General features: G+C 44.4%; 50 protein-coding genes and 1 pseudogene (2 of these 51 cut by a window edge). 15 read left to right on the top strand and 36 right to left on the bottom strand.

What is annotated here, in order from left to right:
* Together NSS94_RS03715 and NSS94_RS03710 are read right to left on the bottom strand one after the other, a co-directional pair.
* On the bottom strand, positions 1-536 hold the beginning of the coding sequence (locus NSS94_RS03715) for a lipase family protein (RefSeq protein ID WP_341038684.1). It extends 742 nt beyond the left edge of the window; 536 of the gene's 1,278 nt are visible here — the first part of the coding sequence; the start codon lies at positions 534-536; its stop codon lies beyond the left edge, outside the window.
* 20 nt (positions 537-556) lie between these two features.
* Complete coding sequence (locus NSS94_RS03710; RefSeq protein ID WP_029515853.1) at positions 557-856, bottom strand: hypothetical protein; 300 nt, start codon at positions 854-856, stop codon at positions 557-559.
* Positions 857-1,213: 357 nt separating this feature from the next.
* Between NSS94_RS03710 and NSS94_RS03705 the strand changes: the two genes are divergently transcribed.
* Positions 1,214-4,579, top strand: a complete 3,366-nt coding sequence (locus tag NSS94_RS03705) for a DEAD/DEAH box helicase (protein ID WP_341038683.1) — start codon at positions 1,214-1,216, stop codon at positions 4,577-4,579.
* A 93-nt stretch (positions 4,580-4,672) separates the two neighbouring features.
* Here NSS94_RS03705 and NSS94_RS03700 read toward each other — a convergent pair whose 3' ends face one another.
* The 3 genes from NSS94_RS03700 to NSS94_RS03690 all read right to left on the bottom strand — a co-directional run bounded on the left by NSS94_RS03700 (position 4,673) and on the right by NSS94_RS03690 (position 6,806).
* Complete coding sequence (locus NSS94_RS03700) at positions 4,673-5,623, bottom strand: ring-cleaving dioxygenase (protein WP_318627595.1); 951 nt, start codon at positions 5,621-5,623, stop codon at positions 4,673-4,675.
* A gap of 55 nt (positions 5,624-5,678) precedes the next feature.
* Positions 5,679-6,305, bottom strand: a complete 627-nt coding sequence (locus NSS94_RS03695) for a nitroreductase family protein (RefSeq protein ID WP_029515856.1) — start codon at positions 6,303-6,305, stop codon at positions 5,679-5,681.
* 129 nt (positions 6,306-6,434) lie between these two features.
* A complete protein-coding gene (locus NSS94_RS03690) occupies positions 6,435-6,806 on the bottom strand; it encodes an MmcQ/YjbR family DNA-binding protein (protein WP_029515857.1) in 372 nt (123 codons plus the stop codon).
* A 366-nt stretch (positions 6,807-7,172) separates the two neighbouring features.
* On the opposite strand from NSS94_RS03690, the pseudogene NSS94_RS03685 reads away from it, so the two are divergent.
* A pseudogene (locus NSS94_RS03685) lies at positions 7,173-7,376 on the top strand (MFS transporter); the annotation flags it as partial.
* A 147-nt stretch (positions 7,377-7,523) separates the two neighbouring features.
* On the opposite strand, the gene ahbB reads toward NSS94_RS03685, so the two are convergent.
* From ahbB to NSS94_RS03670, 3 genes are read right to left on the bottom strand one after another with little or no spacing between them, the layout of a single operon-like run.
* Complete coding sequence (ahbB, locus tag NSS94_RS03680) at positions 7,524-8,513, bottom strand: siroheme decarboxylase subunit beta (protein WP_029515859.1); 990 nt, start codon at positions 8,511-8,513, stop codon at positions 7,524-7,526.
* Between the two features lie 18 nt (positions 8,514-8,531).
* Positions 8,532-9,515 (bottom strand): radical SAM/SPASM domain-containing protein, encoded by a 984-nt coding sequence (locus NSS94_RS03675; RefSeq protein ID WP_204366468.1) that lies wholly within the window; start codon positions 9,513-9,515, stop codon positions 8,532-8,534.
* Positions 9,516-9,558: 43 nt separating this feature from the next.
* On the bottom strand, positions 9,559-10,731 hold the full coding sequence (locus NSS94_RS03670; protein WP_029515861.1) for a radical SAM/SPASM domain-containing protein: 1,173 nt from the start codon (positions 10,729-10,731) through the stop codon (positions 9,559-9,561).
* Between the two features lie 264 nt (positions 10,732-10,995).
* Between NSS94_RS03670 and NSS94_RS03665 the strand changes: the two genes are divergently transcribed.
* Positions 10,996-11,190, top strand: coding sequence for a hypothetical protein (locus tag NSS94_RS03665; protein ID WP_230585007.1), 195 nt, complete (start codon positions 10,996-10,998; stop codon positions 11,188-11,190).
* Positions 11,191-11,277: 87 nt separating this feature from the next.
* Here the strand turns inward: NSS94_RS03665 and NSS94_RS03660 are convergent, their stop codons facing one another.
* The 7 genes from NSS94_RS03660 to NSS94_RS03630 all read right to left on the bottom strand — a co-directional run bounded on the left by NSS94_RS03660 (position 11,278) and on the right by NSS94_RS03630 (position 17,094).
* Positions 11,278-11,838, bottom strand: a complete 561-nt coding sequence (locus NSS94_RS03660; protein ID WP_069010941.1) for an NADPH-dependent FMN reductase — start codon at positions 11,836-11,838, stop codon at positions 11,278-11,280.
* A gap of 188 nt (positions 11,839-12,026) precedes the next feature.
* Positions 12,027-13,034 carry an AI-2E family transporter gene (locus NSS94_RS03655; RefSeq protein ID WP_029515863.1) on the bottom strand — a complete coding sequence of 336 codons (1,008 nt, stop codon included), beginning with the start codon at positions 13,032-13,034 and terminating at the stop codon, positions 12,027-12,029.
* Positions 13,035-13,090: 56 nt separating this feature from the next.
* Positions 13,091-13,507, bottom strand: coding sequence for a phosphate-starvation-inducible protein PsiE (psiE, locus tag NSS94_RS03650; protein ID WP_029515864.1), 417 nt, complete (start codon positions 13,505-13,507; stop codon positions 13,091-13,093).
* 90 nt (positions 13,508-13,597) lie between these two features.
* Entirely contained in the window at positions 13,598-14,092 is a 495-nt protein-coding gene (locus NSS94_RS03645; protein ID WP_341038681.1) for a DedA family protein, read from the bottom strand.
* Positions 14,093-14,114: 22 nt separating this feature from the next.
* The gene (pssA, locus tag NSS94_RS03640; RefSeq protein WP_029515866.1) at positions 14,115-14,624 is read right to left on the bottom strand and encodes a CDP-diacylglycerol--serine O-phosphatidyltransferase; all 510 of its coding nucleotides are present in this window, start codon (positions 14,622-14,624) and stop codon (positions 14,115-14,117) included.
* A gap of 23 nt (positions 14,625-14,647) precedes the next feature.
* Entirely contained in the window at positions 14,648-16,417 is a 1,770-nt protein-coding gene (locus NSS94_RS03635; RefSeq protein ID WP_165148282.1) for a sensor histidine kinase, read from the bottom strand.
* Positions 16,414-17,094 (bottom strand): response regulator transcription factor, encoded by a 681-nt coding sequence (locus tag NSS94_RS03630; RefSeq protein ID WP_341038680.1) that lies wholly within the window; start codon positions 17,092-17,094, stop codon positions 16,414-16,416. The genes NSS94_RS03635 and NSS94_RS03630 overlap by 4 nt, the downstream gene beginning before the upstream one ends.
* 210 nt (positions 17,095-17,304) lie before the next feature.
* On the opposite strand from NSS94_RS03630, the gene NSS94_RS03625 reads away from it, so the two are divergent.
* From NSS94_RS03625 to NSS94_RS03615, 3 genes are all read left to right on the top strand, one after another.
* The gene (locus tag NSS94_RS03625; RefSeq protein ID WP_341038679.1) at positions 17,305-18,648 is read left to right on the top strand and encodes a glycoside hydrolase family 30 protein; all 1,344 of its coding nucleotides are present in this window, start codon (positions 17,305-17,307) and stop codon (positions 18,646-18,648) included.
* Between the two features lie 195 nt (positions 18,649-18,843).
* Entirely contained in the window at positions 18,844-19,233 is a 390-nt protein-coding gene (locus NSS94_RS03620; RefSeq protein WP_029515870.1) for a winged helix-turn-helix transcriptional regulator, read from the top strand.
* 276 nt (positions 19,234-19,509) lie between these two features.
* Positions 19,510-19,950, top strand: a complete 441-nt coding sequence (locus tag NSS94_RS03615; RefSeq protein WP_245231474.1) for a hypothetical protein — start codon at positions 19,510-19,512, stop codon at positions 19,948-19,950.
* 103 nt (positions 19,951-20,053) lie between these two features.
* Here the strand turns inward: NSS94_RS03615 and NSS94_RS03610 are convergent, their stop codons facing one another.
* On the bottom strand, positions 20,054-20,545 hold the full coding sequence (locus tag NSS94_RS03610) for a phenolic acid decarboxylase (RefSeq protein WP_029515872.1): 492 nt from the start codon (positions 20,543-20,545) through the stop codon (positions 20,054-20,056).
* A 166-nt stretch (positions 20,546-20,711) separates the two neighbouring features.
* On the opposite strand from NSS94_RS03610, the gene NSS94_RS03605 reads away from it, so the two are divergent.
* Positions 20,712-21,260, top strand: a complete 549-nt coding sequence (locus NSS94_RS03605; protein ID WP_069010937.1) for a PadR family transcriptional regulator — start codon at positions 20,712-20,714, stop codon at positions 21,258-21,260.
* Between the two features lie 68 nt (positions 21,261-21,328).
* On the opposite strand, the gene NSS94_RS03600 is transcribed toward NSS94_RS03605, so the two are convergent.
* From NSS94_RS03600 to NSS94_RS03590, 3 genes are read right to left on the bottom strand one after another with little or no spacing between them, the layout of a single operon-like run.
* Positions 21,329-22,528 (bottom strand): Ger(x)C family spore germination protein, encoded by a 1,200-nt coding sequence (locus NSS94_RS03600; RefSeq protein WP_341038675.1) that lies wholly within the window; start codon positions 22,526-22,528, stop codon positions 21,329-21,331.
* Positions 22,525-23,619, bottom strand: a complete 1,095-nt coding sequence (locus NSS94_RS03595; RefSeq protein WP_029515875.1) for a GerAB/ArcD/ProY family transporter — start codon at positions 23,617-23,619, stop codon at positions 22,525-22,527. Before NSS94_RS03595 ends, NSS94_RS03600 begins: the two co-directional genes overlap by 4 nt.
* Before the next feature lie 22 nt (positions 23,620-23,641).
* Complete coding sequence (locus tag NSS94_RS03590) at positions 23,642-25,342, bottom strand: spore germination protein (protein ID WP_340954114.1); 1,701 nt, start codon at positions 25,340-25,342, stop codon at positions 23,642-23,644.
* Between the two features lie 247 nt (positions 25,343-25,589).
* On the opposite strand from NSS94_RS03590, the gene NSS94_RS03585 reads away from it, so the two are divergent.
* The 3 genes from NSS94_RS03585 (at position 25,590) to NSS94_RS03575 (ending at position 31,433) form a co-directional block, all read left to right on the top strand.
* Positions 25,590-25,931, top strand: coding sequence for a phage tail protein (locus NSS94_RS03585; RefSeq protein ID WP_029515877.1), 342 nt, complete (start codon positions 25,590-25,592; stop codon positions 25,929-25,931).
* Between the two features lie 48 nt (positions 25,932-25,979).
* Complete coding sequence (locus NSS94_RS03580) at positions 25,980-29,870, top strand: immunoglobulin-like domain-containing protein (RefSeq protein ID WP_341038674.1); 3,891 nt, start codon at positions 25,980-25,982, stop codon at positions 29,868-29,870.
* A 234-nt stretch (positions 29,871-30,104) separates the two neighbouring features.
* Entirely contained in the window at positions 30,105-31,433 is a 1,329-nt protein-coding gene (locus NSS94_RS03575) for an exosporium glycoprotein BclB-related protein (protein ID WP_340884271.1), read from the top strand.
* 68 nt (positions 31,434-31,501) lie between these two features.
* On the opposite strand, the gene nirD is transcribed toward NSS94_RS03575, so the two are convergent.
* Complete coding sequence (gene nirD / locus NSS94_RS03570; protein ID WP_029515880.1) at positions 31,502-31,831, bottom strand: nitrite reductase small subunit NirD; 330 nt, start codon at positions 31,829-31,831, stop codon at positions 31,502-31,504.
* A gap of 39 nt (positions 31,832-31,870) precedes the next feature.
* Positions 31,871-34,300, bottom strand: coding sequence for a nitrite reductase large subunit NirB (nirB, locus tag NSS94_RS03565; RefSeq protein ID WP_341038672.1), 2,430 nt, complete (start codon positions 34,298-34,300; stop codon positions 31,871-31,873).
* A gap of 406 nt (positions 34,301-34,706) precedes the next feature.
* Here nirB and NSS94_RS03560 point away from each other — a divergent pair, with 406 nt between their 5' ends.
* Genes NSS94_RS03560 through NSS94_RS03550 form a run of 3 tightly spaced genes read left to right on the top strand, consistent with a single transcriptional unit; the run spans position 34,707 to position 38,706 of the window.
* On the top strand, positions 34,707-36,386 hold the full coding sequence (locus tag NSS94_RS03560; RefSeq protein ID WP_341038669.1) for a spore germination protein: 1,680 nt from the start codon (positions 34,707-34,709) through the stop codon (positions 36,384-36,386).
* 24 nt (positions 36,387-36,410) lie between these two features.
* Positions 36,411-37,514 (top strand): GerAB/ArcD/ProY family transporter, encoded by a 1,104-nt coding sequence (locus tag NSS94_RS03555; RefSeq protein ID WP_341038668.1) that lies wholly within the window; start codon positions 36,411-36,413, stop codon positions 37,512-37,514.
* Complete coding sequence (locus NSS94_RS03550; RefSeq protein ID WP_341038665.1) at positions 37,507-38,706, top strand: Ger(x)C family spore germination protein; 1,200 nt, start codon at positions 37,507-37,509, stop codon at positions 38,704-38,706. The genes NSS94_RS03555 and NSS94_RS03550 overlap by 8 nt, the downstream gene beginning before the upstream one ends.
* Positions 38,707-38,743: 37 nt before the next feature.
* On the opposite strand, the gene NSS94_RS03545 is transcribed toward NSS94_RS03550, so the two are convergent.
* The 7 genes from NSS94_RS03545 to NSS94_RS03515 form a co-directional block, all read right to left on the bottom strand.
* Entirely contained in the window at positions 38,744-40,786 is a 2,043-nt protein-coding gene (locus NSS94_RS03545) for a serine hydrolase domain-containing protein (RefSeq protein WP_341038663.1), read from the bottom strand.
* Between the two features lie 123 nt (positions 40,787-40,909).
* Entirely contained in the window at positions 40,910-42,211 is a 1,302-nt protein-coding gene (locus tag NSS94_RS03540) for a GHKL domain-containing protein (RefSeq protein WP_341038661.1), read from the bottom strand.
* 1 nt (position 42,212) lies between these two features.
* On the bottom strand, positions 42,213-42,953 hold the full coding sequence (locus NSS94_RS03535; RefSeq protein WP_165148237.1) for a LytR/AlgR family response regulator transcription factor: 741 nt from the start codon (positions 42,951-42,953) through the stop codon (positions 42,213-42,215).
* Between the two features lie 210 nt (positions 42,954-43,163).
* Positions 43,164-43,913, bottom strand: coding sequence for a trehalose operon repressor (treR, locus tag NSS94_RS03530; RefSeq protein ID WP_069010927.1), 750 nt, complete (start codon positions 43,911-43,913; stop codon positions 43,164-43,166).
* Between the two features lie 76 nt (positions 43,914-43,989).
* Entirely contained in the window at positions 43,990-45,954 is a 1,965-nt protein-coding gene (gene treP / locus NSS94_RS03525; protein ID WP_165148234.1) for a PTS system trehalose-specific EIIBC component, read from the bottom strand.
* A gap of 90 nt (positions 45,955-46,044) precedes the next feature.
* A complete protein-coding gene (gene treC / locus NSS94_RS03520) occupies positions 46,045-47,784 on the bottom strand; it encodes an alpha,alpha-phosphotrehalase (RefSeq protein WP_341038659.1) in 1,740 nt (579 codons plus the stop codon).
* A 273-nt stretch (positions 47,785-48,057) separates the two neighbouring features.
* Positions 48,058-48,639: a LysE family transporter gene (locus NSS94_RS03515; protein ID WP_069010924.1), complete on the bottom strand. Its 582-nt coding sequence runs from the start codon at positions 48,637-48,639 to the stop codon at positions 48,058-48,060.
* Positions 48,640-48,752: 113 nt separating this feature from the next.
* On the opposite strand from NSS94_RS03515, the gene NSS94_RS03510 reads away from it, so the two are divergent.
* Positions 48,753-49,304 carry a helix-turn-helix domain-containing protein gene (locus NSS94_RS03510; protein ID WP_341038658.1) on the top strand — a complete coding sequence of 184 codons (552 nt, stop codon included), beginning with the start codon at positions 48,753-48,755 and terminating at the stop codon, positions 49,302-49,304.
* Positions 49,305-49,420: 116 nt separating this feature from the next.
* On the opposite strand, the gene NSS94_RS03505 is transcribed toward NSS94_RS03510, so the two are convergent.
* The 5 genes from NSS94_RS03505 to NSS94_RS03485 form a co-directional block, all read right to left on the bottom strand.
* Positions 49,421-49,990: a sugar O-acetyltransferase gene (locus NSS94_RS03505; protein ID WP_029515893.1), complete on the bottom strand. Its 570-nt coding sequence runs from the start codon at positions 49,988-49,990 to the stop codon at positions 49,421-49,423.
* Between the two features lie 20 nt (positions 49,991-50,010).
* Positions 50,011-50,175 carry a hypothetical protein gene (locus tag NSS94_RS03500; RefSeq protein ID WP_341038656.1) on the bottom strand — a complete coding sequence of 55 codons (165 nt, stop codon included), beginning with the start codon at positions 50,173-50,175 and terminating at the stop codon, positions 50,011-50,013.
* Positions 50,176-50,301: 126 nt separating this feature from the next.
* Entirely contained in the window at positions 50,302-50,502 is a 201-nt protein-coding gene (locus NSS94_RS03495) for a hypothetical protein (protein WP_039270474.1), read from the bottom strand.
* A gap of 79 nt (positions 50,503-50,581) precedes the next feature.
* Complete coding sequence (locus NSS94_RS03490) at positions 50,582-51,376, bottom strand: Nif3-like dinuclear metal center hexameric protein (RefSeq protein WP_029515898.1); 795 nt, start codon at positions 51,374-51,376, stop codon at positions 50,582-50,584.
* A 121-nt stretch (positions 51,377-51,497) separates the two neighbouring features.
* Positions 51,498-52,064 carry a 5' nucleotidase, NT5C type gene (locus NSS94_RS03485; protein WP_165148205.1) on the bottom strand — a complete coding sequence of 189 codons (567 nt, stop codon included), beginning with the start codon at positions 52,062-52,064 and terminating at the stop codon, positions 51,498-51,500.
* Positions 52,065-52,537: 473 nt separating this feature from the next.
* Between NSS94_RS03485 and NSS94_RS03480 the strand changes: the two genes are divergently transcribed.
* Entirely contained in the window at positions 52,538-53,521 is a 984-nt protein-coding gene (locus tag NSS94_RS03480) for a glycoside hydrolase family 5 protein (RefSeq protein ID WP_165148202.1), read from the top strand.
* 113 nt (positions 53,522-53,634) lie between these two features.
* Here the strand turns inward: NSS94_RS03480 and NSS94_RS03475 are convergent, their stop codons facing one another.
* The 3 genes in view from NSS94_RS03475 to NSS94_RS03465 are tightly spaced (at most 21 nt apart) and all read right to left on the bottom strand, a layout consistent with a single transcriptional unit that may run on beyond the window.
* Entirely contained in the window at positions 53,635-55,992 is a 2,358-nt protein-coding gene (locus NSS94_RS03475; protein WP_341038655.1) for a beta-galactosidase, read from the bottom strand.
* Positions 55,993-56,013: 21 nt separating this feature from the next.
* Positions 56,014-57,300, bottom strand: coding sequence for a cellulase-like family protein (locus NSS94_RS03470; protein ID WP_341038653.1), 1,287 nt, complete (start codon positions 57,298-57,300; stop codon positions 56,014-56,016).
* Positions 57,293-57,671, bottom strand: the 3' end of a protein-coding gene (locus NSS94_RS03465) for a DUF5107 domain-containing protein (RefSeq protein ID WP_341038652.1). The gene runs 2,978 nt beyond the window's last position; the window shows 379 of its 3,357 coding nt (coding positions 2,979-3,357); the start codon falls outside the window, past its right edge; the stop codon is at positions 57,293-57,295. The genes NSS94_RS03470 and NSS94_RS03465 overlap by 8 nt, the downstream gene beginning before the upstream one ends.

Genomic DNA, 57,671 nt, shown 5'->3' with positions numbered 1-57,671 from the left:
CCTGTATAAGCAGCTACATATTGTGCATTCCCTCCTCCCAGCGAATGTCCAGTTAGCGAGAAGTTGTAGTTTTTGTACTTGTTTTGTATATCCTTCGCATAGTCCTCTGCCTGATAGAACTGGTTCGAGCTGCCGAACAAAGCCTTATCTACGCTTTTTTCTTTCTCTCCCATCCAGTTGTTAAACGCCGTGAACCCTAAAGCGTCGTCCATTTTTTTCATTTTTTCATTATATTCATCTGAATGAATATTCAAACTACCGTGAATTTTGCGGTTAATTTCAGGAAGTGCAAGAGTCACATCGTTATACAGATCCTGTGGATCATCCGTTTCCGTCCCACGATAGGCGATAACGGCCTGTTCCGTTTCTTCGTTGTAAAATGTGACAGCGGCAAGTCCCGAATCCTCGCGATCGAGCGTGTCTAACACTTTCCAGCTGGGGAGTTCTTCTGATGGTTCAGCACCTTTTTTCATTTTTTTATAGGCCATTTCAGACATTATTTTATAAGTTTCGTCACTTACTTGAAGTGAACTCATACTATTTACACTCCTCTGATCTAGTGATTTTTCTTTTTATCTTGAAAGCCTGGATAAGTCCCATTTTCAATAAGCACCTTTTTTAGCTCGGGACTTATAGCAAAATTCGAAGTTTCCTGATTTTCATAGTTTACAGAAATCGTAAAATCCTCTTCTGCATGACCTATTACATTGCCACTTATATCTACCTTGTTTGTTACATAAGGAGGAAATTTTTTTGCATATGTGATTTCAACGTCTAGTTCGTATTTTTCCTTCAAATATTGAACAGCCGTAGCTTTCGCCTTACTGATCAGTTCAGCATCTTCGTCTTTATTCACCTTGTGGCATCCTCCCAGTATTAAAATAAGGGCTATCAACACCATCATTCCTTTTAGATATCGGTGACTGATCCTAATCATCCCTTTCATATGCGTAACATCCATTTTATATCCACAAAATCCCTTTTATAAATTGTACCTTTTGTTTCCAAAGACAATCAATACGCCATAAGACATGGGATAGGGTTAAGTCTACGGTATCAAATCGGTGTGGAAACCTTCCGTTCTTAGCTGATAAGTTTTATTTCTCGTATAATATCATCCATATTTTTCAATTACATTCCCCACATGTCCATCCTCCTGTCTGTTCTGTTATCATGTAAGAAAACGGAATAACCCAGGAAAGGATTACGAACCATGAGTTTTGAACTTACCCGACGAGCCATCAGACAACTATGCAGTCAAGCCGCTTATGACGACGGGGATGCCTATTACCGGGCCAAAAGAGTGGCCTTTACACAAATAGATCATGATGAAGGTGTATACGAAGCTACGGTCAAAGGAAGCAGCTTTTATGCTGTTGCGGCGATGATCCGATCCAATGGAAGTATCCGAGCAGAATGCACCTGTAGCACATTTCAGAACACCGGTCGATATTGTAAACATATCGCAGCTGTTCTCCTTAACGCCCATGATATACGCCGTGGAAAGAGTCTGTCTGTGCGCTCCTATGCCTCCAGACTTCATCCCGGTACTGCCCCAGATACAGCAGGAAGCCTAGATTCAGACGGGATGTACACATCTACAGATGCTTCATATGATCACACTGCTAGAACAGCACGATCCTCTGACATCACACAAGGCGATCTCCAGCTGACCGACAGTATGTTAAAACTATTTGAACGCAAGCGACCGCTTCGCAGCACGCCTACCCTGCTGGATACTCGTGCGGTCTTGGATTTTCAGTTCGTGATCCGACCTTTTGCCTACGGTTACCAAAAATATATGTTTGGTGTAGAAATGAAGGCTGGTCCCAAACGATTATATATCGTCCAGAAAATTCGTCCGTTTCTGGATAGTATTGACCGTGGGGATAGCTACATGTTCACGAAAAGCTTCTCGTACGAGCCTGAGCTGTACCGCTTCCGACCTGAACATGACGCTATTCTCCAGCAATTATCCCAGGTGTGCCACCATGAGCGTATGATTCGGGAAACCTCAGGTACGTATTCATCTTCAGGTAGTCATATGAGCGGTGAACGAATGCTCCTCATCCCGCCTGCGGCTTGGGAAAAGCTGCTCCCCTTGCTGACAGCAGCACAGGGTGTCTACTTTGAAATTCACGGAAACATGAACGAGGGTATTCCCCAGTCCGACCTGATGCTTCCGCTGCAATTTGAATTTGATGAGGTTGAGGCCGAAACCGAAGGCTACCAGCTAAGCATACAAGGATTGGATGACTTGACCATCATGGAAGACTATGGTGTCGTCATTGCCGATGGCAAGCTTGTCAAACAGAAAGCCGACCCCTTACGGCGTTTGTCCGAGCTAAAACGGATGGTAGAAGTACACCACAGGCGAAAAGTTCAGATCGCGCCAGAGCAGATGGAATCTTTTATGGACAAGGTTGTACCCGGGTTAATGAAGCTCGGACGTGTTCATATGACACGTTCCGTCTCAGATCGGGTCACACAGCAGCCATTGAAGGCCAAGCTGTATCTGGACCGAGTAAGAGACAAGCTGCTGGCAGGGCTGGAGTTCCAATATGGGGATATCATCATCAACCCGCTGGAAACAGATGCACGAACGCCTGGTAACGACCGAATTCTGATACGTGATGGGGAACAGGAGCAACGGATTTTGGAGCTGATGGAGCATAGCTCCTTTGCCAGAACAGACAGCGGATATTTTATGGAAGATGAAGATGCAGAGTATGATTTTTTGTACCATACGGTTCCGCAACTGGAAAAGCTGCTGGACGTCTATGCTACAGGTGCAGTCAAAGCAAAAATAAACAATACTCTGCCTACCCCAAGGATACGCGCGGAGTGGGATGAACGTACAGATTGGCTTGAATTTAAATTTGATATGGAGGGCATACCGGAACCGGAAATTCGCAAACTGCTCAAATCGTTAGAGGAAAAACAGAAATATCACCGTCTGCCGAATGGTGCCTTGCTGCCGCTGGAAACAGAGGAATACAAGGAATTGATTCGGTTCATGAATGAAACAGGTATCCGCAAAAGTGATCTGGATGCAGCCCAAATTCGTGTTCCCGTCACGCAAGGACTGTACTTAATTGATCCTCACGATCATGGGAAAAACCTGACTTTGGGTAAAACCTTTCGCCAGCTACTGGAAAATATACGCAACCCAGACCATCTCGACTTTCCAGTTCCAGACATGCTTGCCCCAATCTTAAGAGATTATCAGGTTTACGGCTTTCAATGGCTTAAGACATTGGCGCATTACCGTTTTGGGGGCATTTTGGCAGATGATATGGGGCTGGGTAAAACGCTGCAAAGTATCGCCTTCCTTGTCTCAGTATTGCCGGAAATCCGCAACCAGCAGCTTCCAGCCATGATCGTGTCCCCTGCATCACTGGTGTACAACTGGCGGAATGAGCTGGAGAAGTTTGCTCCACATATCCGCGTTACTATCGCAGATGGCAGCCCGGAAGAACGCGGCCGGATCATACGGGATGCCGCCAGTTATGACGTCGTCATTACGTCCTACCCGCTGCTACGACGCGATGCAGATGTGTACAGCAAGCCATCGTTTCATACGCTCATTCTGGACGAGGCACAGGCTTTCAAAAATCATGCCACCCAGACGGCACAGGCTGTTAAGGATGTAAAAGCTCGTTACCGTTTTGCCCTGACAGGAACGCCAGTAGAAAATACGTTGGAAGAGCTGTGGTCCATCTTTGACGTTGTATTTCCTGCGTTATTTCCCGGCGGGAAAAGAGCGTTTCACAACCTACCTCGAAATGTGATTGCCAAGCGGGTTCGTCCTTTTTTGCTGCGCCGTCTCAAGAGTGATGTCCTCAAGGAGCTGCCGGAAAAAATCGAATCCGTGCAGGTATCCCGGCTTCTGCCAGATCAGAAAAAGCTGTATACGGCCTATCTGGCCAAGCTCCAGCATGAAACGTTAAAGCATCTCAACGAGGAAGGATTTCAGAAAAATCGGATCAAAATTCTCGCAGGTCTAACCCGGCTTCGTCAGCTCTGCTGTCATCCTGGCTTGTTCATCGAAGGATATACGGGAAGCTCCGCCAAATTTGAACAGCTGTTGGAGATCATTACGGAATGTCTCAGCTCCGGGAAACGGATGCTCATTTTTTCACAGTTCACCACGATGCTTCAAATGATCGGACGCGAGCTTGCTCGAGAAGGAGTGCCCTACTTTTACCTGGATGGGCAGACTCCCGCTATGGAACGAGTCGAACTGTGCAGTCGCTTCAACGAAGGAGAACGCGAGCTGTTCCTGATTTCCCTAAAGGCAGGAGGTACTGGCCTGAACCTCACCGGCGCAGATACAGTCATACTGTATGATCTATGGTGGAATCCCGCTGTAGAGGAGCAGGCTACCAACCGCGCACACCGAATGGGCCAGAAAAAAGTCGTGCAGGTTATTCGTCTCGTCGCCCAAGGTACGGTAGAGGATAAAATGTATGAACTGCAACAAAAAAAGAAAAACATGATCGACCAGGTCATTCAGCCGGGGCAAGAAACCCTTTCGGCACTGACCGAGCTGGAGATTCGCGAACTGCTCATGATCTAGCTAATTCCACATGCACAAAAAGGTCCAATCACGGTAGAAATCTTCCCGTATTGGACCTTTTTGCTTTTAATATGATTGTTTGGATCGAGCAGATTAATCCTGTTTTAATACTCTAGGTTCAATGGGAACCAGGTTAGACTCAATCTGGGTGCGCTGAGGCTCATACCATTCAGGCAGCATCAGCTTGTGCCCCAACTCATTCAATTCCTCATCCACCGTAAATCCGGGCGGATCGGTTGCTATCTCGAATAGAATACCGCCTTGCTCGCGGAAGTATACGGCATTGAAGTATTGGCGATCTACAATGCCACTAGTCCCAAAACCCTGCTGGTGAACCCATTCGTTCCACGCTTGATGCTCCGTATCATCCTGCGCGCGCCAGGCAATATGGTGAACCGTACCGGCACCGCCATTCCCCCACGGGACATCTTTGACCGGAATATCGATCAGGTTGCCCAGATCACCTGTCGTCTGATAGCGGATGTAGCCTGCATTTGCGTCTTCTCCGATGAGAGTCATCCCCAGGACGTTCTCCAACACCCCTTGCGTATGTTTGGAATCCGCACTGTACAGTACCGCCCCGCCAAAGCCCTTGATCGCTTTATCCGTAGGCACACCCCCGGCTGTCCACGTGTTCAACGGGCCACCTTCCCGCTCCACCAACTCCAGATGTAAGCCCTCGTTGTCTCGGAACTGGATGAATGACTCGCCAAAACGATTAGCCTTCGTGAAAGATACCTTCAAGCTGTGCAGACGGTTTTCCCAGTATTCCAAAGCACCGGATGGCACGACATACGTCGTAATCCCAACCTGTCCGCCTCCAATCTTACCCTTGCGTGTACCCGGAGCTGGAAAAAAAGTAATGATTGTTCCCGGGCTGCCCTCTTCATTACCAAAGTACAAATGGTATACTTCTGGAGCATCAAAGTTGATCGTCTTTTTAATCAATCGCAGACCAAGTACGCCTGCGTAAAAATCAACGTTGCCCTGCGGGTCGCCTGCAAAGGACGTGATATGGTGAATTCCAGCGGTTTTCAATGACATCTTTATCACTCCTTCATTAACATGTTGATTTATTTACACAAATGATTTACAAATTTCAAAATCCATTGTAGCTGACAAATTGTCCAACCGGCTTGCGGTATCCCCGTGCCCGCTGACCCGATTCGTCCTCTTTACCCAAGGTAATCATCATCACGGGTACAAATTGCTCTGGAATATTCAATACTTCCTGCACCTTCGCCGGATCAAAACCGATCATCGGGCAAGTATCCCAGCCTTTGTCCTTGGCAATCAGCATAAATTGCATAGCCGACAGGCTGGCATTACGGATCGCTTCTTCTCTCTGGAAGACAGGTCCCCGCTCGCGATAAAACTGAGTTACCGATTCCACTGTACTATCATATTCCTGCTTGCTCAGGACACCTAAATTCAGGAATCCTTCGTTGAGGTCAGCTACCTTGGTATAAGCTTCTGTATCCCCCAACACTACAATGGTCGCCGAAGCCGTTAATATTTTATACTGCTTACTTGCCTCATCATGCAGTCTTTGTTTGGTATCCGCATCCTGCACTACGATATAACGCGCATGCTGTAAATTAAAAGCCGATGGAGCAAACTTCACCAACTGAAATATTTCTTCTAGTTCTTTTGCATCTATAGTAACATCAGGAATAAATTTAGAAGCTGATCTTCTCTCTTGAATAATATTCACCAGTTCGCTCATGTTAAGTTCCACTCCTTGATATTATTTTCAAATGAATTATCTTTAAATTAAGAATATATCTATTTGTGATTTCTGTCAAGTAAAACTATAAGTATTTTTGGATACAAAAAAAGGGCTTCACTCAGCCCTTTACAGATCCGTTGCCCGTATTCTCATCGTAATCGCTTCACGTTGCGCTTTGGTTAAGCTCTTGAAGACCAGCTCATACGAATGGTCGATCATGCTGTACAAATCCTCCAGTGGGAAGGTAGCATCAACCTCAATCGTATTCCAATGCTTTTTATTTAAATGATAGCCTGGCTTAATCGCCTTGTTTTGTTCACGCAAATTTACCGCAATGACTGGATCACATTTCAAGGATACATGGCTAATACCATCCTTTTCAGTCAGGAGAGCAAACATCTTGCCCCCTACTTTGAGTACCAGGGGATCAGCACCAAACGGGTAATCCTTAACGGCCTCTTTTTGGCTCAAACCATATGCTACAATTTGCTCAAACACCAGCCTTCTCTCCTCTGTTCCGAGTTATTTGTTCTACGAACCTACCTATTTGCGCCCTATTATATCACCTTCATACGCTACATATACACTAAGTCCGTGCTACATTTAGGGGAACTGTGCTAAAGGTGAACCACTACGGATACCGTCGCACACACTGTTCGGATTGGCTCTATATGGGACAGGATAACTGGTTCGCGAAAAATAATAATGACTACTGTTAGGCGCAATAAGGTAGCGCCTATTTTCCTCTTAATTCACTTCATCCCCCTTTAATCATCCATGTAAAAAAGTGTTTTATTTATATAAGCTTATACGGAAGCGAAAGCTTTTTTAAGCGGCAAAAAATAAATAAAGGAGATTTTTTTCGTGAACTCAAACACTGCTCTTATAAGAAAAGGCGGTGCAAATGTGTCGTCTTCCAAACGTCTCCCGTGGGTCGGGTTGCTGGCTTTAGCCATGGCGGGATTCATCTGCATTCTTACAGAAAGCCTGCCTGCTGGATTACTGCCACAAATTGCACAGGATCTAGGGGTCAGTTCATTAAGATTAGCGGGGCCTTTGCCGATGCTTTCAGACTGCACGCTCGGTACTTCCGATCTATGTAAAATTGTAAGCATTACGAATAAACTCAATATAGTCAAAGAGCGTTAACCTGTCAACACGAAAAACGGACGCTGTCCTTGAAGAGACGGCATCCGTGTGAATATAAGAAGCGCTTTAGATCGAAAAGCTCGTTTTCTTCAATTCTTCCGTGCTGAACAGAATATCGTAATCCTTGATGTCTTCCCGCCGAACAAATTGCTCCGCAACTTTCCGAACAGACGCTTCATCGGGTCCATGAATCATGGCGTATAAATTATACGGCCAATCGGGGTGCGTCCGGCGCTTGTAGCAGTGGCTGACTTCCGAATAATCGGCCAGCCTTTTTCCTGCCTCAGGTATATGCTCCTCAGGAAGTACGCAGATGAACAGGCCATTTGCTGAAAATCCCGCTTCCCTATGCTTTAGAACGGCTCCGATTCGTTTGAGTGCTCCTCCTGCCTGCAGTGCCTGCAAGCGCAGAAACACCTCTTCCAAGCTGCAACCTGTCTTATTGGCAATCTCGGTATACGGTTCAGTTGACAACGGAAGATCTCCCTGCAGTTCGCGGATCAGCTGCACATCCGTTATTTCTATTTTGCATGGTTCCTGTTTGGAGGTTGCGACTCCATTCAAGTTCGGGCTGGGTGTAATGGCTGATGCATCAGCCGTTTCTTCCATATTCAGAAAGACCTTTAGTTTGAATAATTGCTCGGAGGGAAACTCATATAGCAGCGGCCCTCCCGCCGCTTCACGGATCGTTTCAAGAATAGCCCCCCGTTCTTCCTCGGTCCGGGAAGTCAGCGTGAACCACATATTGAGCCTGCTGCGCCGGCGGTAGTTATGGGTTACGCCTCTATACCTGTTGACGACAGCAGCGGTCTGGTAAAAAAGCTCCTCCCTGACTGCCATCGCATACAAACAGCCTCTAAATCCCAGTCCCGCCGGATTAAACACCCCGCCGATCCGCCGGATGAATCCCTCTTTCTTCAGCCTTTCAAGCCTTTGAAGCACATCTTCCTGGCGTAATTCCAGTTCCTCCGCAATGGCATTCCAAGGGCGTCTGACCAGAGGAAGCCCGATTTGCAGCCGATTCAGCAGCTTCCGGTCGTTCGAATCCAGGTCCACTATTCCCACCTCCCCAGCTTACAGCGCCGCCGATCTTTTGTAACACCACGGCTCTTCGGCCATGAAATTGCCGCCGCTGTAATAGTACGATCTCGCCCGGCAGCCGCCACAAATGCCCACATCGGGGCAGGAGCCGCATTCTCCTTCATATTTCTTGAAGTCCCTTAAATCCCGAAACACCGGATTATCCCGCCATATTTCATCAAAAGGCTGCTCGCGAACATTCCCCACCTTGACCGGCAGGTACGGACAAATATGCACCTCGCCATTCGGCAGCACAGAACAATAGGAGACCCCGGCCAGACAACCGCGCGTGTACCGCATTTCCAGCCCCATGCTCTTGGCAAGCGGCATGAACTGGGGAGCGCATGTCGGTTTGATTTCAAGGGATGTTGACTTCTGTTTGGACAGAACACTGCGCAGAACCGAGTAATACCGTTCCCGCTTCAGCCCGTCTTCTTCGATATGGACGGCCCGTCCGGTCGGGACGAGAAAGAATGGGTGCAGAGAGGACACATGAAGCTCCTCGGCAAGCTGGGCAACCTGCACGAAGTCATCCATATTTCCCTCGGTCAGCGTCATGTTAATCTGCACTCTCAGCCCGGCTTCCCGGGCATAACGAATGCCCTCCAATGCTTGCTGCCAGCCTTCTGGCGCATTCCTGAACCGGTTGTGATACTCAGGCGTGGCGCTGTCTATGCTGATCGCAATGCCCCCCAGCCCTGCTTTTTTCAGCTCCGCAGCTTTGGCGGCGGTCAGAAGCGTGCCGTTGCTGCCAAGTGCGGGACGAAGGCCGATAGACGAGGCATACGCGATCAATTCGCAGAGATCTTCACGGATCAAGGGCTCGCCGCCGCTGAATATGAGAAGCTTGAATCCAGCCTGCTTGATCTGATCAATGAGCCGGATGCCTTCCTCCGTGGTTAGCTGGTCTTCTACAGACGATGTCGGCCCCGAGTCACGATAGCAGTGTTCGCAGTATAAATTGCATTTCTTGGTCACATTCCAGGAAACGAGCATGCGTATTCAGCCTTCCTTTCCAGTGTTATACGATTCCAATTTCACGGTCACTTAAATAACAGGATGGGTCCTCCGCCCAGAAATCACCGCTTACCGAAGCCCGGGCCCGGAAATTCCCGTTACAGATATCCAGCCAATTGCATTCTCTGCAGCGTCCCTTTAGCAGCGGTTTACGGTCGCGCAGGCCGACCATTAGCGGATGAGCGGCATCACGCCAAATCTCGCTGAATTTCTGCTTGCGGATATTACCGATTTCGATATCTCTCGTGAACTGATCGGGATAGACGTTGCCGTGCCAATCCACGCAGCCGATGGCTATTCCGGAACGGTTGCCGCCGTTTCTCTGAAGCAAGCCAAGCAGTTCAGCTGCGCGCTCCGGGTCGCGCTCCATCATCCGCTGGTATAAGTAAACGCCATCCGCATGGTTATCAACGGTGAGCAATTCCACCGGTTTGCCTTTGCCATGCAGGTCCACCGTTTTAGCCATAATCCGGTCAAGAGCATGCCGGGATTGTTCATGGGTAACATCCTCTTGCTGCAGGGCGCTCCCGCGGCCGGAATAGACGAGATGGTAGAAGCAGGCCCGAGGAATATTTTCCCGCTCGATCAAATCAAGGACACCATCCAAGTCTTCATATGTATGTCTGCTGATCGTGAACCGGACCCCTACCTTCTGGCCGATGACCAAGCAGTTTCGGATACCCTGAAGCGCCTGCTTAAAGGCTCCTTTTCGCCCGCGAAATTCATCATGGCGCTCTTCCAGCCCATCCAGGCTTACACCGACATATTTAACCCCTGCTTCTTTTAGCATCTTCGCTCTGTCCATGGTAATCAATGTGCCATTGGTCGATACTACCGGCCGAAGCCCTTTGCTTGACGCATAAGAAATCAGCTCATAAATATCTTTGCGGATCAGAGGCTCTCCACCGGAAAAAAGCAGTACCGGCACTTGGAAGGCGGCCAGATTATCAATAAATACCTTAGCTTCCTCCGTCGACATTTCATCGGGATCATGGGCAGGACAGGCATTCGCATAACAATGTTTACAGGTTAAGTTGCAAGCCCGTGTCGAATTCCATACGACGACAGGCCCTCTGCCCGCGGAAACGCCATGAGGTTTGTGGCCCGGCTTAATGGTATAACGAAGATCATCGCCTTCTCCCTTCATACCGGTAAGTAGTTTCGTTACATTAATCATTTCCGTTCCCTCATCTCCCTATAATTAGATACCAGTTCTTTTTATCTTAAGATAACTTGTGAGAATAAGGATATGCGCTATTATCTTGCTCTCGCGCCGCATTAATGCTTGGGTCTGCAATAAGAAGAAACGTCTGACGGCGTCTTATTAGAGCTTATGCTTCCGAAGTAGCGATATGAGTATCGCTTTTAGGTACGTTTACCCGTAATGCTGCGGGTATCAAAAAGGTCGTGGCCGAAATGATTTTTTCTTACAGCTGAAAAAGTGCTAGCAGGTTTCACGGTTACACACAGCCATGACATTCAGCGTGAAATTTGGCAAAAGTATATATTTGTTGCCAGCATGAGCGGAACACTTCTGGCATTGGCTAATCGTAATATGTCATATCCGATACTTGAAACGGTGTATGCCCGATTAAAGGTCTATGAGCGTTTGCTGGACACAACTAATATTAGATAACTGGTGAATTCCTGCCGTTGAATATGTAGTAGGTGGCCATTCAAATAAGCAGATCCTTCTATGATGAAGGATCTGCTTTGGATTTTCCTATACCTGTCCTCTGCATGCTTGCTCAAGCCCTTGAAGTAATGCCTCCATTTCCTGTCTAGTTTCAGCGTTTGTAATGATGCCTTCTGAGTTCAGCTTTAATGTGATATGCGGAATAATGACCTTTCCATTCTCCACAATCTCTGCGTTGATCATTTGCAATGTGAGCAGCAGCGAGGCATGCGCCAGATGGCCGCCCATAGGAGACGGTGACGCGCTAATGACCGCTGTTGGTTTATTTACAAATTCACCTGAAGATACAAGCCAATCCAAGGCATTTTTCAAAGCACCCGGTACCCCATTTCCATATTCCGGTGTACAGATCAGCACTCCATCCACTTGTTTCAATTGTTCCCGTAGCCCTCTTACGGAAGCTGGCCCCTCATCTACATCCAAGTCAGGGTTAAAATGCGGGAGATCTTCCAACCCATCATAGACTGTGAACATCATATTTTCAGAAGCCAGCCCCATAGTAGCCTTCATAAGTGCTGTATTGGAGGACTTATGACGAAGGCTACCCGATATAGCCAATACCTTAATTTTCTGTTCCAACCGTATCATCTCATTTCTCCGAACTTGATCTGATCTTGCATATTCAGTGTACTATAGCTAACAAGAGAATTAAAAAGTGGATGAGCGTCAGCGATTTTTCCTGTGAACAAAAGGGCAATAAAAAAATGCCTGCGGTTTCGCAGGCATTTGTGATATATCAATAGTCACTATACTAGGGCGGAATCTGTATTGCTGAATCAAGTATCCTTCTCTTGCTTGCGTTTTATCCCAATCAGATCAAGGAAGAAAACAAACAACGGAATACCTACAATCAAGCCCCAAATTCCAATCAGATGCTCAGAGAAAATAAGTACGACAAAGGTAAAGAAAATCGGTAAATTCGTTTTGGATGACATCAGCTTCGGATTTAAGAAATAGGCCTCAATCGCATGAATCACCACGATCAATATAACCAGATAAATTACATATTGAATGCCACCGACACTGAAAGCGATCAGGCCGAGCGGTGCCAGTGAGATAAACACACCTGCCACCGGAACCAATCCCAGTACGAAAATGATGAGCGCAAGACCGAGCAGATTAGGGAAGCCCATAATCCAGAGCGCAATCGTGGTCAATATACAGTTAATAAGTGAAATCAGCAGTTGAGCCTCCAATACCTTCCCGAACGTACCCAGAAACATACGGCCAAAATGACCCACTTCCTTGAAAAACCAGCCCAGCTTGCTATCTACAAACGTAGCTGTAAAGCGTGTAATATAGGATTTTTCCATCAGGAAGAACAAGCTCAAAATAATTGACACCAGAAGCTGTGTTCCCAATTGACTGACCTTCATTACTGCACTCAGGCCAGGCTCAAATAGCCGCTGAACATTCAGTGTGTCCATAAATTCGATAATCGTTTCGTTCCATTGATTACGATCAGGATACATATACGCTTGCTGAATCATGAGATACACCTGCTTGACCTGTACAATGATTAGCGGCACCATTCGGTAAACGCCCCACACCATAATCAGGATCAGCAGACCATACACCAGTAGCAGTACGACCATTGACGGTACATTGACAAACCGCTTGACCAGCTTATTCACTCCGTTATATATACTGCCAATCAAGATCGTAAGCAGCAGTGTTAACAACATAATATTCATCATGCTTCTTAACATAAACAACAGCAAAACGATTATCGCAAGGACGGCTATCCGCCTGACGCCCGCATGATTCATCCAGTTTCTTACCATTCGTCTTTATTCCCTCTCTCCCACTTGACTGTCACCCTTTGCAATCTTTCCCGGCATTAACTTTCTCTTTTTAACAATTTACTGTTAGCGATCAATAGAGAACCTACCATGACTAGAATAGCAATGGACCACCAGAATGTATTTTTAGCATCATCATGGTCCACAATAATGAGCCTGATGACGGCCGTAATCCCAATATAGATGAAATAACGTAATGGAAAATGAAAATTGGTTTTAAAGTACTTAACTATTAATGCTATGAATTCAAAATACAAGAAAAATACAAGCAGCTCTTCCGTGAATTCATAGTAATTTTTGTCGGCCTCTGTGTACAAAAAAACATAAGAAAAAATGGACCATGTTTCTTTTAGAAGTAAGAAGCTTAAAATCAGCCCGACCAGAAATAGCGAGATATTTAAGATCATTTGCAGAAAACCAGGTAACTTCTCAATATACTTCATTAATGCATTCAATACAGATCCCCTCACTGGTTGTACAATATCATCTTTATTTATATTATCGGTGGTATACGTGAAAAATGCTACATTACTTTTGGGGTCACCTTAATGAAAGTTTATATTCGCCCCTGCAATATAACCAATGGAGATAAAAATAAGCGTCCATATCAGAGAACCTGCGCTTGCCACCAGCATATATTTTCGGACAGGCATCGCACTAAGCCCTGACAAATAGCTTGTTGCATGTCTGACTCCTGGGATAAAATAACCAAACAAAATGGTCCACAACCCAAAGCGCGCAAACCACCCCTTAACTCTTGCAAATCGCTTCGGTGTCAATCCAACCCACTTGCCGTGCTTATCCACCAAGGGCTGGCCCAGCTTTTTGCCTAGCGTGTAGCTGATCATCATCCCTGTCATTGCACCGATGAAGCTGACTAAGATAGACACCGAATAATTCAGTACCATAATAAAAGATAAATAGCCGACAAACACCATAATAATTTCATCTGGAACCGGTAGGCCAATAATCCCAAGAGCAAGAAGAGCAAAAATAGCGATATATCCGTATTGTGTAATCATGCTGATGGCCCATTCCATAGGAGCGCCACCTCCTGACCGATTATTTTTTGAAGGACGGGAAGGGAATACGGCTAACCATCAGGAACGACAGCACTACCATTAACGCAAGCAACAACCCCGGCTTCAAATGCTCACTCCATAAAAACATAAAGGACAAAATCACTCCCGCCGCCGTAATCGGCATACCCACAAAGCCTTTACTAAAAGCCATTAGGTTGAATCTTGCCAATCTTACCGCACCACATATGACAAACAAAACAGCCACAAGTGGTCCTACCCAATGGGTATCTCCCAGCTTGTATAACAAGATCAAGAAAGCAGGGGCAACCCCAAATGAGACCACATCCGCCAGCGAATCGAGCTGTTTGCCAAAATCACTGGAACAATGCAGCAGCCTTGCCAGTAAACCGTCTAATACATCCCACAAAGCAGCCACCACCACGAGAATAAAGGCGGTCATGTATTGCTCATGAATCGTGAAATACAGGGATAAGACCCCTGCCCCCAGGTTTGCAATCGTGCATAGTGAGGGCAACCAATTCCATTTCATACTCTTAACTCCTTTGCCATAGCTTAGCCTCCGAATATAACAACAAAACGGACGCCGTCCTTGGTATTCTCCACCTTAAAGTGGAATTCGTGCAAATCCAAAATTCGTTTGACGATCGACAGCCCGAGCCCTGTCCCACCTGTCTGGCGGCTTCGGGACAGCTCAGCCCGGTAAAAGCGATCCCATATCTGCTCCAGTTGATCATCAGGAATGGTCTCACCTTTATTTTCAATGGAAAAGGAACTGATTTCCCCATCACCTTCGATACGAATCGTGATTGAGCTTCCTTCCTCAGCATGTCGTATGGCATTGACAACAAAATTGATAATCACCTGTTCCATCCATCCTACATCGGCATGGATCGGCATCTCATTGGCGGGGATAATGACTACTTCCAGCTTTTTCTCCTTCAACAAATGGAATAGCTTGTCCACGACCTCCTCCACCAGCTCACTCAAGATAAAGGTCATCTTGCGAAGCTTGAGAGTACCCGATTCCAATTTGGCGAGGTCCAGCATATCTTTGACCAATCGCTCCATTTTGTCCGCTTCCTCTACAATGACTTTCATATAATGATCCTGCTTCCCGGCGCTAACCCCATCTTGTAATCCTTCTGCGAAGCCTTTAATGATACTCAGCGGAGTTTTCAGTTCATGAGAAGCGTTGGCAAAAAAGTCTTGTTGCACAGCCTCCATCCTCTGCTTCTGTTCCATATCCTCCACTAATTGCTGATTGGCCTCCTGAAGCTCGCGCAAAGCGGTGTCCAGGTTCTGGGACAGGGTATACATGCTGTAGGACAAGCTGCCCAGTTCATCATTCTGCCGGATTGGTGTATGGGCTGTAAAATCGAGCTTAGCCATCCGCTTGGCGGTATTATTCAAAGCAATGAGCGGGCGGGTCACCATCCGAGAATAGAACAGAGACAAAATTAGAATGAGTGCAAATCCTCCGATCCCTAAGTACAGATAAAACCAGCGCAAAGCCTCATTCGTCTCACTGATTTCCTGCAACGATGTCACAGTGAACAGGAGGTCGATCTCGCCTGTGCTCTGACGAACAGGATGGACTATAACTGCATTGCGTACCCCTGTCCAAGGTTCCGTCCAATCTTCCTCCAACACTTCGAAATTCTTAAGCTTCTCCAGATGCGACTGTGATAAAGGGAACCATTCCTCCAGCGCACTAAACAGTAAACCTTGTCGCTGACTCCATGTTTTCAGATCCGGCAGTACAATCTCTGTCACCGTACCGGAAAACCTTACACTGCCACCTGTGCTTGCCTCTTCCAAAGTTGATCCTATACTTTTGAAGCCAAGCTTCTGTATGCCGGTTGGATAAATTAAATTGGCGGAGGATATGCCTTCCGTTCCCAATCCCTCACCTTCAACCGTTACCGTATCGCCAGGCTGAAGCCGGGCAGCTCTCAGCTCATCTCCATACTCACTCATAAACAGAGACAGCGATATTTTAACGATTTTACCATCTGCTTTTCTTACATTGATATGAAACGCATCATCCAGCTTTACTTTGCCGTCCAGCGTTACAATCGCCAACTGGTTTTTATTCTGAAGCATAAAACGAGCTGCCTCACGCGAAACCCTGCCCGATCCCCAAGCCTCCTGGACATAACTTTGACCGAAGCTATGCAAACGACTTTCCACACGCCCAATCTTCTGTTTCTGATAAAAATTTTCAAAAAACAACAATTGACTTAAAATCACCATACCGTAAAAACACAGGAAAAACACAACCGTCATAATGAACAACTTAAAGGTAACTCCCCGTTTGTTCATTCTTCCTCCTCAAACCTGTAGCCAGTACCAAAAATAGTGCGGATATGGCGTGATTCACGTCCCAGCTTACTTCTCAGCTTTTTGATATGCGTATCGACAACTCGTGTATCTCCTTCAAAGTCGATGCCCCACACTCGGTTCAGTATCGCATCCCGTGAAATAACGATGCCTTTATTATGTATAAGCAGCCGCAGCAGCTCATACTCCTTGGGCGTCAGCTCGACTTCTGCCTGATCCACCTCAAGCCGATGAGCCATCGTGTTGAGAATGGCACTACCGAACTGCAAGATATGCGACTCTGGCTGCACATGTCCTTCCACCCGTTTCATCAGCGCGTTGGCGCGGGCGATCAGCACCTTGGGGCTGAAAGGTTTGGTCACGTAATCATCGGCTCCCAGTTCAAAGCCTAATATTTTATCATCATCACCGGATTTGGCTGTCAACAAAATGATCGGCACACCTGAACGGCTGCGCACCTGGCGGCACACCTCCCAACCATCCAGTTCCGGCATCATAATATCGAGTATAATCAGGTCAGGCTGCACCGAATCAAACCAGATAAGTGCATCTTTTCCATTGCCTGCTTCATAGACTTCCCAATTATTTTGTTTAAAATAATCCGCAATCACTTCACGAATACGTATTTCATCCTCGACAAGAAGAACTCTTTTCTTCAATCGACTTCCCTCTTTCGGTCATTCTAGGACACCAGTATATCAAAGACATGTGTTCTTTATGTGTTCTTGACACTTCTTATCAGCAAAAGTTCTCATCCGCAAATTTCACCTTGGATTAGGGCAAATTTGTCATCGCTCAGACCATCTCTTCCTCTAAGATCCTACCCTATAATAAGTTGAGATACAAAAAGCCTGACAGGAGGGTAACACATGAGCAATCAAACCATTCAGTGGTTTTCCACTTCCAAAGCTAAAGCTTGGCAATCCCAAGCTCACCATTTGACCGATACCCAAGAGAGTGCCAACCTAATCCTTACAGGAGAAACATATCAGCTTGTAGAAGGCTTTGGTGGCTGTTTTAATGAATTAGGTTATGTGGCCCTGAATCATTTGGAAAAGGACGACCGAGATCGGGTGCTTCATTCTCTCTTTCACCCAGAGGGCGAGCACAAATTCACGATATGCCGACTTCCTATTGGAGCGAGTGACTACGCGCTGGAATGGTATAGCCACAATGAAACAGACGGCGACGTGGAGATGAAGCATTTTTCCATCGAGCGCGATCAGCAGTATCTCATTCCTTTTATTCGAGAAGCGTTACAACTCAATCCGGACTTAAAGTTGTTCGCTTCACCCTGGAGTCCGCCGACATGGATGAAATCACCGAAAGCCTACAATTACGGCACGCTGCGCTGGGAAAAGGATATTTTGAAAGCGTATGCATTGTACTTTGTCAAATTTGTTCAGGCTTACCGGGAGGCAGGGATTACGATCCATCAGATTCATGTTCAAAATGAAGTCATTGCCGATCAGAAGTTTCCTTCCTGTGTATGGACCGGAGAGCAACTGCGTGAATTTATTCGCGACTATTTGGGTCCTGCTTTTGAGGAACACGGACTGGATACGGAAATTTGGCTGGGCACCATTAACGCACCCGATCCGTGGGAGGAATTAATGAAAAAGACTTCGACCGGATTCGATGAGTATGCCCATACCGTGTTAAGTGACCCCCAGGCCTACAAATATATTAAAGGTGTAGGCTACCAGTGGGCAGGCAAAAATGCCATTCAGCGCACCGTTGCCAGTTATCCTGAGCTTCGTTACATGCAAACCGAAAATGAATGCGGTAACGGAGAGAACTCATGGGACTACGCCAAATATGTATATAATCTGTACCAGCACTACTTCACCAATGGTGTGAATGCTTATATTTACTGGAATATGGTTTTGGAACCGAAAGGCAAGAGCACATGGGGCTGGGAGCAAAATTCGATGATTACCGTTGATCCAACGGATCGAAAACCTGTCCTGAATCCAGAGTATTATGTTATGAAGCATTTTTCTCATTTTGTATTACCGGGTGCCCGACGCATCGGACTTCGTGGCTCATGGACTGGAAATGCAGTTGCTTTTCAAAATACAGACGGGCAAAGAGTGCTAGTCATCGCCAATCCGTTCAAGGAATCACGTGTACTGAATCTGTCTCTCGGAAAAACAACACACCGCTTGGAGCTGGAGCCAGAGTCCTTTAATACGATCGTGATTCCTTCTTAACGCCGCAGGTTTCTGGAATTATGCATATATTAGGAATATTACGTTCCTGTTTTCCGGTCCTGCGTAATCATCATGCTTCACTGTCCAGTCGATCTGTATCCATATACGTATGCATAGTTTCCAAAATGGATGTATATCCTTTTGCGTATAGTAACTATAAATAGTATACTTGGAATAACTATGGACAGGAGGTCGATGAATATCACTACTGTAAAAGACCGGATTGATTTGAAGCTGATTAATTGTGATAAGGAATTGACTCTCGCGGTCATCGGTGGAAAATGGAAGCTGATTATTTTGTGGCATCTCGGTATGGAAGGCACCAAGCGGTTTGGTGAATTGAAGAAGCTGATTCCCCATATTACGCAAAAAATGCTGACTAACCAATTGCGCGAGCTGGAAGAAGATAAACTCATTCTACGTAAAGTCTATCCTGTCGTCCCTCCGCATGTGGAATATTCACTGACAGAGCATGGCGAAAGCCTGATTCCGGTACTGAGAGCAATGTACGATTGGGGATCAAACTATCGCGAGAACGTGATTTGGAAAGAAGAAGAAGCGGTTCAAGACGTCACACCCGTGTGACCAGCAAACAAGCATTTTGCGAAATGCTAAACTATATTTCTCGTAGAGGCGACCCTGGGAAGATCCGGGGTTGTTTTTTTGTGATATAAAGACATTCTCCAAGATAATAAAAGATATGGATGCAAGTATCCGTTTCCATTGGCATTAAAGATCGTTTTCCGCTACATATCCTCATTTTACACTTGTATTCGTGATTTACATTACATCCGCTGTGACGTATGATTCTTCCATCCCTATTTACAGTGAACTCGAGAAGGAGGCCATTCTAGCATGAGCATGACGCTTGCCCAGCCCACAACGTCCCAAGCGACCCAATTACGCATTGGTTCCATGGAAATGATTCAATACGATTATCGTCAATTTCCTGACTCGAAACCCTATCAACACCATTGCTGTGGCTTGCTTACTATGTCGTGTAACGGCGCTCAAGGTCTGGCAGAATATGAGTTACCTGAAATTAAAGGCGCCTTTGACCTCGTCCGCTGGGCTTCCGTGTTTACCTCACTCAAGGGTCTGTCCTTAACCGAGGCTGAGCAATATATTCAGCACCACGCTGATCACTGGGGGCCTGATAAAACAGAGCTGGCTCTATCTGCCTTATCCGATCTGACTGCCCATGCGAACCTGCACATTCTCTCCCCATTAGCGACCATCCTCCCCCCTCGGATTAGTCGTTCGTATCTCATCGAGCATGGCCTGGTCTACTATTCATTCTAAATATCGTCCACCACTCCATTAGCAATCTACTTTCCAGTTCATGCAAAAAAGCCTGAGACTGTTTATCACAGGCCAGGCTTTTACACTTTCAGCACAGAGTTGATCACACTTGCAGTTTACCTGCACGAATATCGTCTGTCATTCCTTCATAAGGTGCTTGGGAAATTAATTGTTCGTTGTTCACACCCGCATTTTCGATGAATGTAATATCTGCAAATTCAGGCACCACATACTTTGGATACGTTTCATACTTTTCACGCGATTCTTCCATTAGCGGAATAAAATCGTTTTGGTAGCGCACAGTGATTTCCGGATGCTCATGAACCCATTTAGGGAAGAAAATAATGCCGTGCATACGTTTTTCTTCAGGCATAAAATTCAGAGACACGTCAGTGCCTGTCGGTTCGGTCCACGATACTTTATACACGTTTTCCACCAGTTTCGCCAGATTGACCTTCTGATCACGTACCCAGCGGCCACCTACCATACCACTATGAATGCGATAATCGATCGTATCTTCATTTTTAATATATATTTCATACTCCCAACCATTCTCATAGGTGTAAATCATGTGGCTGCCGATAAACTTGTCCATCTTGCATCCTTCTTTCCTAAATTATAATTTTTCATGAATTGAATGGGATACCAAAGATATTAAATATTCAATTCAAACATGTAAATATAAACATGTTTTTAACTACATATAAATTGTAGCACTGTGGTATACTAGTGTCAAATACCGTTTTACGAGGAGAGCTACGTTGAAACGCACTTTAAAATATGCCATTTTGGGCCTGGTTCACAAAGAGGAAATGAGCGGCTACGATATTACGAGCCAATTCAAGCAGGAAATCGGACAATTTTGGAGCGCCAAGCACAGTCAGATTTATCCCGAGCTCAAAAGGCTGACCGAAGAGGGACTCATTGAATATCGGACCTCCATTACAGGAGCCAAGCTGGAAAAAAAATTGTACTGCATTACCCCCAAAGGAACCCAAGAGCTGACCGAATGGCTGCTAAGCCCCAAGGAGTTACCGGAAACGGAAAAAGATGAGTTTATGCTTATGCTGTATTTCTCAGCGGCCATCCCCAAGGAAGAGAACAAGCGATTGTTCGAGGACCAGATTGCCAAACGTAAAGAAAAGCTGGAGTATCTGTACGAAAGTAAAAAATCCCTCCAACAGCTGGACGAGAATCTTCAATCCCCCGGCTCTAACCAATTCGGGCATTATCTGGTGCTGAGCCGTGCCATTAATCGGGAAGAAAGCTATATTACGTGGCTGGAAGAAACACTGTCCCTGTTTGAATAGCCTAAAAAACCTTCAACGTCACGTAGATTCGTGGTATTGAAGGTTTTTCTAAAATAAGTACGTGCAAACTAGTCTGCCGTCGTAATCGAAGAGCCGTAATCTTCAATATGGATATCTGTGCTAAACCGTACAGGAATGGTACTAAAAGTGGTATCCCAATCCTCTTTGACCTTACGCCAAACTTTAGGATGCTGAATCCTCAAGGCCTCTCCGAAACCTCCGACGTCAACCTTCAGCTTTTGCATTTTAGCTAACGTTTGTTCAGCTAATGAATTCACTTTCTCCTGAAAGAGACTCTCTTCTTGTCCAAGCACATTGTTGCTACGCAAATTTTCATTCTTTATATGCACCTCCGAAATGCGTCCCTCTGAGGTCATTTTTACCTGAAAGGAAATGTCATCCCCCTGAACGATGGCCTTGATCTTGCTTTTCACCGCTTTGATCTCATATGCTATATTTTTACCGGTTTTCGGATCGCTGCTTTTCAGCACGCCTCCATCCAATTGGCCTTTGATCCACATAAGACCCTCGACCTCCGACTCATTCAGATAACCACCGTAGGTTTGTGTCTTTCCCTTGATGATTCCCGCACCTGCGAGCTTGATTTCATTCTCCGCCGTAATGACATTAGGTAATATAAAGCTTCTTTCACCCTTCATGGGTCCGATCACTTTAGCCAAAGCCATGGGCTTTATCAACCGCGCGTTCCGTTTACGGTTTTGGAATATATCCTTTAATATATAAGCAGGAATCTGACCAGGAATTTTCTCCTGAAGCGCATTCCCCGCCTTGTCTGTACTAATCAGTAGCTGTACGCTGGGCCGAATGTCATTATCCCCCAAGAAAAAGTCCAGCAGCTCATACAACGGAATCTTGCGAAGCAGACTGGAGCTGATAATAATCGTTTTCAAATGTTGCCCGATGGGAGGTCGATTGGTCCGCAATGAAATTTCTCTGAGCATTTCAAAAACGGAATCCCCCGTTTCCGTAATATTAAAAAATTTTTTAGCTTGCGGGGAGGAGCTATTGGAGCCTCCGCTTTCCTCTGGGATGACAAATTGGAAGGTTCCAGTGATTAACTCTTTTTTTGGATAATCTCCTCCTTTTCGATTAATTTGCTCTTCTTGCGAAGATTCTGCCTCTACATCCATAGCAATACCTGTCATCAGATTTAGATCCTCCACCGGCGAGCTGCTCCAACAACCTGAAAGTGTAAAACATACTAGGAGTGCGGTCATTCCGAGTAATCCCGACCGTGCCCTCATCATGACCGCACCTTCCTCCAGCGAGAAATAAGCAGAAGTGGCAGTGGAAGCAGAGCGAATAAAACAAAAGCTCCATTCCCCAGGATCGTTCCAAAAGAAAATAACTCATTCAGATTTTTGGGAATTTGGGATAGGAAGTAGATGATCGGAAGCAAAATGAACAGCGTCTTGGAATAAGAGCTATTCAAAATTTGAGAAACTCCGAGCGAAGCGCAATAAAAAGCAATACTAAATGTGGAAAAAATTTGCATGATCCAAATGGTCAACAATAAGGATTCGAACCGTTCCAATAACAGGTACTCCACTTCAAAACTGCGAGCCAAATCTAAAAATGGCCAGGTTCTGCTCAAGACTCCTTCGAACGAAAAAGCGCCAATGCACAGGATCAGCGTTGCTGTATAAAAAGCGACCGCGATCCCGATCGCCAGTCCGATTGCCTTGGTTGCTTTCTCGGGTTTTTCCATCCGACAAAAAATAATCAGCAAGGACTCTGTCCCCGTTAATGTCAGGATTGTAGTCTTGAGCGTTCTAACCACTGGCATCACCCCCTCCGACAAGACAGGACGCAAATTATTCAATTCGAAAATATTTAAACTCAGCAAGCATATCAACAAAAAGATAGCCGTCGTAATCGGGAATATTAATTGGCATATTTTCCCTAATGAGCTTACTCCTCCCATGCATAGGTACAGAGAGAGCCACATAAAAGGTGCTGAAATTGCCCACGCCGGAGTGCCTTCAAGCAGAAAGAACGACGTTACTTCCTCCACAGATCGGATTTCAAATGCGGCTATACAAACAAAATAAATAACAATCAGCATACCAATCCCTTTGCCAATGACTTTGCCTGTTATCCGCTGAACATACTGGTAAAAGGTGCTTTCTGGAAACCTTGAACTTAGTTTGATCATAATCCATCCGAGCAGGAAAGTGCCCCCCCCTGCTAAAATGACAGATATCCACGCATCCGGTGTTTTTGCAACTTCAGTTGCTACTCTGGGAAGGGTAAGCAACCCGGCAGCCAGCATAAAGGAAACCACAATTGCCGTTGTCTGCAACGTTGTAATTTTATCCGCTTTTTTCCCACGGGCCATCTTGCTCCCTCCTGTGTTGAGCTCATCCTTGTCGCTTAGGGTCTTTATGCTTCAAAAGAATGGGTCTATTTTTCATAAATTGCAGCGGTGCTCGTATGAAGTAATCTTTCCAGTCCTTCAACGAACGGGGGACCGTTAGACTCAGGAACGGCACACCGAAGCTGTGTAATTTAACCATATGAATACTCAGCATTAGGAAAAACATGATTACGCCATACAACCCGAAGGTGGCCGCCGTAAACATGGCTCCAAAGCGCATGACACGCATGGAAATCCCAGCGCTGTATACAGGGGCTGAAAAGGAAGAAATCGCTGTAACGGCCACCACAATTACGAGAATCGGGCTTACAATCCCAGCGTCAACAGCGGCCTGTCCAATAATCAAACCGCCAACGATGCCCATCGCTGGACCGATGGGTTTGGGGAGCCGAAGTCCTGCCTCGCGTAAAATTTCGATGGAAATTTCCATAATCAGGGCCTCAATCAGTGTCGAAAATGGGACCCCCTGTCTCGCACTGATAATCGAAATGACCAGCTTGGTTGGAATCAATCCGGGATGAAACGAGATAAAGGAGATATAGAGCGCCGGGGCGAACAGCGATATGAAAGTTGCCATAAAACGAAGGAATCGTATAAGCGAACCCGGTATCCATCGTTCATAATAATCTTCGGGGGACTGGAGCATCATCCCATACGTTACAGGCATAAGAAGCGCAAAAGGTGTACCGTCCAGCAGAATCGCCACACGTCCCTCCAGCAATGCAGCCATGACCCGATCCGGTCTCTCCGTATTTTGAATTTGCAGAAAGGGGCTAAGAAAATTATCCTCAATAAGCTGCTCCACATAGCCCGACTCCAATACCTCATCCATATCAATGGTTTGGACCCGCCGCTTCACCTCATCCACAAGCTCCGGGTCGGCAATGTCTCTGAAATACACCACCATCAACTGCTTCTCCACTCTTTTTCCAACTTTGAAGGACGACATGGCCAGTTCCGTACTTTCTCCATGTCTGCGCAGCATTGCCGTATTATCGCTGAGGGTCTCGGTAAAACCGACTCGCGGTCCTCGCAGCACCGATTCCGATATCGGGTCCTCCACCCCTCGTGTATTCCCTTTGGGTGTACCCAGCACAAAAGCGCCGGGTATGCCCTGAATTATAAGTATGACAGAACCGAACAGCACCTTTTGCAAGGAGAACTGCACCTCTAACGTATACTCTGTCTCCGATACCAGCATGACCTGACGAATAAACATATCCCGAAGCTCTTTTCCTCTCGGAAGATCCTCCCCGCCTTGTCCTGAACTGCCCCAATCCATCAGTGGCTTTAAAATGTTCTGATCCATGCCAACCTTGTCTGTTAATCCATCCACAAAAAAAAGTGTACCTACAGCGTTCAGTTTTCCCAGGAAAATAGATCGTTCGTTCACATCTGCCATATCCGCGACGGCTTGTCTGACTTTTTCTATATTCGCCTCATAATCTTCGGTAAAGGTTCCCTTTTCCTTCTCTGCCTCACTTACAGACGGGTTGCGATCTGCCTGCTCCGAACGGTCTTCTTCTTCTAGAAGCTTTAATCGTTCCATACGTCTGCTCTCTCGACCATCCATCGCTTTAATTTGTCGTACCGTCAGAAAAATAATCAAAGGTATGATGAACAAAAAGACAGCTTCTATCCATACGTTCCATTTGGGTATATGAGTTCCGATGACCTGCCACACGTTCTTTCCTCCTTTACTTCCATAGGATTTGTATATAGATTTACCTGGATTAGAAAAAAGATGCATGGACGATAGGTGGGATGGAATAAATTTCTTTGCTCACAAAAGGAATAAAAAGGTGAATTTGATAGATGAACTGTAGTGTCAAATGTAGAAATCCATGATAATATCTATTCATTCTATGACTAATGTCACAAATTTGTTGAATTCGTGGTCCATTATTCGAATCTAAAAAGGAGTTGTAGGTATGAAGAATCATTTTTGGAAGAAAACCGCTGTGTTGAGTTTGTTAGCGGTCATTTTGTTAGGTGGAACGGCAATCAGTCCCAAACAGGCACATGCAGGTTATGAGCCTTATATTGGGGAAATTACGGTGTACCCGTACATGTTCGCTCCTAAAGGTTGGCTAAAATGCGAGGGCCAGATCTTGAGCATTGCTCAGAATTCAGCATTATTTAGCCTGCTGGGCACTAATTTTGGCGGCGATGGAATGAGCACATTTGCATTGCCTGACTTGCGCGGAGCTTCCCCGTTGCCAAATGTAAACTACTACATCGCAACCGAAGGGGCATACCCGTCCCGCCCATAAGATGAATACGCTCAATAGTGTGCTATTTAATAAAGAAGAGGTGATAGCGTGCTCGAAGGCAATAACTTCACACGCAACAAATTGAAACCCTATCGGTTGCTGGTTCCATTGCTGCCATTCATCGGCGGTGCGTTCCTGCTCATAGGGACGAATGAGGCACATGCTGCCGGTTGGGAAAATGTAGTGTTGCACAAGCCTGTAAGCTCAAGCGGTTACACGCAACCCTATGATCCCTCCAGAGCGGTAGATGGGTCAATCGAGCCAACAAGCCGCTGGTATCAAGCTAGCAACGGTGAGAAATGGATCCAGGTAGACTTGAGAGATTGGTATATCGTAGATCGATACGTTGTTACAGGTATGGGTGTCCATTATGGATGGAACGATCAACGTGATCCATACAGTTTCCGATTGCAGACAAGCAGCAACGGAATTAATTGGGTGACTGTTGATACCGTACAGAATAATGGAAGCTCTAATGTTGAAAAGAGCATTGCCCCTGTAACTACACGATACTTGCGATTAACTATTGATCAAGGAAATGCAAGAAACAATCAATGGACTTCCATCATGGAATTCGCAGCTTATGGGGAGCAATTGCCTATTCCACAGGCTCCGGGCCATTTTGCAGGAACCAAAAATGGAAATACAGTGGAGTTAAGCTGGGATGCTGTTCCTTATGCAACATCATACAAAGTCATACGAGATAGCGTAACGCTCTATACAGGCAGCTTAACCCAATTCATAGACACTTCAGCCTTGCCGCCAGGTGAAGCAATTTATACGGTTCAGGCTGTGAATGCTAAAGGGGAGAGCACTCCCTCAGAGGTTAAAGTGATTATACTTACCGATGCCGAGAGAGTTGCACAGGCAAAAGCCGCTCTTGCTTTAGGCTTTGCATCTGGAGATACAGCTGATTCGGTATCTCAAAATCTGACACTACCCCTCACTGGATTGAATGATACGACGGTGAGCTGGAGTTCGGATACTCCTGACGTCATTACGAATGAGGGGGCTGTCACACGCCCGCGGTACGATCTGGGTGACCGAAAAGTAAAACTGACAGCTACGATTGCAAAAGGAACCGCCTCGGATACTCAAACTTTCGAAGTTACCGTACCGAAGATAACTGCACATGATACATTGGATCAAGCAGCAGGTGCCCTCTCGCTTGGCGATTTGTCTGCGCTGACAGAAAATATATCTCTCCCATTATCCGGTTATGGTGGTACGCAGATCGAATGGTCCTCGTCCAAACCTCTTGTCATTGCATCAGATGGAACACTCACCAGACCCTCTTATAGTAGTGGAGATACTGACGTTATCCTAACGGCTACCCTGCAACTTGCAGGCTTAACGAAAACAAAGAATTTTACTGCGCATGTATTCCGTCTGCCCATGAGCGATACAGAAGCCGTTGACGCAGCATACAGGGCGCTTGAGTTGCCAATGACTACAGTAACCGGAGACGTATATTTGCCAAAAGACGCATTGAATGGTGTTCAGGTGTCATGGTCATCGACTCAGCCCCAGTTCCTGGATCATACGGGGCATGTAACATTCCCAAGCTATGTGCAAGGCGATCAGACCATCACGCTGGAAGCAGTTGTGTCACGAGGCGGGGTTGAGCTGCGAAAAACATTCAGCCTGCTCGTGCCCGCACTGCCCGTAAGTGCTGATGAAGCCGTAAATTTGGCAGCAAATACACTAAATTTGGATTATCCGCAAGGGATTAAGGATTCCATTGCTCTGCCTCGTACAGGAGCATTTGACACCCAGATTGACTGGTCTTCGGATCAACCGGATATCCTCAGCAATAGTGGTCAGGTGAATCGGCCTAAATATACAGACGGTGATGCGAATGTACAATTAATTGCCATTATTTCTAAAGGTGCAGCTTCTGTACAAAGAACATTCACGATCACAGTGCTGAAGGCATTGCCGAATACACCTTACGTACGATTGAACGGCAGTAATCCAATTGTTCTGGAAACCGGCGACAGCTTCACTGATCCAGGAGCCAGCGTACTGGACAGTGTTTACGGCAATATCCTGCTCCCTGAGCTTTCAGGTAGCGGGAATGTTGATACAAATGTACCTGGTGTATATGTATTGAACTATGCTTATAGCGACAACGGGGGTTGGACGGCAGAGCCTGCAGAACGCCATATAAACGTGCTGCCTCGTGCTGTTACAGCCGCAGCAGGCAATGAGGATATAGCCTCTGTGATCGTTACAGGCGCCTTACCGAACGCACGGCTTGAGCTGTACAATGCTCAGCAGGAGCTTATAGCGGAAGGAATTGCTTCCGGAGAGGGTAGATATACATTTATACCCGTTCCTGAAGGAGCCACCTACTATGTGCTACAGAACGTAAATGGCATGAAGAGCGCTCCGTCAGGGCTAGTGTATCCGCAAGGGTTAACCGCGCAGCGCGTTGCCGATTCCATCACAAGCATAACACCTCCTACAACAAGTGATACATTGCTCAGGTTGCCTGTTGTACCTGATGGTTTCCGTGTGACCATCAGCAGCAGTAGCCAGCCAGACATCGTGCGTACAGACGGAACTATTGTTCAAGCAGGTACTCCTTCCGTTGTAACTATCATGCTGGATGTTATGAGGGTAAGTGATGGTTCTCATGCTTTGACGCAAGCCATAGAAGTCACCGTTCCTGCCAAGGTAATTGCGAATACAGGCAAATCTAACAAAGATAAGACTGAGGATCTATCTACTTTCGTGCCACAGATCGGATTTTCCGAACAAGGGAAAGAGTTCTCCCTCTTTGTTCCTTCGCCGGCATTTCTGGATGAGCAGATACAGCAAGCACTTCGTGAGGGCAAAGCATACGCAGACATTCGTTTGGAGCAGGAAAAACAAATGAGTCGTGTTCTCCTTCCTCATTCTTTACTGAATAAGTGGGATAAGATGGGTGCATCGGTAATATCCCGATATGGAACACTGAGGATATCCAGTGACACCTTAACCAGCATGGCCTCAGGTCAGCAGGACGTTACATTGTCATTCCAGCAGGTAGATGTACAGCGTGCACAGCAGATCCGTGATTGGGCTGAGCAACAATCCAGCCTGACGCTGATGGGTCCGGTTACAGACATCAAAGCTAATGTGACAGGGACATCGACCATCATTCTACCGCTGGATAACGAATCCTTAGGTGAGTTACACAATGCAGAGCCCCAGTTCTCCATTCTTGTTATTCATGAGAATGGCGAGCGTGAGATTCTAAAAGGTACTGCTGTAATGGATTCAAAAGGGATTTTGTCGGGTGTGAGTCTGAATACGACCGGGTTAGGTACCTTTGCCATCGCCACAGATGCAAAGCCTCAAACCGGTCATACCCGTGTGCAAAATGCCCCAATCAATTCGTCAGATTCGCAAGAGCTAGCTCAAGTATGGCCAGATGTACAAGGCCATTGGGCTGCGAAGTCCTTGCAATCTCTTGCAGACAAAGGCTGGATACAAGGCTATAAAGACGGCAACATACGTCCTGAGCGCGCTGTAAGCCGTGCAGAATTTGTAGCCATACTGACCAGAGCATTGGGAACTGCTGGAGATGAGAGCCCTTCTACCTCATTTACAGATATGAAGGGACACTGGGCTGGATCAGCTGTGGATTCTGCTTACCGTCAGGGATGGATTCAAGGGCTAACCGCTCAAACTTTCGGACCTGATGAAAGCCTTACCCGTGAACAGGCGATGGTGATCCTGTCACACGCGATGCAGAATCAGACATCCATTTCCAGCACTACTGCACTGCAATCCTACAAGGATGAGCAGCAGATTTCAGCGTGGGCCTCCACAGCATTCCAAAATGCAGTATCCTCCGGCTGGATCAGCGGTTATCCAGATGGAACGCTCAAGCCAAAAGCGGCTATCAGCAGAGGTGAGATGGCTGAACTGTTAGTACGTATGCTTAAATAAGAATTTTCAAGTTTCATAGATCAGATGAGTATAGCCAATACAACGCGGCCTCCAAGCTTTTCGGGGGGCCGTATTTTTTATGTGTATTTTATGTAGGAGCCTTCAACAATCATTTTTGCTTGGTCATTCACCCTTTTCGCTTCAGAAAATATATTATGAGTATCTGCGAAACGGGGCGATGAACCACCTGTCACCTCTACTGTAGGAAGAACGATCAGGAGGAGATATTTGAGCATGAAACATAAAAAACCGTTCAGGTTCAGTGGTGCATCAAAAAAAGATGAAGACTGTAAACCAACAAGAGTAAATAGAAGTATCGAAGATCTTCTCAGGCTGATTAATGAAATGACCGCGATTATCCCCATCGTGTTCGCAAACCCTTCTGCGGCTAATGTATCTTCCTTGCAACAGGTTTTAAGACGTCTGTTGTCTCTGGCGAAAAGCTTAAGGCTTCGCGGCGGGGCCAAGGCAGACTTACTGGCAGCGCTGGAGCTTGCTATTGTTGCGTTAGAAGCTACACCTTTCTCGCCGATCGGCGTAGGTACTGCACTGCAACAATTGCTGGATGCGCTATTGTCCATCGTTTTACAAGAATCCCTCGATCCTGCTCTTAAAGACAGCTTAATCAACGCGATCAGAATCGCTGGAACGATGGTTAGCAACGTATTAGGTGAAACATACTTGTCAGGGGAGCCCGGTGCACAAGGACCCCCAGGGCCTCCAGGGGTTCCAGGGCCTCCAGGACCTCCAGGACCGGTGGGACCCGGCGGTGCGCCTGGACCAGCAGGTGGACCAGGGCCACAAGGGGCTCCCGGACCTATCGGAGCGGCCGGACCTGTGGGCCTTGACGGGCCTGCGGGACCTGTGGGCGCCGCTGGGCCCGCTGGGCCTATCGGGGCCGCTGGACCGGAAGGCCCTGCCGGACCTGTCGGCGCTACGGGTGCTACGGGGCCCGATGGTCTACCGGGCGCAGTTGGCGCTGTCGGACCCGCTGGGGCCACGGGTGTTACGGGCGTTACAGGGATTACCGGAGCCACCGGCTCGGGAGCCATCATCCCGTTTGCTTCCGGAGGGCCTGCTACACTGACAACTGTTCTTGGTGGGCTGGTAGGAACCACAAGTTTGATCGGCTTCGGAAGCTCAGCTACAGGTATTGGCCTCGTAGGCGATACCATTGACCTCACAGGTACGCTTGTAGGACCGCTTATTAACTTTGCTTTTTCCGTACCACGGGATGGCGTAATTACCTCTATTGCTGGTTACTTCAGTACAACAGCTGCTCTGACCCTCTTAGCATCATCCGTTAGCATTACTGCCCAGTTGTTTAGTTCCCCAACACCTAATAATTCCTTCACAGCGATTCCCGGAGCTACCGTTATATTGACTCCCCCACTGACTGACATTGTTGCTTTGGGAACGATCTCTAGTGGTATTACTACCGAATTGGCTATACCCGTAACCGCGCAGACCCGTCTACTTATGGTCTTCTCAGCAACGGCTACAGGAGCCTCCCTCCTCAACACCGTGGTGGGTTATGCGAGTGCAGGCATTACCATTACCTGATCCAAGCCGAAAAGGGCCCAACAGGATTGTCCTGTTGAGCCCTTTTTATTTGTATTCCATCAGATGAACTAAACCGTTTCGAGCGATATTTTTACTTCTTCTCCCTCTTCACAAACAGCGAACGTTTTAACTTGTCCGTGATCAGGCTCTTGAACGATGCCTGTCTGCAGGTCAATTTTCCAGTCATATAAAGGATCATAGATATAATGACCAGATACTATCGCCTCTGTAAGAGGACCTCTTTTGGGATGAGGATTGATATTTTCAACGGCATAAAGCTCATTCTCCGAAGTGCGAAAAACAGCAATTTCGACACCTTTGATGTGGATGGTACGTCCTATTCTGATCGGAAAATCCTTACTGTGACCGACGACAAGCCATTCGGCATTTTTGATCATTTGCTTGATTGCTCCCTTCCTCAGGCATTTTAGATACAATTACACAATAGACGGGGTGACAACCTCGAATAAATTCTTGCGTGAATCCTCATCATTGATGATCTTTTTCCAAGGGTCTTCGACCTGTTGCAGTGCAAATTCGATACGTTCTACTAAAGCTTGGCGATTAGCTGTATCCTGAACGACTGCTTTCTGAATCTCTTCCACACCGATCCGTTCCACCCACTCCGAAGTACGTTCCAGGTATTGTCCTGTTTCGCGGTAGAGTTGCATTACGCTACCTACAATATCAATCAACTCGGCGTCGGTTTTCACTTTACAGAGTGAATCAGCCAACCGTGCTTTAATACCGCCATTACCACCGATAAAGATCTCCCAGCCCCCATCATTACCTACGATTCCGATATCTTTGGTACATGATTCCGCACAGTTGCGTGGACATCCATTAACCGCTAATTTGAATTTTGCCGGGAAGTCCAGTCGTTCGAATTTCCGTTCCAACACTTCTCCCATTCCCATCGAGTCCTGTGTGCCAAACCGGCAAAATTGCGATCCAACACAGGTTTTAACCGTACGAAGTGACTTCGCGTAGGCATACCCCGACGGCATATCGAGTTCTTCCCATACTTTAGGCAGATCCTCTTTACGGACACCGATCAAATCAAGCCGCTGTCCTCCTGTTACTTTAACGACCTTAACGTTGTATTTAAGAGAAACATCTGCTATCTTCTTCAAATCTTCTGGGGTCGTTACACCGCCGTACATTCTAGGAACAACTGTAAACGTTCCATCCTTTTGAATGTTCGCGTGCAATCGCTCATTTACAAAACGGGAATCCCCCTCATTTTCATAGGTGTCCGGGTTAATCATTCCCAGATAGTAATTCAGCGCCGGCCGGCATTTGGAGCAACCTTCATCATTATGCCAACCCAGTACATTCATAACTTCACGCGTTGTTGTCAGCCCTTTGGTTTTGATCGCTTCCACAATCTCGTCCCGGCTCAATGTTGTGCAGCTACATATTCCTTGCTTGGCTGACGTCTTGAAGCTGTCTCCAAGAACATATTGTAGAATCTGCTCCACGACCGGCTTACATCCTCCACAAGAACGAGTTGCTCCGGTACATGCTTTAATTTCATCGACTGTAGTCAGCCCATTGTCATTAATTGCATCAACAATGGCCTTTTTAGTAACACCGTTACAGCCACACACAATTTCATCATCGGCCATCGTTTCAGCGGATGATGTTTTCGACCCGTGATTGCTGCATCCAGTACCCATGAGCTGTCCATATATTTCATCTGTCATCAATGTTTGCTGACGCACATATTTTTGCAGGCTAGCAGATTCGCTCACATCGCCAAACAGTACAGTTCCAACAATCTTATTTTCACGAAGCAGCACTTTTTTGTAGGTCCGCTTCCACTCATCTTTTGCAACAATCACCGTATGTTCAGGCTGGGTTATGAATTCGCCAGCTGAGAAAACATCCACCCCTGAAATTTTGAGCTTGGTGGAAACCACCGATCCCATATAACCTTCAGTTTCCGCGCCTGCCAAATGTTTGGCAATGACACTTCCCTGCTCAAACAGCGGAGCTACCAGACCATAACAGATTCCGCGGTGTTCAACACATTCCCCTACAGCATATACATCCGGCACAGAGGTTCTCATCAAATCATCGACTACAATACCACGGTTCGTTTCCATACCACTTTGCACAGCTACCTGAATATTAGGCTTGATCCCAACCGCCATAACGACCAAATCCGCTTCCAGCTCGCTTCCGTCTGAAAACCGCAATCCTTGTACGCGATCTTGACCGTACACCTCCGAAGTTTGCATTTGCATAGCAAACTTGATTCCTTGGCGTTCTAGTTCTGCTTTTAGCATCGCAGAGGCTTCCCGGTCTAGCTGACGTTCCATCAAATCTTCCATTAAATGAACGACCGTAACATCCATCCCCAGATTGACCAGGCCTTTAGCTGCCTCCAGCCCCAACAGACCTCCACCAATGACAGCGGCCTTTTTATAGGTCTTTGCCGCTTCCAGCATTGCCGAGCAATCGGCGATATCTCGGAAACCAATAACTCCCGGTAATTCTTTACCCGGAATAGGCAGAATAAACGATTGTGAACCAGTAGCCACCAAAGCCACATCGTAATCAATTTCCAGTCCGTCTTCGGTGAGAATCTTCTTGTTCTCACCGTCGATACTTTTAACCATTTTTCCTGTATATAAAGTAATCCCTTGATCCGCATACCATTGCAAATCGTTCAGTATGATATCATCTATTGTTTTACTACCTTCCAACACATAAGAGAGCATGATCCTGTTATAGTTCGGATGCGGCTCACTTCCCAGGACTGTAATTTCATATTTATCTGTTAATTTTAAAATTTGTTCGACCGTATTGATACCAGCCATCCCGTTCCCTATAACCACAAGCTTCTTTTTACTGTTTATCATATACCGGTTCCTCCATTCATTCGACGCTACTTCCTATCCGACGACATCTCTACGTTTCTAATGAATATTGTTTATGCTTCTATTTTAATACAGCAGATAGAGCTATATGTGACTAGAATCACAATGTAGTTAAAATTAAGAATATTTAGGGATTTCCCTATTCCGTTTCAAGGGATTTTGCTCCATTCTCTACACTGGCTCTCAGTGCTAGATAGCTCTATAACAACAACAGAAGTGTTTCGTGTGAGATCTGCCGTAATGATTAGATTTAAAAATAGTGTAGTTGATGATCATTTGCTCTGGTCATCGAACGAATCTTTCCAGTTCATGTGTAAATACAACCTTTATAAGGAATACTTTAGGGACAACTTGTATCTTAGAATTGATTCGTTTGGAGGTGGTCATCTTGTGGTCTAAAATAATTTCTTATATTCCGAGCTGGAGTATACTCTTTCAAGCAGGCCTCGCGTTGATTATTCCTTTAGGGATTTATTATATAAACACCTCGATTTATTCGTTTGTCGGTAGTAAGGGAGCGAAATCCAAACATTCTTCCGGTCGGCCGCTCTCCGATGAAAATAACGAAGGGCACCTTGATCAACAGAATAAACCAAACTCTAAAATTACAGGGAATTACGATTCCGATTTAAATTCGATCCGAGAGTCTATAGGCGGAAATAGTGATGTGCATTTTCGTGAGTTTATGTTGAAAAAATTTCATGCTCGGTCCGTATTAGTCTTCATAGAAGGCATGCAGGATGAAAAGCTTATGAGCAATCAGGTATTGGAGGTCTTGATGTTTGAGGGCCAGCAGGACCAACAGGAACAGCCGGAAAGTATAAGTAGCTCTTTTATAAAAGATAGCTTGATGCCACTTACGCAAATTAGTGAAGTTACCAGTATGGAGGAACTGCACGAGTTCATCCTTTTAGGTCATACTGCCTTATTAATTGAAGGAATGAAGGAAGCACTACTGGTAGGCTCGCCTAATGGCGCCATTCGCTCCGTCAATGAACCAACCTCTGAAGCACTACTTCGGGGTCCCAGAATCGGTTTTACGGAAGTATTAAGTGAAAATACTTCGATGCTTCGACGCCAGGGCTTAAATAAAAGTCTGGAAATGAAGAAATTTCAAGTGGGAAGCCGAATCAAAAAGGATCTGGTTGTCGCGTACATCAAGGATATTGTGAATCCGGATCTTCTTGAAGAAGTAAACCGCAGAATATCAAAAATAGATATGGATTTTTTGGCTGAATCCGGTTATGTGGAGCAACTCATTGAAGACAATTACTTAAGTCCGTTCCAGCAGGTTCACAACACAGAGCGACCCGACCGTGTCATTAATGCATTACTGGAAGGAAGAATAGCCATTCTTCTGGACGGGACTCCCTTTGCACTTATTGTCCCGGTGACCTTCAGTATGCTGCTTCAATCTCCCGAGGATTATTATGAACGCTGGATTCCAGGTTCACTTTTACGTTTGCTGCGATTTTTTGGAGCTTTCATAGCGCTGATGGGCCCTGCTTTGTATATCTCTTTTATTTCATTTCATCCCGGTTTGATTCCGACCAAGCTGGTCATTAGCATCATTCAGACCCGTCAAGGCGTCCCTTTTCCTTCCGTCATTGAAGTCATGATTCTGGAAATTTCGATCGAAATCCTGCGGGAAGCCGGCATCCGATTGCCCAAACCCATTGGTCCTGCAATGGGCATTGTGGGAGGCTTGGTCATCGGCGACGCTGCTGTAAATGCGGGCATCGTCAGCCCCTTCCTGGTGATTGTGGTTGCGGTAACTGCCATTTCTTCATTTTCGATACCGACATACAGTGCGGGCATTACCCTGCGTCTTTTGCGTTTCGTCGGCATGTTCTTTGCAGCAATCCTGGGTATGCTCGGAACCATATTGTTCTTTCTGTTAATTTGTATCCATCTAACGAAGTTGAAAAGTTTTGGCGTACCGTATGTAACTCCCTTTTCACCCATGCGACCAAGTGATTGGAAGGATATGTACATCCGGGCTCCTATTTCTCTGATGAAACGAAGACCTGTTATGATGAAAACGCAGCAAAAAAAGCGTAGACCATGACGCCAAGACGAAGGAGGAGCTACTGTGTTTAGACGCTCTGATGACAAGATCACAACGAAGCAGGCGGCTGTATTCCTGACCAATACCGTATTGGGGGCAGGCATTTTGACACTGCCGAGGGGTGTAACTGAACAGGTACAGACTCCTGATGCATGGCTTTCTGTCCTCATCGGTGGAAGTATTGTCATATTTGTCGTCTGGATCATGGTGAAATTAAATCAACAGTTTCCTGGAAACACCGTGTATCAATATTCCAGAAGAATCGTGGGCAAGATTCCGGGGGGATTCTTAAGCGTGCTATTAATTATATACTTTATAATCATTGCCGGCTTTGAAATCCGTGTGTTAGCTGAAGTGAACATTTTTTTTCTACTCGAAGGCACACCTATCTGGGCAATTGTGATTCCATTTATCTGGGTAGGGAGTTATTTGGTTTTTGGAGGCATTAATTCTATCGCGCGACTGTACCAGATTGTACTTCCGATCAGTCTCTTCTTTCTGCTTTTCTGTTTTCTCTTTAGCTTAAGGATTTTTGAAATTGATCATCTTCGTCCCGTATTGAGTGAAGGGGTTTTACCCGTCATCAAGGGACTGAAATCAACTATCCTTGTTTTCAGTGGATGTGAAGTCGTCATGACACTGGTCGCTTTTATGCAACACCCCGAGAAAGCATTTAAGGCCATGGTAGTGGGGATCAGTATCCCTTTAATTTTGTACTTTTTGACCGTAGTTATGGTCATCGGCGGGCTATCGGTAGATTCCACTGTGACAAGTACTTGGCCTACCATTAATTTGATGCGCAGTTTTGAAATCCCCGGATTTCTTTTTGAACGTCTAGAGTTTCCACTGCTAGTGATCTGGATGATGCAAATGTTTTGTAATTCCTGCAGTTTTTTCTTCAATGCATCCTTAGGTGTTTCACAGGTGTTTGGTTTTAAATATCGTTATGCGGTTTTCGGTTTAATCCCGCTAATCTTTATCTCCACAATGACTCCTGTTCGTATGATGGAAGTGTTTAGCCTGGGCGATGCGATCGGATATATGGGAATCCTATTATTTATTTTGATTCCGGTATTTCTCTCCATTGTGTTCATGATCAGGAAGAAGGGAATGAAGCAAAATGTGTAGACGACCTATCCTATCTGTACTGCTTGCCTTTATTCTTCTGGTGACTCAAGTCGGTTGTTGGAGCAGCAAAGAAGTAGAGGAACTTAGCATATATACAGGACTTTCTCTGGATAAGGGAGAGCTCACTCCATTGGAACAGGATCTGGAGAAGAAAGGCAGCCGTTACTTCAAGAAAAATAAAATTACGGCCAGCGTACAAATCGTCCCCAAAAAATCATCTGGAAGCCCAAACCAACAAGGCGGAGGAGGGGGACAAGAGCCAAACTATAACAACATAACTGGCACAGGAGATTCTTTGCTTGAAATCTTCCGCCAACTCTCTCTCCGTTTGGATCGCCCCGTTATTGGCCACCATCTAAAGGTCATGGTGGTTTCCACCGAACTGGCAAAACAACAGACGATGCAGCAATTGATGGATTTTGTGCTTCGTGATAATGATATTCGCCCGAGTTGTTTGGTCTTTTTAAGCAAGGGACGAGCAGATAGTACTTTAGTTACCAAATATAAAGAAGAAGTCCCATCCATTCATATTCTGTATATGCTTCGTAACCATTTCAGAACCAGCAAGGTAATGAAGGGAGTAAATTTGTCTGAATTGGATGGGTTGATGCATTCCAAAAAAAGCTATATATTGCAAAACATCACTGAATCCGATGGAGAATTAGAATTTTCAGGTGCCGGCATTATTAAAGGAGATACCGGTCACTGGATCGGTACTTTGGGACAACAAGACGTGGAGAGTATTGGATGGATTACAGGGGATGTTAAGGGCGGAGCTGTCAAAACGTATGATAAGCGGAATGAAGCCATAACTTACGAAATCAAATCGGTAAAAAGCAAAATAACAACGAAGGTGACTGAGAGTAACGATATCTCGTTTCACGTAGAAATTGAATCCAAAGGACGTTTAATCGAAAACTGGGATGATAAAGCCGACCCGACTGAGACACAAAACATGAAGGAGGCTGAGAAAGAGTTTGAAGAACAAGTGACTAACAGGATTAAGTCTCTTATGCACAAATTACAGTCAGAATATAAAGTCGATGTTGCCGGTTTTGGTGATCATTTGCATATTGAGGAACCGCAGGTGTGGAAAAAAGTAAAGGATGATTGGGATTACAAATTCAGCAAAACACCCGTAACCTTTGATATAAAATTATCCATTACGGATTTAGGTTCATCTGCTGAATGAAATAGTCGCTCCTGAATTTCCAGAAGCGGCTACACAATTAATTCAAATTGATTTTAAATACATCCCCTACATTGCCACCCAAAACGATCAAGCCACCTTTGGGCAGTACAACCGAATTGTTATTGCTAGCAGTTGAAAATTGTACAACCGCTCCGTTTTCATCATAGACAGCGAACCCTCCGCTTGTTGGAAAATCAACGGTCATCGTTTTATTGGCTGAGTTTTTATCTATTTTATACCATGTGGCTTGGCCATTAGATGGTATGGTATACACTGATTTTCCTCCCAAGATAGGTTTAACAGCATCTTCACTGATATAGGATTGTCCATCTATGGTTAAATACTCCGAACCATCCTTGGTATAAAAATTCAGATCAAATGCATCTCTTCCACTCATAACAGGAATCTCAACGGCATTTACTGCTTTATTCTCATCCACAATTTTAGTTCCACTTGCGTATCCATTATGATCAACGGATATTTTTTTCGTTATAAATGAGGGAGCCAGATAAAATATGGAAGATATCTTTTCATCCAAAGCATAATAATTTTTCCCGTTTCTGTTTTCCCATGCCTTTTTAACTGTGGGGTTTACAGGATTGGCATCTAGCTTTTGATACTCATAAGTCACCATAACCATTTGACCTAATCCCGGAAAGTCTAAATATAGGTTAGCCTTAATATACGTTTTCCCGTTTTTTTGTTGGTCAAAGCTTACAACTACACTTCCATCACTGCTTTTGAATTGTCCATTGCCTATATACACATATTTTTGCGCCGGGACGAATCCATCCAAGAAAGCAGGCAAATCAAACTCACCGTTTTTAATCTCTACATTGATGGTTGTACCCACAGAACCGTATAATCCCGAATAAGAAAGTAACTCAGATGGCATTTCCACCTTTACAGGAGGCTCAAATGTTTTCTCCGGTAGGATGTCTTTAATGATGCCCTTATCTTTTAAAACTTCCAATAAAATGTTAGAGGCAAAAATACTATCTAAGATGGAAGACCCTCCAGATGAAAGTACAGCCATAGAAATATGATGCTCTGGTATGGTGATCAAAGTAGAGTGATACAAAACAGTATCCCCACCCTTGGATAACGCTGTTATTCCGTAATCACTAAACGGTGCCAACTGAACCGCATCCCAACCAAGTCCATAATTAAAGCTGTTTGTCTCTTCAGGTACCCATATTCCTTTTCGATATTCATGACTTTGCATGGACTTCGCCGATTGGGCAGATAGAATATCGGGTCTGTTCCCCGTTAACACTTCTGAAAACATAGCCACCTCTTCTGCGGTGGAGTATAAGCCCCCTGTCCCGATGACATTGGCATTTTCAACCGGTAAGGCCCCCTCAATCGCAGGAAAATAAGTTTTGGACAGCTTTTGTCTATCAAATTGATCGAGAGGTGTTTTGGTAGATTTCAAACCCAAAGGGGTACTCATATGCTTTGCCAGGAAATCGGTGTAACTTAGACCGCTCACCCGCTCAACTAATATTTCAAGCAATTGAAATCCATCATTGGTATATACGGAATATTCGCCAGGGTTTGATTTTAAAGTTTCTGATTGCAACCTTAGCAAGAGCTCATCATGATTTTCTGTATCATTGTCATTAAATAACATACTATTTTTATAGTGAGCACCATAAAGACCTGACGAATGATTTAACAGCATACGCGGTGTAATTTGTTTGTATCTTTCATCAGACATTTTAAAGTCCTTAATGTATGTTGTTAATGGCTGATCAATATCTACCTTATGGGCATCCACCAGCATCATCGTTGCAGCAGATACATACATTTTGCTTGTAGAGCCTATACCGAACATCGTATCTTTGGTGATCGGCTCGTTGGTTGCTTTATTCTTTACACCCACGCTATCCGATAATACGATGTTTCCATGATCCATAATGGCATACTGCACACCGCTAACACCGTATTTGGATACCAGCTCCGAGGCCAGACTGCGAGCCTTTTCCTTGATAGGTTCATCAGTGCCTTGAGCAAAAGTATTCGTCATCGGCAGTACAAAAAGCATAGCAGAAACGAACACAGCTATTATTTTCTTCATTCCATATTTCCTCCTCTTATAGCTTCACCAGATTTTATGACTGACCTGATCATACAATGAACGAGGATTCTATATAAAAAAACACCCTTAAACGAAAAAAACAATCCCTAAACAACATGATGTCTAAGGAATGTCCTTATAAAATGGCAATAAAACCATATTATTGAATACTTTATTTTTCGTTTCAATGGTCATATTCCCACCATATTTGTCACATATTCTAGATATATTGGTTAAGCCAATGCCATGAACATCTGGGTTTGATTTTTGACTATGCAAATGAGCCACTTCATTCTCCACATGATTAAGGATGTGAATGAAAAGCGCGGACTCATTGGAATGTATTTTAATAAGAATGTACCTGTCATCCGCAATCTTGACCTTTTTAGATGCTTCTATGGCATTATCCAGCATATTCCCTAGGACTACACATAAATCATAACGTTCAATATTTACTTTCTGTGAATATAAGTTAAGTTGGGTATCTATCTTTATGCCATTGGCTTGCCCAATATTAAGACTATTCGTGACAAGAGCATCTATAACCAGATTACCGGTATTAACCCTTTGATATGCTCCTTCGATCTTATTTAAGGTAACCTTAATATGTTCACTCGCCTCTGCCAATTCATTTCTCTTGATACATTCTTCAATATACAAAAACTGTTGGTGTGTATCATGAATGATTCTTTTTATATTTTTGAAGCTGTGAACCGTTTTTTCGTAGTTAGCATCTTGGTAGTCCATCTGATGTTGTAATTGAGCATTTTCATGCATTAATTGAAATTTTTCAATGACATTATCAAAAATATATATGATAAAAACATTTAAGGAAATAAAGCCAATAATAGAACCAAAATAATACATATTCTTTTCACTATAAACAGATAAAACATTGACCTGGTATAAACTTATGATGGGAACGATTAAAAATAAAATATAGTAACGATGCTGCAAAGGGAAGGTTCTTCGTTTGGCAAATAACCGTATAATCTGAATGACAGCAAACATGATAATGCAGCTGAGTAACATAACCTTAGAGAATATCAAGTGATCTTGTTCACTCAAATGGCTAAAGTTGCTAATTTTAACAGAGCCTACAGCATATAAAATATAAAGAGATATAAAATTAACGATGGTTATCAATACAGCATAAAGGATAGAAAAGATGATCTTTGTCTTTATTTCCACTGTATACGATTGCGCTAAACTAAATATGACAAGTAATGCTAAAATCGAAGATATCGTAGGAGCCAAATAAACACTTAAATATAGGGAATCCAGCAACCCAAAAATAATGAAGTACACGAATCTGTTCGGCTTTCGATTGGACTTATCAAAAACCGAGTTAAAGTAAAAATTCACTTGGAAGCACATAACAAGGACAACGCAAAGATTAAGAAGCAGGGAGTTATATTCCATCATATTAATGCATCTTCATGATCATAAATTTGGTATATAGATCTTTAACTTCTTTTATTTTAGAACGCCCAATAGGTAACTTCACATCATTTGACATCAAAACATCACCGCCAGCAAATTTTTTCACATGAATTAAGTTTATAATAATCGAACGATGAATTTGTAGAAAATTATGTTCTTTTAATGCTGAAGCATAGTCCGAAAGAATCCCTTTGCTATCATAGGTTTGAGTAGAGGTTACAAAATGCAGTTTGTTTTTTATGGTTAAGCTTTTGACCACTTCAATACTAATGATATCATCATATTTTAAAAGCACTTCCTCATAAGCTGACTTGATGATAACGAATTTTTTATCGAGAGATTGAAAATATTGACACAGCTTTATCATTTTTTCCTCAAAGATATGGGGAGCAATCGGTTTTATTAAATACTGAAATGTGACTACGTCAAAACTTTCCACCATATATTCAGGGTAGCTCGTTAAAAAAACAATCTGTTCATCCAGGTGATTTAAACTCCTTATTTTTTGGGCGGTTTGGATTCCGTTCATGCCACTCATTTCAACATCCAATATTAAGATATGGAATGGAGACTCATGGTTTTGATAATGAGATACCAGCTGTTCTCCGGAGTCGAATAATTCAACTTTAAATTCTATACTGGTCTTTATCGACAAAGTAATCAGCATATTTTTAACAAGCTCTCTCTGCTTGTGCTCATCATCGCAGATAGCCACTCTATACATAAATAACATACACCTCGTTCCCATTGCATTGATCATGGAATTGTATTCTAAACAGTATATAACCTTTTAATATTCTATAAACAGCTTTTGGATAAAACGCAAATTCAAATCCCTCAAATGCCAGTATACAAGCTGCTCAGCAGTTGCATCCAAGGTAAAAAAGAAACCCTCGTCTTAAAAGACGGGGTTTCTTAACTATATTATTGATCGTTATTTTAAAAAATCTGCTCTCTTGTCTCCACCGTGGGAACGTCTGGCAAAGTCGACAAATTGGAATTTGTCCAGCCGATGCCTTGACTCGGTATACTGGAACAACGTGGTGTCCTCCAGATAAACATAGTTACGTACTACGACCACATGAGTGTAGTTCTGAAGGTCCATCAGCCTATGATCTTCTTCGTCTGCATTTTCTACGGAAACGACTTTTTTTGCATAACTGATTTGAAGATGGAGCTCTCCCTCCAAATATTCGTAGATGGATCCACGACTAATTTCCTCAGTAAGCACAGATACAATGTCTGATCGAAAGTAATCTTTGTCCAATATGACGCATTCACCTTCAATTTCACGTGCACGAACGACTTTCCAGACCAAATATTTGTCTTTGTCAATCTCAAGATGATTGGCTATGTCATCTGGAACTGGAAGTAGTTGATTTTCATGTACAATGGTTCGTGATGTACGCCCAATCCGTTCGGACATTTCCTTAAAACTGACCAGACCTCCTATAGGAAAATCCATCCGTCCCATATCCAGAACAAAAGATCCTTTAGCTTTTATTTTATGGATATACCCATTTTGTGCAAGCAAATGGAGTGCCTTACGTACGGTTTCGCGAGAAGTGTTATACTCCCGGGCCAGTTCATTTTCAGATGGCATTTTCGTACCTGGAGCCAATTCGCCTGTCTGAATCTGTCCCGAATAATCCTGATAAATTTGCAAAAATATATTCTTTGTCAATTTTCATCACCACGTTCATTGTAGCATTCTTTCACTTCCCTGTTCACTATAATAGACTGTGCGAATTGAAACTGAATTAATTCCTATGACCTGATGAAGAATTCAAATGAATTTTCATTAAGGTATACTGCAAATCGTCTGCCTCACCTGGCAGTTCCTCAACCGATTTAATCATACTTTGGCCATCCGGGACAATGACAGGTGTAATGATGGGATATCCAGATTTCTGAATCAGATCACGGTCAAATTCCATCAATAGTTGTCCTTGCTTCACAGTTTGATCTGTCTCCACATGTATGGTGAATCCCTCACCCTTCAGTGACACCGTATTGATCCCCACATGTACCAGAATCTGTACCCCTGTCGGATGCTCCAAAATCAAGGCATGCTTGCTTTTCATCATGATATGAATAACTTTTCCGCTGAAAGGGGCAAGAATCTTGCCATCCTTCGGTTCCACTGCGATACCGTGTCCCATCTGCCGTTCGGCAAAAGCCGGATCAGGAACCTGCTCCAACGGCACAACACGTCCCAGTACCGGAGTCTTTACTTCAAGCACATCCAGTGCAGAATCTTGACGGCCCGAATCTTTCCGTACGGAGTCGTTAGCTGGTGTAGCTGGAGTCTGACGGCGCTTATTTAGCAGTTTTCCATACATAAAGGTTAAAGTGAACGGTACAATCAATACGATCGCCATCCCAATGAAGAATACACCCCAGTTGTTTGGGAAAATAGACAAGAAGCCTGGAATCCCTCCCACACCAATGGAAGAAGCCATCACATGATTTACGGTAAGCAGTATACCTGCGATACCGGAACCGATCATTCCAAATACGAACGGATATTTATATCGGATATTCACCCCGAATATGGCAGGCTCGGTTACACCCAGAAAAGCAGACACAGAAGAGGTAAGAGCCAACCCTTTTCCCTTTTGCTCCTTCAATACTAGCATCATGGCCAATGCTCCGGCCCCCTGAGCGATATTGGACAGCGCCAGCATCGGCCAGAGGAACGTTCCACCCTGCGTACCAATTAATTGCACATCCACCGCCAGGAAAGTATGGTGCATTCCCGTAATCACGAGCAAGGAGTACAAGCCTCCATAGATCAAGCCTCCCACCGCAGGAGCCCAATCGAAAACGTATACAAGACCAGACGTAATAGCATTACCAATCATAAAAGTAACCGGACCGATCACTGTAAAAGCCAGAAATCCCGTTATTAATAATGTAATCGGTGCCACGAGTAACAGCTTAAATGAATCCGCTATCTTTTTATTTAGGAATTTTTCAATTTGTGCAAGTACGTAAGCGGATACTAAAACAGGTAAAACCTGTCCTTGATAACCAATCTTGTTCACTTCCCACCCAAACAAATTCCAAACCGGAACGGTTCCTTTGGTAACGGCATCCGCATAACCGTATGCACTTAATAGATCTGGGTGAACCAGAATCAGACCCAGTACAATCCCGAGTAAAGGACTGCCGCCAAACCGGACAACGGCTGACCATCCAATTAAGGCAGGTAGGAATGTAAAAGCGGTGCTGGCAATGGTGTTAATGATAGCAGCAAAGTCAGTCCATTGAGGATAGACCTGAACCAGAGCCATACCTTCGAAGAAAATCCCCTTGCCTGTCAAAATATTATTTATTCCAAGTAATAAACCTGCAGTCACGATTGCGGGCAAGATGGGGATAAAAATATCTGCCAGCGTCTTGATGGCACGCTGAATTGGATTTTGTTTTTTGCTTGCTGCATTTTTGACATCGTCTTTAGAAGCCCGACTACCTCCTGTAATGGAGATCATTTCGTTATATACCTTATCCACCAGGCCTGGACCAATCACGACCTGATACTGTCCTTGTGAAGAAAATTGGCCTTTGACCAAATCATTTTGTTCAAGTGCTTCTTTATCGACCAGCTTATCATCATAAAGGGCAAATCGCAGACGAGTTACGCAATGCGTAGAGGCCTCTATGTTGTCTTTGCCACCAACGGCTTTTATAATGTCTTCTACCTGTGATCTTTCAATCGCCATTTAGCCCACTCCCTTAACGTTTGCTCTTTTTTAGCAGCAACCCCGGTTATAAAAAATAACGTTCCCGGGGTACTACTAGTTATCTCCATACTATTCACTAAGACTACGGACAATCCACATATATGAAGCATATGGGGCCAAAGTGATCTCTTGTTTTAGCTCCGGGACGTGCTGGGTATTACCTATTAAAAGCTCAGCCGCACCCAACGCTTGATTTTTTAATGATGAATAAAATGAATCCGGTATACGGAATTGCGCATCCTGTCCGCTAAAATTAGAGATGACGATCAAAGTCTCCTCTTCATTGCTGCGTTGATAGGCGTAGACCTGAAGATGAGCTTCGTCCAAACGTTGATAACTCCCGTCAGTAAGGACCTGCACCGTCTTACGCAGGTGAATCAGCTGACGGTAATGATTGTAGATCGAGTTCGGGTCCTCTAACTGAGACTGAACGTTGATCTGTGGATATCGTTCATCTACCTTAATCCAAGGCGTGCCTGTAGTGAAGCCCGCATTGCGAGTGTTATCCCACTGCATCGGTGTCCTCGAATTATCACGAGACCGCTCTCGAATGATATTCAATGCTTCTTCTGCACTTTTGCCTTGTTCCTGTAAGATACGATACATATTCAGAGATTCAACATCCCGAAACTCTTCAATATCTGCCCACTGCGGGTTGGCCATCCCAATCTCTTCACCTTGAAATATATAGGGCGTTCCTTGAAGACCATGTAACGTGGTTGCCAGCAGCTTGGCGCTTTCCGCATGGTATTCGCCATCATCCAAAAAGCGAGAGATCGCCCTTGGCTGATCATGATTGTTAAAAAACAATGCACTCCAGCCGCCACCTTGTTGCATGCCCGTTTGCCAATCCGAGAATAGCTTCTTCAACAATTCAAAATCATATGGCATCAATTCCCACTTATGTCCATTTGGATAATCTACCTTCAAATGATGAAAATTAAAGGTCATGGACAATTCTTTTCTTTCTGGATTGGAATAACGGATACAGTGATCCAGTGAGGTGGAGGACATCTCCCCTACAGTGACACTGTTATACGCTGAGAATACTTTCTCATGTAATTCATGAAGGTATTCATGCACACTTGGGCCGTCCGTATAATACTTACGCCCGTCCCCAGGAGCCGTGCTTCCATCGTCGTCCGAGAATTGCTGATCTTTGGAAATCAAATTAATGACATCAAGTCGGAAGCCACTAACTCCCTTCTCTGCCCAAAATTCCAGCACATTAACAACTTCCTGACGAACTTTGGGATTTTCCCAGTTTAAATCCGCCTGCGTCTTATCAAACAGTGTCAAGAAATATTGGTTTGTAGCCTCGTCATACTGCCAAGCTGGTCCACCAAACTTGGAAATCCAGTTGTTCGGAGGTCCTCCATCGGGTGCTGGGTCACGCCAGATATAATAGTCCCTGTACTCACTATCCTTAGAAAGCCGCGCCTGCTGAAACCAGACATGCTCTGTGGAAGAATGGTTAACCACGATGTCGATCATCAAGTGCATCCCACGCGCCCGAATTTCCCGGCTCAATTCTTCAAAATCCTGCATTGTTCCATAGTCAGGATTAATCCGGCAATAATCGGCTACATCATACCCGTTATCACGTTGTGGTGAGACATATACAGGCTGCAACCAGACAATATCGACACCCAGTTTTTGCAAATAATCCAGCTTTTGCGTCAGTCCTCTTATATCACCGGTTCCTTTACCCGTCGTATCGTTAAAACTTTTGGGATAAACCTGATAGACTACTGATTTTCGCCACCAGTCCTTATCTTGAGGAATCAAAGTCCTATTCGTTGCTTCCATTCATGCTCATTCCTTCCTTGCGAAATGAAGTAGCGTAAAAAATAATATAACGCTTTCAACATCTTGTATATACAAGATTAAGTCATGTATATACAAGTTGTCAACAGCTTTATTTATTAAGGTAATACCCGTTTTGCAGCTAAATGATCAGGAGACTCATCCATTCTGTCCGATTGTATGTTATAACTCGTAAAATAAGCTCAATTCACACGAAAAAAAAGCTCCTGCCTATAGTCAGGAACCTTTCTTTTCTATGATGGAAACGGTATTCATTTACATCCATATCGATAGTGCACTATAAAGGAGCAATAAGGACATTATGATATTGAAGGAGCGCTCATACTTGTTCAAGAAACGCTGAAACATAGCCCCAAAAATCGCCCAGCACACTACAGCTATAAAACCAATACAGGTCAAAAGTAATGAAATCATAATAAGCTCTATATACGATACATCATAAGGCATAACAAACGTTGAAATGACCGTAATACCATACAAAATGACTTTTAAATTGATAAATTGCAGCAGCAATCCTGATTTGAAGGAATATCCTTCATTGTGATCATTATTTTTAGAAGAAGGTTTGCTCTTCGCTATTTTTATCGCCAGATAAAGCATGTACAGACTACCGAGTACATTCATCCAGATTTTAACCCGTGGCAAAAAATGATACAAAGCAAGATTAAAATAGCAGGCTAACAGCATAATAGCGAAACAGCCCGCTGTTACTCCCAGCAAAAATGGAAATGCTTTTCTCAAACCTAACCGCCTGGCACTGTCTAATGACATAATATTGTTGGGTCCGGGCGTAAAGCTGGTAACAATCACATAAGAAAGAAACGGAATAACCGGCATGCAACAATCAACTCCAGTATGTTATAATTGTATAAAGTGTGCGTTAAAACGCACATTTGTACTTTATGATTGTACAATACGTTCTTTATAAAGCACAATAGGGGCGAATAATTATGGAGAATATTAATCTGATTTTAAGTAAAAATTTGAAATATCTAAGAAATGAACGAAAATTAAGTTTAGATAAATTAGCCGATCTGACGGGGATCAGTAAAACGATGCTTGGTCAGATTGAGCGGGGAGAATCAAATCCTTCGATTACAACCGTATGGAAAATTGCGAACGGTTTGAAAATCTCTTTCACTGCCCTGATTAATGAACCCCCTGCAGATGCAGTAGTCGTTCCGAAAACCAAGGTGCAAGTGCTTGAAGAAAATAATCACTATCGGTTGTATCCGTTTTTTCCCTATGAAGGAAGTAGAAATTTTGAGGTTTACACCGTAGAGATTGAAGCAGGCGGGGAACTGAGTTCAGCGCCACACCGTGAAGGTACAGAAGAATTTATTACGGTATTTGAGGGTGAAATGGTGGTAAAAGTCAGCGAAGAAATGTACACAGTTAAAGCTGGAGATTCAATCCGGTTTAAAGCAGACCGTCCACACAGTTACTATAATCTAGGAGAAACACTAGTTCGGATGAATATGATTATTTATTACTCTGTATAGTTCAATCTTGAAGACCATAAGCATACTAGTCTTTAAATTAAATGATCCTATTAAAATAAAGAGCTATTTTAATAGGATCATCGGAACAAATATTAAATGCTTTGCCTGTATGCTGTTTAGGAGATTTCAATCTGCTTAATTATTCGTGCTGGATTTCCAGCTACAACCACATGATCTGGAACATCCTTGGTTACTACTGCTCCTGATGCCACTACGACATTATTACCTATCGTAACACCAGGATTGATAACGGCTCTTCCACCGATCCATACATTGTTGCCAATCTTAACAGGCTTTCCATACTCTGGGCCAGCGATTCGTTCAAACGGATCTATGGGGTGAGTTGCTGTGTAAATATGAACTCCTGGAGCCAGGAAACAATTATCTCCAATGCGCACTTCGCAAACATCCAAAATGGTACAGTCAAAGTTGGCATAGAAATTATTTCCAACATGGATGTTGTATCCGTAGTCACAACGTATGTTGGGTTCCATGCCTATATTTTCACCAGTTGATCCGAAAAGCTCCTTAAGTAACTTTTCACGGTACTCACGATCCGTCTCTGTCGTCTGATTAAAGAGACGGACACATCTTCTCGCATACTCTCTTTCACTCGTTAATTGAGGATCAGCAGCTACATACAGTTCTCCATCTATCATCTTTTGTTTTTCCGTTTTCATAGTCATGGGCCCATCCCCTTTATATTTTAATCTGATTTTTTTTCTTTCATCCCAATGGGTTGGGTAGCACTCGATATCAAACCAGCAACAATAACGCCAACATAGTCAATGACCGCACCTACAAGTGTCTCCATACGAAATGAACCGTGGAAAGCCGGCAAAAGCATTTTTTGCAATTGATTTTCTACCACAGAACCTTCGGCATTTACTTATCTCCCTATCACTACTTTTTATTAATCTTTTAATAAGTTATATTATAATTAGTCATTCTATTCGTATCCAAACTATTTGTCAAAAAAACTGGATGGTATGATTTGCTAAGAGCAGGTACCTTCCTTTTTTAGAGCTTCATCATTACAAGCCATATGTGGATCAAAGGACTTTTCAATGCTCCAATCATGAGGGACTTGAAGGAGCCGCCAATGCTCATCGTTGTAGTCCATTTTCTCAGCACCCGCGTAATTCCCTTCTATAAATCTCCAGTCTGTTTTGAACGGCATAATCACTCTGCTTCCCATCATCTTGCCTCCATTTCATAAAGTGGATGAACGGATATAACAACAGTGCGGAATGACCATCACAAAAGACGTGTTCTCATTACAATATTTGAAACACCGGGCGATCTTCAATAAAGTGTACGGGAAGCATCGGAAATTGGGCGGAAAGTACATCTGCGAGATACTTCATCCCAGGTGCTTCACTTTCAGCATGTCCCAGCATGATAAGTGCTCTACTGTGCCCTTGATAGACAGCATCTTTAACATATTCTGGTGTTTCCCATTCTGGGCCTTCACCGGCGATGACTACATCTACATTTTCATTTAGAAATAATGGAATGGCTAGATCGCCACCTCCCCTGTATCCTACTGAAATTCCCACTCGTTCACATGGCATGGAAACCTCGCCAGCCACCCGTACATAACGAATATGTAGTTTGGCTTTGATATATTCAGCGATCTCCTTAACTTTCATAGCGGGAATAGTCAAAATGGCGGCCGTCGGCTGCTGTTTTACCATGTAGTTGTGCCAGCCAAGCGCCTGAAGAAGCCCAACCATCACTCCATCCGGTTGATAACGATGTATGGTGTCATGAAACCGATAAATGCCTATACCTGCATCGGCAATGAGGCGAGATTTTTGCGAAAAAACCGGATCATGTAGTAGACACTCATGCATCCTCTGATGACTATAAAAAATGCCTTCATGCGTAATGATAAAATTTGCACCTAGAGAAATAGCTTGTTCTATCACGTACTGTGAAGCGGAGAAAGCGGTTACAATTCCTTGCACCTCAGTATCTACAGATCCTGGGTCCAGCAGATCTACGGTGGTGTGGGGTAGGCTTATTCCCTTGGTCAGATGATTCACAATCAGACCCATAGTCATGGTCATACACGTTCCCTCCTCATGGATAATGCATAGCAATTGTACCATTTTATTTCAGCCATAGGCGCTATTCTTTCTAGCAAAACAGCCAGTTCCAGAGGAGCCAGCTGTTTTACGAATAATTCTATTATTTATACAGAACTCCTAAAATGGAGTCGATTCGTTCTTTTGCTCCTTGCCAGGATGTCATGACGGGGAACTCATATTGCTCTCTTGCTCTCAGATTCCATGGATGAGGAATACAAAGCACCTTTTTCCCCTCCTTTAGCGCAGGTACTAAATTATGAGGGCCATCATCAATCAGGAGATCATAGTTAATCAGGTTCTTTCGTTTACATGGGAAAAAGTTCTCGATCGGAATGAATGGCATATGTCTTTGAAGCCAGTTCCATTTCTCTACGACGGTCTTAGGTTCTGCTGCTGTCACAATAATGACATCAAAAGCATTGCAAAGCTTCTCCATTTCTTCTACAACATACTCGTCAAACAGTTCAAGTTCCTCAAACAAACCCGGTCGCCCATAAAATACATCATGCGTGCTTTTGGGATGACGTAGATGATCCGTGTTCCAATCTAACATTTCTTCATAACGAAGCGGATGAGTGGGAAATTCACTATTGTTATGGTATATGGCTCGTTTGACGAGATGACAGATGGTATCGTCCATATCGACTGCAATGATTGGTTTTCTCATCAGCTTGCCCCTATTCACTCTGGTAAAATTTTTCACAAGAATATCATACTATAATTTAATATCGCGGTGAAGCTTAGGTATTGCTGTCCGATAGATCTCACCTTTGTTCAAAATAATTAACCAAGCAAAACGTTAGGTCAACCTACACAAATTCGGAATATCACAGAAATATAGTTAGGTTATTTTTATCAATATAAACTAAATTTTAAACAAACATAAACAATAAATACAATGAAACCACAGAAAATCGCACTTAAATAATACATCCATGTGTTTATACTTCAAAAACACAAAAAATAACCAAAATAACCGATTGAATAACAAAAACACAAATGATAGAATAACAAAAATAACTTTTTTATATTTGAAAGCGCTTAATTTTGTGTTTAGCTTACTGCTATTTACACACTTACATACCTAACTTCATCTCTGTATAGCAGGAAGTTGAATAATATATTTAGGGAGGAATAAAAATGAAGGTATTGTTAAGAAAAGCACTATTGTCTGGAATGATCGGCTTGCTCATCATGATTGGTTTAGGAGGAGTTTTCTCCAAGGTAGAAGCTGCTTCAGGATTTTATGTAAGCGGTACCAAATTGTATGATTCTACAGGCAAGCCATTTGTTATGAGAGGCGTCAATCATGCTCACACATGGTACAAAAACGATCTTTATACAGCGATCCCGGCAATTGCCCAGACAGGTGCTAATACCGTCCGAATTGTCCTTTCTAACGGAAACCAGTACACCAAGGATGATATTAATTCTGTGAAAAATATTATTTCTCTCGTCTCCAACCATAAAATGATTGCTGTACTTGAAGTTCATGACGCTACGGGCAAAGACGACTACGCTTCTTTGGATGCAGCTGTGAACTACTGGATTAGCATAAAGGATGCTCTAATCGGCAAGGAAGACCGGGTTATCGTAAACATAGCGAACGAATGGTATGGTTCTTGGAATGGAAGTGGTTGGGCTGATGGATACAAGCAAGCGATTCCCAAGCTGAGAAACGCAGGTATTAAAAATACGCTCATCGTCGATTGTGCCGGATGGGGACAATATCCTCAATCTATCAATGACTTTGGTAAATCTGTATTCGCAGCTGATTCTTTGAAGAATACGGTATTTTCCATCCATATGTATGAGTTCGCTGGTAAAGATGTTCAAACTGTTCGAACCAATATTGATAACGTTCTGAATCAAGGACTCGCTCTGATTATTGGCGAATTTGGCGGTTACCACCAGGGAGCAGACGTCGACGAGACAGAAATCATGAGATACGGTCAATCCAAAGGAGTAGGCTGGTTAGCCTGGTCCTGGTATGGTAATAGTTCCAATCTTTCCTACCTTGATCTTGTAACAGGACCTAATGGCAATCTGACGGATTGGGGGAAAACTGTAGTTAACGGAAGCAACGGGATCAAAGAAACATCGAAAAAGGCTGGTATCTACTAAACGTACTATCAGAAAGTAAAAAAGGCTCATGGTTGAACGACCATGAGCTTTTACATTTTTATACTTTATACTAAAAGTACCCACTGTGCGTCTCTGAACTTACACTTCCTGGGTTATACGGTGAGTCGAATTTCATACACAGGCACGATGCTGACTGCGCCGATATCTACGATACGTTCCTTTGCCGTCTCTTTCCAGCCAGCCATAGTCGTATTGCTGTTGAGAACCTTACCTTTTCGTATTGGGGAAACATATACGTACAACCCTTGCTCGATGAGCCGATGCTCAAATGCTTTCAAGCCTATTTCCCAGGTCGTATGGTTGCAGAAATTATCGTTGATCAGTTCGCCATCCATAAAAGCATAACCGATATCTCCAGTATAATCGATACGCAGCAGAGCTTCCTTAATTCCGTGAAAGGCATCTATCTCAAAATCAATAGTAAGTTTATCGTCATTTATTCTTTTCAAATTGAAATGAATTTCTCGCTTAGGAGCCTTTAAACGATACGTTTTAAATACATTGTTTTCTGTTATGTCTAGCAGCTCTCCACCAGTAATAGATGTGATCGAGGCGTCGAAATCAGGGAATACACTCAGGGATACCATTTCTTGATCCGTCGATTCCAGCCTTAGATCGCCCTCAGATACAAGTACATTGGCATTGGTCAAAATGACTCTGTCCCGGCCTTGCATGTTTACCTTCCAAAATGTAAGACTTTGCTCATCAGTCATCGTGTAGATGGCAACTTTTTTGCCACTTTCAGATACCAGATGGATGAGACTATCGTCCTCTTCAGCAACCTTAATGATCGTGTTCCCATCCAACTGCTCTATCGAGCCTTTGTCGATTGTGGCACTGATGATATCTTTTGACTCAATTTCATATCTTCCCTTCATCCCCTCTGGTACAAAGAAAAAGTAGTATACTTCTCCATCTTCTTCTATCCTTGTTATCAGCTGTGCCGTAGCATATTTGAGCTTCATTCCATCTAAATTAAAGTTAAATGGCAATATAGCGAAACTTTCACGTCCTAACATCAGCTCACCTTGACTAGGGATTATAATCGTTTCCTCGGGCAGTTCAATGCTCACATTAAAATCGCACAGGTCGTCATTTTCGACATGGTCTTGGAAATTATTTAGAAACAGATAACCCGATCCAGCACTGGATCGCACTGCATATCGTAACGTATCCACATCATAAGGGTCCATCTGGGACGTATCCCCTGGCAGAATAGTCTTGGTTACTGAGAATTGCTTTTGGAACGTTGAAAAAAAGTAATGCTGCAGCTTTGTTCTATGGTACGATTCCCTTACTTGACCGAATTCGCCGATCATGGCGTTGAAATCATAGGATATTTTAGGTGTGGCTAGATCATTGGTGAACGGGTTAACCTTACCCCGAGGATTGGAACCCCCATGATACATGTAATATCCGATCAGATTACAGCCTTCTGCAACCTTCATGACAGTCATTGCTGGAACACTGCGGTAGGGAAATGCGAACCGATATTTATAAAACTGAACCATGCCGCCACCCATTTCACAGCAAGCGTACGGATAGTCTTCAGGCGCGTATTGAGGCTTAAAATTGTAACTCTCTGGAATCTTGTTATTATGCTTGTCGCGGAAAATGTATTCCGGTGTCGCAGGATGCTCGTCCATCCCCTCCAAACGTCCCTCTTCGTAGTAGATCCATGGCCAATAGGCATACCCGCCCCATAACGGCAGCATATCGGGTACAGGAGTTGTTGCTCCTCCCCATCCTGTGCACGTATAGATCGGAGTATCAATCCCCGCTTCCAGAGCTATTTCTTTAAGTTTTAACATATGCGAGTTACCGTCACTTCCACTGTTTAGCCACATATCATTAATTCCTACAGTCAATGCCCACTGGGCAGATGAATGATGATGCTCGTTTTCGATTTGGGTGCCGATAATCGGCCCCCCCTCCTTATATAACAGCCCTTTAACCTGGGTACCGATTTCGTTATACAATCTTCTTGTATAGAACAGATACCCCTCATCATTAGAACGAACCTCAAATGGTCGACCGAATAACCAATCTGGCATACCGCCGTTTCGAATTTCCCCATGATCAAAGGGACCGATCCGAATGATGGAGTATACCTGATGTTTGCCGCACAACTCGATGAAATGACGAAGATTCTTGTTCCCACTCCAATTAAAAACACCTTCAACTTCTTCATGTAGGTTCCAAAAAATATAAGTGGCAATGATGTTTACGCCGCCCATTTTTATTTTAATAATTTCGTCTTCCCAATAGCGTTCATCATAACGGGCATAATGGAATTCACCACAAATACCGAAAAAGGGCTCTCCGTCCTTCTCCATAAAATAGTTGGTGAATCCGATCTCCTCTCCTTTTGGGTTGGTGCCGCCAAGTTTGATATGTCCTTTAACAATATGCTTCTGATCGTCTTTAACCGCAACTCGATAGTTTCTCATGGAGTTCACTCCCCTCACTCGTTAATCTGAATTCAGGATAAATTGGTTCCACTTGCGCTGCCAAGCGATATCATTCCAGAATGGATGATGGGGAGCGCAGTTAGAACAGAGGGTCATTCCCCAGAACCCAAGTGCCATTCCTTTTCGCAACACATATTCAGCGATAAATTTGCCGACTGGGCCTTCTTCAAATTGGGCATGCAGCGGCGTGTAGCCTACATAACCTTCTCCTATGACAATTGGAATGCCGGAATGACGAGTCCATTCATGAATCTCTTCCAATCGGGTGTCGGCCTTCTGCAACATGGCCATTTTATGGTCTCCATACCGATCGTACAAAAATAAATCCCATTGATCGGGATCTACCCAGTCGTGCAAATAAATAAGTCTCATGCCGACTGGATTGCCTTCCATCCGCCAATTCTGCCCCGGAGGCAGGGTCCATTTTGTAAATGGAGGAGCGTCTTCTCTTAATAGGGATTGTACGAATGGATTGGGAAACGGCGCCAACTCATCATAAAGCGCTGCCGCTTCCATAAGCTCATTGAGCACCCCTTTAATATATAGGTGAAAATGGGCCACCTGCATATTGCGCGCGACGTAAGCCTTGGGGTAGGCTTCATTTAACGTATAACTGGCTGTCATCATCATATCAGGATGACATTGGCGAAGATATTCTATCGCTTCTTCTACGTAGGGCTGCATGGCTTCAATAAGCGCCGGTACATTCGTTTCGGCTATGCCTTCAGACGTTCCGACGGCGTTTAACTGCCCAAATTCCACTTCGTTATGCAGCTCTGTATAGATGATCTGACTCCTGTAGCCTTCTGCTGTGACGAAACGGATCAACTGATCCATTGATTTTGCAATGGCCATGAATCTCTCCTTAGGAGGAATTGCAGCTAGTTCATCTCTAAGCTCAGCATGAGCCAGAAAGCTGGGACTCTGCTGATATTCCCAAGAGGATAACATAATGTAACAGTTATGAGCCTTTGCTTGTTTGAACAGTTCGAGCAAATGAGCATGCCCGTCCAGTACTGCGCCTCCACGACAGTTATACCAACGCGTACGCTGGCCTACTTCCCCAAGGTTAGCAAACTCCAAGGGTCCGGAGCGTTTGCCATCCGCTGTAAACAACATGAATGGCATAGCACATATTCGGATCGTATTGTAGCCTCTTTCGACCGCTTCTTTAAAACGGGCTTCCAGATCGCTGTAGGGCTCACCTTCCTGTGTCATGGTATACCAAGAAAAGTCCCACATGGTGATCGTCAATTTGCGCGGTACAGTTCTCATGAGATTACTCAATTGATTTCCCCTCCCAGCTCCAGTCCATATGGTTCAACGCTCCTTGATGGTTAGCTTCTAGCTTAAGCACCGATTCAAAATGCAAGATGGCTTCGTCCTGTCGCCCTAATCCAAGCAAACCAAGTGCTTTCATATAAGTACAATGAACCTGATTACGAATATTCAGGTCATCTTCAAAGATGAGAAAGTCGGGTAACGAGACCGCGAAATAATCCATTTTCACGGGTTCGAATAAGTATCTATCGGCGTAATCAATGAGCTTGTTGAATCGACGATTGCCTTCCTTCGCATAACCAAGTTTCCGCCAGGCCAATCCTTGGTAAAATATCATATCTGGCTGTTGATCGTTATAATACATGGCATTAATGGGT

Origin of the sequence: Paenibacillus sp. FSL L8-0644 (assembly GCF_038008165.1) — a bacterium.
Classification (GTDB): Bacteria; Bacillota; Bacilli; order Paenibacillales; family Paenibacillaceae; genus Paenibacillus; species Paenibacillus polymyxa_D.
The sequence above is the reverse complement of the archived record's forward strand: the minus strand, read 5'-3'. Positions and strand labels throughout refer to the sequence as shown.

What these genes read in the sequence shown, in the direction of transcription:
- NSS94_RS03705 (WP_341038683.1), top strand. Translation starts at nt 1,214, where the DNA reads ATGAGTTTTGAACTTACCCGACGAGCCATCAGACAACTATGCAGTCAA.
- NSS94_RS03700 (WP_318627595.1), bottom strand. Translation starts at nt 5,623, where the DNA reads ATGTCATTGAAAACCGCTGGAATTCACCATATCACGTCCTTTGCAGGC.
- NSS94_RS03695 (WP_029515856.1), bottom strand. Translation starts at nt 6,305, where the DNA reads ATGAGCGAACTGGTGAATATTATTCAAGAGAGAAGATCAGCTTCTAAA.
- NSS94_RS03670 (WP_029515861.1), bottom strand. Translation starts at nt 10,731, where the DNA reads ATGATTAATGTAACGAAACTACTTACCGGTATGAAGGGAGAAGGCGAT.
- NSS94_RS03660 (WP_069010941.1), bottom strand. Translation starts at nt 11,838, where the DNA reads ATGATACGGTTGGAACAGAAAATTAAGGTATTGGCTATATCGGGTAGC.
- NSS94_RS03655 (WP_029515863.1), bottom strand. Translation starts at nt 13,034, where the DNA reads ATGGTAAGAAACTGGATGAATCATGCGGGCGTCAGGCGGATAGCCGTC.
- NSS94_RS03645 (WP_341038681.1), bottom strand. Translation starts at nt 14,092, where the DNA reads ATGGAATGGGCCATCAGCATGATTACACAATACGGATATATCGCTATT.
- pssA (WP_029515866.1), bottom strand. Translation starts at nt 14,624, where the DNA reads ATGAAATGGAATTGGTTGCCCTCACTATGCACGATTGCAAACCTGGGG.
- NSS94_RS03635 (WP_165148282.1), bottom strand. Translation starts at nt 16,417, where the DNA reads ATGAACAAACGGGGAGTTACCTTTAAGTTGTTCATTATGACGGTTGTG.
- NSS94_RS03625 (WP_341038679.1), top strand. Translation starts at nt 17,305, where the DNA reads ATGAGCAATCAAACCATTCAGTGGTTTTCCACTTCCAAAGCTAAAGCT.
- NSS94_RS03620 (WP_029515870.1), top strand. Translation starts at nt 18,844, where the DNA reads ATGAATATCACTACTGTAAAAGACCGGATTGATTTGAAGCTGATTAAT.
- NSS94_RS03615 (WP_245231474.1), top strand. Translation starts at nt 19,510, where the DNA reads ATGACGCTTGCCCAGCCCACAACGTCCCAAGCGACCCAATTACGCATT.
- NSS94_RS03610 (WP_029515872.1), bottom strand. Translation starts at nt 20,545, where the DNA reads ATGGACAAGTTTATCGGCAGCCACATGATTTACACCTATGAGAATGGT.
- NSS94_RS03600 (WP_341038675.1), bottom strand. Translation starts at nt 22,528, where the DNA reads ATGATGAGGGCACGGTCGGGATTACTCGGAATGACCGCACTCCTAGTA.
- NSS94_RS03595 (WP_029515875.1), bottom strand. Translation starts at nt 23,619, where the DNA reads ATGGCCCGTGGGAAAAAAGCGGATAAAATTACAACGTTGCAGACAACG.
- NSS94_RS03585 (WP_029515877.1), top strand. Translation starts at nt 25,590, where the DNA reads ATGAAGAATCATTTTTGGAAGAAAACCGCTGTGTTGAGTTTGTTAGCG.
- NSS94_RS03575 (WP_340884271.1), top strand. Translation starts at nt 30,105, where the DNA reads ATGAAACATAAAAAACCGTTCAGGTTCAGTGGTGCATCAAAAAAAGAT.
- nirD (WP_029515880.1), bottom strand. Translation starts at nt 31,831, where the DNA reads ATGATCAAAAATGCCGAATGGCTTGTCGTCGGTCACAGTAAGGATTTT.
- nirB (WP_341038672.1), bottom strand. Translation starts at nt 34,300, where the DNA reads ATGATAAACAGTAAAAAGAAGCTTGTGGTTATAGGGAACGGGATGGCT.
- NSS94_RS03550 (WP_341038665.1), top strand. Translation starts at nt 37,507, where the DNA reads ATGTGTAGACGACCTATCCTATCTGTACTGCTTGCCTTTATTCTTCTG.
- NSS94_RS03545 (WP_341038663.1), bottom strand. Translation starts at nt 40,786, where the DNA reads ATGAAGAAAATAATAGCTGTGTTCGTTTCTGCTATGCTTTTTGTACTG.
- NSS94_RS03540 (WP_341038661.1), bottom strand. Translation starts at nt 42,211, where the DNA reads ATGATGGAATATAACTCCCTGCTTCTTAATCTTTGCGTTGTCCTTGTT.
- NSS94_RS03535 (WP_165148237.1), bottom strand. Translation starts at nt 42,953, where the DNA reads ATGTATAGAGTGGCTATCTGCGATGATGAGCACAAGCAGAGAGAGCTT.
- treP (WP_165148234.1), bottom strand. Translation starts at nt 45,954, where the DNA reads ATGGCGATTGAAAGATCACAGGTAGAAGACATTATAAAAGCCGTTGGT.
- treC (WP_341038659.1), bottom strand. Translation starts at nt 47,784, where the DNA reads ATGGAAGCAACGAATAGGACTTTGATTCCTCAAGATAAGGACTGGTGG.
- NSS94_RS03515 (WP_069010924.1), bottom strand. Translation starts at nt 48,639, where the DNA reads ATGCCGGTTATTCCGTTTCTTTCTTATGTGATTGTTACCAGCTTTACG.
- NSS94_RS03510 (WP_341038658.1), top strand. Translation starts at nt 48,753, where the DNA reads ATGGAGAATATTAATCTGATTTTAAGTAAAAATTTGAAATATCTAAGA.
- NSS94_RS03505 (WP_029515893.1), bottom strand. Translation starts at nt 49,990, where the DNA reads ATGACTATGAAAACGGAAAAACAAAAGATGATAGATGGAGAACTGTAT.
- NSS94_RS03495 (WP_039270474.1), bottom strand. Translation starts at nt 50,502, where the DNA reads ATGGGAAGCAGAGTGATTATGCCGTTCAAAACAGACTGGAGATTTATA.
- NSS94_RS03490 (WP_029515898.1), bottom strand. Translation starts at nt 51,376, where the DNA reads ATGACCATGACTATGGGTCTGATTGTGAATCATCTGACCAAGGGAATA.
- NSS94_RS03485 (WP_165148205.1), bottom strand. Translation starts at nt 52,064, where the DNA reads ATGAGAAAACCAATCATTGCAGTCGATATGGACGATACCATCTGTCAT.
- NSS94_RS03480 (WP_165148202.1), top strand. Translation starts at nt 52,538, where the DNA reads ATGAAGGTATTGTTAAGAAAAGCACTATTGTCTGGAATGATCGGCTTG.
- NSS94_RS03475 (WP_341038655.1), bottom strand. Translation starts at nt 55,992, where the DNA reads ATGAGAAACTATCGAGTTGCGGTTAAAGACGATCAGAAGCATATTGTT.